The sequence below is a fragment of the Pelomonas lactea genome, assembly GCF_043555885.1.
In the GTDB taxonomy this organism is placed as follows: Bacteria; Pseudomonadota; Gammaproteobacteria; order Burkholderiales; family Burkholderiaceae_C; genus Pelomonas; species Pelomonas lactea.
Genome location: NZ_JBIGHX010000012.1, coordinates 1 through 57671 on the forward strand (window position 1 = coordinate 1; position 57671 = coordinate 57671).

Annotated in this window: 42 protein-coding genes (1 of these 42 running past the window's edge); 7 read left to right on the forward strand and 35 right to left on the reverse strand. The window is 69.5% G+C overall.

Annotation, left to right across the window (positions count from 1 at the left end; genetic code table 11):
* Positions 1-201: 201 nt before the first annotated feature.
* From xrtA to ACG04Q_RS24875, 20 genes are all read right to left on the reverse strand, one after another.
* Positions 202-1776, reverse strand: a complete 1575-nt coding sequence (gene xrtA / locus ACG04Q_RS24780; RefSeq protein ID WP_394514421.1) for an exosortase A — start codon at positions 1774-1776, stop codon at positions 202-204.
* Positions 1770-2960 (reverse strand): TIGR03087 family PEP-CTERM/XrtA system glycosyltransferase, encoded by a 1191-nt coding sequence (locus tag ACG04Q_RS24785; protein WP_394514423.1) that lies wholly within the window; start codon positions 2958-2960, stop codon positions 1770-1772. Before ACG04Q_RS24785 ends, xrtA begins: the two co-directional genes overlap by 7 nt.
* An 89-nt stretch (positions 2961-3049) precedes the next feature.
* Entirely contained in the window at positions 3050-4099 is a 1050-nt protein-coding gene (locus tag ACG04Q_RS24790) for a FemAB family XrtA/PEP-CTERM system-associated protein (RefSeq protein ID WP_394514425.1), read from the reverse strand.
* A 1-nt stretch (position 4100) separates the two neighbouring features.
* Positions 4101-4994, reverse strand: a complete 894-nt coding sequence (locus ACG04Q_RS24795) for an XrtA system polysaccharide deacetylase (protein ID WP_394514427.1) — start codon at positions 4992-4994, stop codon at positions 4101-4103.
* 11 nt (positions 4995-5005) lie between these two features.
* On the reverse strand, positions 5006-6103 hold the full coding sequence (locus tag ACG04Q_RS24800) for an XrtA/PEP-CTERM system-associated ATPase (RefSeq protein WP_394514429.1): 1098 nt from the start codon (positions 6101-6103) through the stop codon (positions 5006-5008).
* Between the two features lie 25 nt (positions 6104-6128).
* Positions 6129-7739, reverse strand: a complete 1611-nt coding sequence (locus ACG04Q_RS24805) for a TIGR03016 family PEP-CTERM system-associated outer membrane protein (protein ID WP_394514431.1) — start codon at positions 7737-7739, stop codon at positions 6129-6131.
* Entirely contained in the window at positions 7648-8628 is a 981-nt protein-coding gene (locus tag ACG04Q_RS24810; protein ID WP_394514433.1) for an XrtA-associated tyrosine autokinase, read from the reverse strand. Before ACG04Q_RS24810 ends, ACG04Q_RS24805 begins: the two co-directional genes overlap by 92 nt.
* 1 nt (position 8629) lies before the next feature.
* Positions 8630-10216 carry an XrtA system polysaccharide chain length determinant gene (locus ACG04Q_RS24815; protein ID WP_394514436.1) on the reverse strand — a complete coding sequence of 529 codons (1587 nt, stop codon included), beginning with the start codon at positions 10214-10216 and terminating at the stop codon, positions 8630-8632.
* A gap of 62 nt (positions 10217-10278) precedes the next feature.
* Positions 10279-10872, reverse strand: a complete 594-nt coding sequence (locus ACG04Q_RS24820) for an XrtA/PEP-CTERM system exopolysaccharide export protein (RefSeq protein ID WP_394514554.1) — start codon at positions 10870-10872, stop codon at positions 10279-10281.
* 300 nt (positions 10873-11172) lie between these two features.
* On the reverse strand, positions 11173-12033 hold the full coding sequence (locus tag ACG04Q_RS24825; protein ID WP_394514438.1) for a ThiF family adenylyltransferase: 861 nt from the start codon (positions 12031-12033) through the stop codon (positions 11173-11175).
* Positions 12034-12049: 16 nt separating this feature from the next.
* Positions 12050-12730 carry a class I SAM-dependent methyltransferase gene (locus ACG04Q_RS24830; protein WP_394514440.1) on the reverse strand — a complete coding sequence of 227 codons (681 nt, stop codon included), beginning with the start codon at positions 12728-12730 and terminating at the stop codon, positions 12050-12052.
* A 200-nt stretch (positions 12731-12930) separates the two neighbouring features.
* Entirely contained in the window at positions 12931-13776 is an 846-nt protein-coding gene (gene pepA, locus ACG04Q_RS24835; protein ID WP_394514442.1) for a flocculation-associated PEP-CTERM protein PepA, read from the reverse strand.
* 337 nt (positions 13777-14113) lie between these two features.
* Positions 14114-15370, reverse strand: coding sequence for a GNAT family N-acetyltransferase (locus ACG04Q_RS24840; protein WP_394514444.1), 1257 nt, complete (start codon positions 15368-15370; stop codon positions 14114-14116).
* Positions 15371-15450: 80 nt separating this feature from the next.
* The gene (gene prsT / locus ACG04Q_RS24845) at positions 15451-18189 is read right to left on the reverse strand and encodes an XrtA/PEP-CTERM system TPR-repeat protein PrsT (RefSeq protein ID WP_394514447.1); all 2739 of its coding nucleotides are present in this window, start codon (positions 18187-18189) and stop codon (positions 15451-15453) included.
* Positions 18190-18241: 52 nt separating this feature from the next.
* Positions 18242-19606 carry a PEP-CTERM-box response regulator transcription factor gene (gene prsR / locus ACG04Q_RS24850; RefSeq protein ID WP_394514449.1) on the reverse strand — a complete coding sequence of 455 codons (1365 nt, stop codon included), beginning with the start codon at positions 19604-19606 and terminating at the stop codon, positions 18242-18244.
* Positions 19603-21753, reverse strand: coding sequence for an XrtA/PEP-CTERM system histidine kinase PrsK (gene prsK / locus ACG04Q_RS24855; protein ID WP_394514451.1), 2151 nt, complete (start codon positions 21751-21753; stop codon positions 19603-19605). Before prsK ends, prsR begins: the two co-directional genes overlap by 4 nt.
* Before the next feature lie 60 nt (positions 21754-21813).
* Positions 21814-23196, reverse strand: a complete 1383-nt coding sequence (locus ACG04Q_RS24860) for a TIGR03013 family XrtA/PEP-CTERM system glycosyltransferase (protein ID WP_394514453.1) — start codon at positions 23194-23196, stop codon at positions 21814-21816.
* Positions 23197-23858: 662 nt separating this feature from the next.
* Positions 23859-25001 (reverse strand): branched-chain amino acid ABC transporter substrate-binding protein, encoded by a 1143-nt coding sequence (locus ACG04Q_RS24865; RefSeq protein WP_394514455.1) that lies wholly within the window; start codon positions 24999-25001, stop codon positions 23859-23861.
* Positions 25002-25125: 124 nt separating this feature from the next.
* Positions 25126-25548, reverse strand: coding sequence for a DNA polymerase III subunit chi (locus tag ACG04Q_RS24870; protein WP_394514457.1), 423 nt, complete (start codon positions 25546-25548; stop codon positions 25126-25128).
* A gap of 2 nt (positions 25549-25550) precedes the next feature.
* Positions 25551-27014 carry a leucyl aminopeptidase gene (locus tag ACG04Q_RS24875; RefSeq protein WP_394514459.1) on the reverse strand — a complete coding sequence of 488 codons (1464 nt, stop codon included), beginning with the start codon at positions 27012-27014 and terminating at the stop codon, positions 25551-25553.
* A gap of 30 nt (positions 27015-27044) precedes the next feature.
* On the opposite strand from ACG04Q_RS24875, the gene lptF reads away from it, so the two are divergent.
* From lptF to ACG04Q_RS24895, 4 genes are all read left to right on the forward strand, one after another.
* Positions 27045-28142 (forward strand): LPS export ABC transporter permease LptF, encoded by a 1098-nt coding sequence (lptF, locus tag ACG04Q_RS24880; RefSeq protein ID WP_394514461.1) that lies wholly within the window; start codon positions 27045-27047, stop codon positions 28140-28142.
* A complete protein-coding gene (gene lptG / locus ACG04Q_RS24885; protein WP_394514463.1) occupies positions 28139-29269 on the forward strand; it encodes an LPS export ABC transporter permease LptG in 1131 nt (376 codons plus the stop codon). Before lptF ends, lptG begins: the two co-directional genes overlap by 4 nt.
* Positions 29270-29350: 81 nt before the next feature.
* The gene (locus tag ACG04Q_RS24890; RefSeq protein WP_394514465.1) at positions 29351-29719 is read left to right on the forward strand and encodes a sirohydrochlorin chelatase; all 369 of its coding nucleotides are present in this window, start codon (positions 29351-29353) and stop codon (positions 29717-29719) included.
* A 78-nt stretch (positions 29720-29797) separates the two neighbouring features.
* Positions 29798-30742, forward strand: a complete 945-nt coding sequence (locus tag ACG04Q_RS24895) for a CysB family HTH-type transcriptional regulator (RefSeq protein WP_394514467.1) — start codon at positions 29798-29800, stop codon at positions 30740-30742.
* 8 nt (positions 30743-30750) lie between these two features.
* Here the strand turns inward: ACG04Q_RS24895 and ACG04Q_RS24900 are convergent, their stop codons facing one another.
* On the reverse strand, positions 30751-32430 hold the full coding sequence (locus tag ACG04Q_RS24900; protein ID WP_394514469.1) for a type IV pilus assembly protein FimV: 1680 nt from the start codon (positions 32428-32430) through the stop codon (positions 30751-30753).
* Positions 32431-32524: 94 nt separating this feature from the next.
* Between ACG04Q_RS24900 and ACG04Q_RS24905 the strand changes: the two genes are divergently transcribed.
* Positions 32525-33229 carry a Crp/Fnr family transcriptional regulator gene (locus ACG04Q_RS24905; protein WP_394514471.1) on the forward strand — a complete coding sequence of 235 codons (705 nt, stop codon included), beginning with the start codon at positions 32525-32527 and terminating at the stop codon, positions 33227-33229.
* A gap of 61 nt (positions 33230-33290) precedes the next feature.
* The gene (locus ACG04Q_RS24910) at positions 33291-34364 is read left to right on the forward strand and encodes a phosphotransferase (RefSeq protein ID WP_394514473.1); all 1074 of its coding nucleotides are present in this window, start codon (positions 33291-33293) and stop codon (positions 34362-34364) included.
* 165 nt (positions 34365-34529) lie between these two features.
* On the opposite strand, the gene ACG04Q_RS24915 is transcribed toward ACG04Q_RS24910, so the two are convergent.
* Complete coding sequence (locus ACG04Q_RS24915; RefSeq protein WP_394514475.1) at positions 34530-35267, reverse strand: hypothetical protein; 738 nt, start codon at positions 35265-35267, stop codon at positions 34530-34532.
* 72 nt (positions 35268-35339) lie between these two features.
* Between ACG04Q_RS24915 and ACG04Q_RS24920 the strand changes: the two genes are divergently transcribed.
* Positions 35340-36032: a glutathione binding-like protein gene (locus tag ACG04Q_RS24920; RefSeq protein WP_394514477.1), complete on the forward strand. Its 693-nt coding sequence runs from the start codon at positions 35340-35342 to the stop codon at positions 36030-36032.
* A gap of 4 nt (positions 36033-36036) precedes the next feature.
* Here ACG04Q_RS24920 and ACG04Q_RS24925 read toward each other — a convergent pair whose 3' ends face one another.
* The 13 genes from ACG04Q_RS24925 to ACG04Q_RS24985 all read right to left on the reverse strand — a co-directional run.
* Positions 36037-39411, reverse strand: a complete 3375-nt coding sequence (locus ACG04Q_RS24925) for a phage tail protein (protein ID WP_394514479.1) — start codon at positions 39409-39411, stop codon at positions 36037-36039.
* A 116-nt stretch (positions 39412-39527) separates the two neighbouring features.
* A complete protein-coding gene (locus tag ACG04Q_RS24930) occupies positions 39528-41435 on the reverse strand; it encodes an ATP-binding protein (protein WP_394514481.1) in 1908 nt (635 codons plus the stop codon).
* The gene (locus ACG04Q_RS24935; RefSeq protein WP_394514483.1) at positions 41435-43177 is read right to left on the reverse strand and encodes a hypothetical protein; all 1743 of its coding nucleotides are present in this window, start codon (positions 43175-43177) and stop codon (positions 41435-41437) included. Before ACG04Q_RS24935 ends, ACG04Q_RS24930 begins: the two co-directional genes overlap by 1 nt.
* 2 nt (positions 43178-43179) lie before the next feature.
* Positions 43180-44442, reverse strand: a complete 1263-nt coding sequence (locus ACG04Q_RS24940) for a hypothetical protein (RefSeq protein WP_394514485.1) — start codon at positions 44440-44442, stop codon at positions 43180-43182.
* Positions 44443-44446: 4 nt separating this feature from the next.
* Complete coding sequence (locus ACG04Q_RS24945) at positions 44447-46930, reverse strand: hypothetical protein (RefSeq protein WP_394514487.1); 2484 nt, start codon at positions 46928-46930, stop codon at positions 44447-44449.
* Positions 46931-46940: 10 nt separating this feature from the next.
* Complete coding sequence (locus ACG04Q_RS24950) at positions 46941-49676, reverse strand: phage tail protein (protein ID WP_394514489.1); 2736 nt, start codon at positions 49674-49676, stop codon at positions 46941-46943.
* Positions 49676-51871 (reverse strand): baseplate J/gp47 family protein, encoded by a 2196-nt coding sequence (locus tag ACG04Q_RS24955; protein ID WP_394514492.1) that lies wholly within the window; start codon positions 51869-51871, stop codon positions 49676-49678. The genes ACG04Q_RS24950 and ACG04Q_RS24955 overlap by 1 nt, the downstream gene beginning before the upstream one ends.
* Positions 51872-51954: 83 nt before the next feature.
* Positions 51955-52353: a GPW/gp25 family protein gene (locus tag ACG04Q_RS24960; RefSeq protein WP_394514494.1), complete on the reverse strand. Its 399-nt coding sequence runs from the start codon at positions 52351-52353 to the stop codon at positions 51955-51957.
* A 619-nt stretch (positions 52354-52972) separates the two neighbouring features.
* On the reverse strand, positions 52973-55012 hold the full coding sequence (locus tag ACG04Q_RS24965; protein ID WP_394514496.1) for a hypothetical protein: 2040 nt from the start codon (positions 55010-55012) through the stop codon (positions 52973-52975).
* Positions 55013-55133: 121 nt separating this feature from the next.
* A complete protein-coding gene (locus tag ACG04Q_RS24970; protein ID WP_394514498.1) occupies positions 55134-55850 on the reverse strand; it encodes a phage baseplate assembly protein V in 717 nt (238 codons plus the stop codon).
* A complete protein-coding gene (locus tag ACG04Q_RS24975) occupies positions 55847-56926 on the reverse strand; it encodes a phage late control D family protein (RefSeq protein WP_394514501.1) in 1080 nt (359 codons plus the stop codon). Before ACG04Q_RS24975 ends, ACG04Q_RS24970 begins: the two co-directional genes overlap by 4 nt.
* A 165-nt stretch (positions 56927-57091) precedes the next feature.
* Positions 57092-57271 carry a hypothetical protein gene (locus ACG04Q_RS24980; protein WP_394514503.1) on the reverse strand — a complete coding sequence of 60 codons (180 nt, stop codon included), beginning with the start codon at positions 57269-57271 and terminating at the stop codon, positions 57092-57094.
* A 16-nt stretch (positions 57272-57287) separates the two neighbouring features.
* A protein-coding gene (locus ACG04Q_RS24985; RefSeq protein WP_394514505.1) for a CIS tube protein crosses the window boundary here: on the reverse strand, positions 57288-57671 show its end. Its footprint extends 540 nt past the window's final position; 384 of the gene's 924 nt are visible here — the last part of the coding sequence; its start codon lies off the right edge, out of view; it ends in the stop codon at positions 57288-57290.

Sequence of the window (57671 nt, forward strand, 5' to 3'; positions counted from 1 at the left end):
CCTCATCGGTCAGTTCGCGGCTGGGGTCGGTGCCGCGCTGGCAGGCCTCGACCTTGTTCTTGGCAATGTCGAAGCCGATGGTGCGCATCTGCTTGCCGAACTCCACCACCAGGGGCAGGCCCACGTAGCCCAGGCCGATGACTGCGAGCGTGTTCATGGATAGGTTCTCGTTGCTGTGGTTTCTAGAAAGGCGCGTGATTGTCACTGTTTGCGGGCCGCGTCACGGTCGCGGACCCCACGCAAAGCGGTGTCCAGCGCGGCCCAATGCGCGCGGACGAAGTCCCTCAGTCTGGCGTCATCCGGGCCGGCCTCGTCCTTGTTCGCGTAGACCAGCACGACGGCCGCATCGTCCCCCTGCCCCAGCAGGTTCTGCCAGGCGCCGTACAGCTTGGCCTGCCAGTCGCTGGCGATGGGCCGCCCGTTGACCCAGTAGATCTGCCAGACGCGCAGCCGGCGCGCCTCGTGGCCGCCGCCGCTGACCTGGCTGAGCGCCTGGCCGCGCAGCTCGCCGATGCGCCAGTGCTGGGCACCGCCGGGCAGGTCCACCTGCGCCTGGCCCGAGGCCGTCTGCGACCAGACCTTGTTCACCTCGGCGTCGACCAGCTGGTTGACCGACGTGACCAGTTGCCGCCCCGCGCGCTGCTCGCGGTAGTAGCCGATGAATAGCCCGACGGGCGCACCGCCGGCGCTGGGTTCGAGGCGGCCATGGAGACTGCCGGCGGCATTCTCGAAAGCCGGCTGCCAGTCGGTGAGCGGCTCCGCACGCCATGCCCAGCCCGGCAACACCGGCGCCGCCAGCGAGGGCTGGCCATGGGCGCCGGCGCGCTGCATCTGCGAGCGCAGCAGCGGCGGCAGCGCCAGCAGCAACGCTACCGCGACACACACGACGGGCCAGCGCACGGCGGCCCCGGCGGCTGGCTGCACACCGGCGGGTGGCGCCGGCTCGTGCTCGGGATCGGGCTCAGACCAGCGCGCACCGATCATGAACATGGCCAGCATGATGACGCCGAAGAACACCCAGCCATAGATGAGGTGGTCCACACCCACCGCCAGCGTGTTGCCGGACAGGTGGCCCAGCATGACGATCATGTAGGCCCGCAGCCAGTTGGCCACCAGCGGCGTGACGATGGCCACGCCGACGAAGGCCCAGCGGCGCTTGTACGAGCGGTAGTTCAGGAACGCGAACAGCGCGCCCACCATCACCGAGGCCATCAGGTAGCGGATGCCGCTGCAGGCCTGCACGACGGACCAGTTGCCCGAAGGGATGATGAACTGCAGCCCCTCGCGGAACACCGGGATGCCGCTGGCGCGCAGCGCGACGACGGTGAAATCGGCCGTGTAGGCCATCAGCAGCGGCGTCAGGAAGTCGCCGAACGGCACGGCGAAGAACAGGAAGCCCAGCGGGAAGGCGATGCGGCGGGCCACCTCGGTGCCCAGCAGCGCCGGCACCATCAGCACGAACATCCCGACCAGCGCGAACTGCGTCGCCGCATTGGCTGCGGCCACGTCACCGACCAGCCACAGCAGCCCGAGCAACGGCATCAGCCACAGCCAGCGCAGCGACGGCGTGGGCGCGACGACGGCCAGGTCGGCCCGCAGCCGCCACACCAGCCAGGCCGAGATGGGCGGCACGACCCAGGCGTGCGCGAAGGTCTCGGAGCGGTTCCAGATGAACACCATCGCCGCGCCGGTCTCGTAATACAGCGCTGCGAGCAGCGCCCAGGCCAGGGCCAGCGCCAGCAGCGGCAGTCGCCAGGGCGGCGGGAGCTTCAGCATGCGGCCTCCAGGTGCTGGTCCAGCCGGGACAAATGGGCATCCCAGCTGTAGGCGCCGACGACGAACTCACGCGCGACGCGGCCCGCAGCGTCCGCCGCCGCCGGGTCGGCCAGCAGCGCGCCGAGACGGGCGATGTAGCCCGCCGCGTCCTCGGCCGGCTGCAAGCCGGGCTGATCGGCCGCGGTGATGGCACGCACGCAGCTGCCCGCCGCGACGACCGGCCGGGACATCGCCATCGCCTCCAGCACCTTGTTCTGGATGCCGCGGGCCAGGCGCAGCGGCGCGACGACTGCCGCGGCGTGCTGCAGATAGGGCCGCACGTCGGGCACCGTGCCGGTGACGTTCACCGCGTCACCGGCCAGAGCCTGCACGGCCGGCGCCGGGCTGCGGCCGACGATGTGAAAGCGCAGCGCCGGGAAGCGGTCGCGCAGCGCCGGCAGCATGTCGCGCACGAACCAGCCGACAGCGTCGACATTGGGCCAGTAGTCCATCGCGCCGGTGAACACCAGCGGCAGTTCGCCGGCCGCGAACGGGCTGGCGCGTGCAGCGTCGCGCGCGAAGAAGTCGGCATCGACGCCGTTACCCAGCGCGGCGAGGTTGGCCGTCAAGCCAGGGCTGAGTTCACGGAACAGCGCGACCTCGTGGTCCGTCACGAAGAAGCTGCAGGCGGCCTCGCGAGCCACGCGCTGCTCGAAGCCCAGCAGCTTGGCGAACTCGCGCCGGTAAAGCCAGGACAGCGGCCAGGCATGCTCGGGCGCGTAGTCGCGCCACTTGGCGGAGTCGACATCGACGAAATCCACCAGCCGCCGCAGCCCCGCGGGCGCGTACTGCGCCATCACGCCGCTGAAGACGACCACGGCGTCGAAGCCCACGCGGGCCGCCGTCTCGTCCACCCAGGCCTGCAGGCCAGCATCGCGGTAGTACGGCAGGCTCAGCGCCTCGCCGCTCAGCAGGCCACGCAGGCTCAGCAGCTTGGCGGAGCGCGGGCTCAGCCGCGCGGCATGCAGGCCGGCGCACAGCGCGCGCACGGTGGGCAGGTGCTGCTCGTCGTCGGGGTCGTCGACGAAGGTGCCGAGATGCACCTCGTGCCGCGCCGCCAGATGCTTGAGCAGGTGGTAGGAGCGCACCTTGTCGCCCTTGTTGGGCGGGTAGGGCAGGCGGTGGACGAGGTAGAGGATCTTCATGTCAGCGCCGCCCGGCCGCCCGAAGGCGCTGACGCACCACTCGGGGGGCAGCGAATGAAGTGAGCGTGGGGGGCGTCATGCATCCGCCCTCAGCCGAGGTTCTTGACGATGAAGGGCCCCAGCCAGTTCGCCACACCGATGGGCAGCTTGCGCCAGGCCTTGATCATCAACTGGTACTTGGGGTTGTTCGGGTTGTTCTGCGGGATCGAATCGCGCTTGAACAGCCGGTATTCGTAGGAGAGCGGCTGCGGCTCGAAGCCCCAGTTCTTCTTGAACGCATAGGGCCCGGTGCCCTGCTTGCTGCGGCCGTAGTCGAAGACCTTGAGGCCGCGGGCACAGGCGCGGCGCATCAGCTCCCAGTACTTGAAGTCGTTGGCGGCGAGGTCGCGTGCTGCGACGTCGTCGCCGGCGTAGTAGGGCAGCACCTCGTCGCGGAAATAGAAGCTCAGCACCGACGACAGCGGCCGGCCATCGGGCGCCGTCACCGTCAGCACCTCGGCATCGGCGCCGAACTCGTCCAGCAGCGCCTGGAAATACTTCTTCGGCATCGCCGGCGTGCCGTGGCGGTGCACGTTGTCGGCGTACAGGTCGAAGAAGCGGTCGACGTTCGGATCGATGCCCGCCTGCAGTTCGTTCTTGATGCCCTTGCGCACCATCGCGCGCTGCTTGCGCGGGATGGCCAGCATGTTGGCCTCTTCGTCAGCAAGGATTTCCTTGCGGAAGGTCACGTAGAGATCCTGGCGCGGCCAGTCGGCATGGCGAGTGGGGCCGAGGTTGCGGTACTCCAGGTGCTCGGCCCCCTGCCCTCGCGCGATCTTCTCGGCCTCGGCCTCCAGCGCCGCGGCCGCCTCGTCGTTCAGCGCGGCGACGCCACCGTAGACGGCAAACGGCAGGCTGGTGACCGAGTGACCGAACAGCCGGCTCTTCACCTCGGCCAGCGGCAGCACGCCCTCGATGGCGCCGTCACGTTCGGCATACAGGAAGAAGCCCCGGTGGCCGAACACCGATTCGATGACGCGCAACCAACCGCTGCGGTGAAAGAAGGTGGCCTGAGGGTGCGCGAACACGAAGGCGTCCCAGCGCGCGGACAAGGCTTTGTCCTGCGCGGCCAGCCGCGCAATTCGGAGGGCGGATGTCATGTCAGGCCGGGCTCAGCGAACGTTCGACAGCGCCCGGGCTGGACTCGCGGCCGAGGAAGATCTCGTCCATGCGCCCCCAGCGGAAATCCTCCAGCAGCCGGGCGATGCGGCCGTGGGTGCGCTCGATGTTGACGTAGTGGCGGAAACGCGTCTTGGCGTCGATGCCGGGCACGCGGGGCTGGCCGGGATCGATCTCCCACGGATGGAAGTAGAAGACCGCCGACTGGCCATCCACCTCGTTGACGCGGCGAATCATCCAGCGTGACAGCGCGTAGGGCAGCAACCGGAAGTAGCCCCCGCCGCTGCTGGGCAGGTTCTTCGAACCCATGCGCAGCGTCGTCACCGGGATCTCCAGCAGCCCCTCGCGCACCGGGTAGGCAAAGCGCGGCGAGTCGGGCATGCCGTAGTGATCGTGGGCGATGGGGTAGACGCTGCTGGAGTAGCGGTAGCCGGCATCGCGCAGCACGTCAAAGGCCCACAGATTGCCCTTGCCGATGGAGAAGCTGGGCGCGCGGTAGCCGACGACGGGCACGCCGCCCAGGTCCTCCAGCAGCTTCTTGGCGCTGGCGATGTCTTCGAGGAAGGCGGCGGGGCTCAGGTCGCTGGCGCGCTCATGGCCGTAGCCGTGACTGGCCAGTTCATGGCCGCCGGCCACGATGGCCTTGACGACCTGCGGATAGCGCTCGGCGATCCAGCCCAGCGTGAAGAACGTCGCCTTGACGTTCTTCTCGGCCAGCAGCGCGAGGATGCTGGCGATGTTGCGCTCGACGCGGCACTCCAGCCCGTTCCAGTCCTCGCGGCGGATGTAGGGCGCGAACGCGGAAACCTGGAAGTAGTCCTCCACGTCGATGCTCATCGCATTGCGCGGGGTGGGGTTCTTGGCGGGCATCAGCATGATCGACAACCTCAGTGCTGTTTGACGGCGTCGACCAGCTTCTGCAGCAGCGCCAGCGTCTGCAGGTTGATGCGCTCCAGCCGCATCATGCTGCGCTCCAGGCGCTGCAACCGGTCGGTGTGGTGGTCAGCGTTGAGCGCCGCGATCTCGCTGGACAGGCCGTCCACCTCGGCCGCGCTGATCTTCAGGCGTGACACGTCGAGCGCGCCGGGCGCGCTGTCCAGCGCCGCGGGGCGGCTGTCGGGCAGCTTGGCGGGCACGCTGTCCAGCGGACTGGCGTCGCTGTGGCGCGGCGTCTCGCTTTCCTGCGCGATGTCGCGCAGCACTTCCTTCACGTCGGCCAGCGTCAGGTGGGTGCGGCCCTGCATGAAGCCCAGCAGCAGCAGACGGTCGCACAGCCGGTTGATGCGGCGCGGGATGCCGTTGCTGGCCTTGTGGATGGCGGGAAACGCGTCGTGGTCGAAGGTGGGCTTGCCGGTGGAGCCCGCGCACTTCAGCCGGTGCTCCATGTAACGCTGCGTCTCGTCCTCGTCCAGCGGGCCGATGTGGCAGGTGGCCGCCACGCGCTGGCGGAACTGCTCCATCTCCGGCTTCTGCAGGATGCCGCGGAACTCCGGCTGGCCGACCAGGAAGGTCTGCAGCAGCGACTGGTTGGCGAACTGGAAGTTGGACAGCATGCGCAGCTCCTCCACCGCGCGGGCGGTCAGGTTCTGCGCCTCGTCGACGATGAGCAGGCAGCGCTTGCCCTGCGTGACCTGGTTGACGAAGAACGCCTCCAGCGTCATCAGCAGCTCGGACTTGGGCGCATCCTTCACGCGCACGCCGAACGCCGCACCCACCATGCGCAGCGTGTCCTCCGCGTCGAGCTGCGTCGTGACGACATTGCCGATGACGACGTTGCTGCGGTTCAGGCTGTCGAGCAGGCCGCGCAGCAGCGTCGTCTTGCCGGCGCCGATCTCGCCGGTGATGACGATGAAGCCGTCGTTGCGCAGCACGCCGTAGTCCAGGTAGGCCTTGGCCCGGCGGTGCTGCTTGCTGCCGTAGTAGAAGTTCGGGTCCGGGCTGAGCTGGAAGGGCTTGCTGCTCAGGCCGTAGAAGGCTTCGTACATGTTCAGTGGGCCTGGATCGTTTCGGTCAGAACTGCTGGGTCAGGCTGGCGTAGGCCGCATTCTCGGTGTAAGGCGTGCTGCCTTCATACTGGCTGCGCCGCACGCCGAGCTGCATATCCATGCGCGAGCCCAGCCGCCCCGTCCAGTTGGCGAACCAACTGGTCAGCTGCGTGGACTGGTTGGCGTTGTCGCCCTGCGTCTCCTGGCGGGACGCCACCAGCGACAGCCCCGACGTCGGGGTCAACTGGTAGCCGGCCGACAGCGAATAGGAGCGCTGCTCGACGCGCGACGTGTTGGCCAGGTCACCGCCGTTCTGGTTGCTGCCCAGCCGGCTGGACAGCGAGCGGGTCAGCTGCGCCGTCAGCGTGGTGCGAACGCCCTGCAGCGTGAGGGCCAGTTGCTGGGTGCGCAGGCGGCTGGGGCCGGACGACAGGAAGCCCGTGGCCGCCACACCGTCGGGCGACAGGCCCAACCGCAGCAGCTCGCTGCGCACCAGCAGATCCCGCTTGATCGGGTCCGGTTCGCGCGAGGCATACAGCAGGAAGAACAGGTCGTAGTTCGTGCGGGCGCCACCGCCGCCCCCGGTGTTGCCGAGCATGGTGCTCTGCGAGTCGGTGTAGCGCAGCGCCGCACGCTGCAGACGGTGCTCGGCCGTCAGCGCATGGCTGCTGCCGTAGTCGTGGCGCTGCCAGTCCGCCCCGAGCCGCGTACGCACGGTCGGCGTCCACTCCGCCGACGCACCGGCCGTCGTGCCACTGGACTGGCTTGCACCGAGGTAGTTGGAGCGCTCGCGGCCCACGTTGGCGGTGAAGGTCCAGTCGGGGTCCGGCCGGTAGTTCATGCCCAGCCGCAGTGACGTGTCGCGATTGGCGGGCGCAGCCGCCGACTTGAACTGCTGCGTACTGACCTGCAACCACCAGCCCAGCAGCCCCGCATTCGCCTGGCTCAGGCGCAGCGAGCCGGCGTTGCCACGGCTGTCGCCGAGGCTGGAGCCGCGCGCCTCTGTCTGCGTGTAGTCGCCACGCAGCTCATACGTCGCCCAGCCCCCCAGCATGCCGCGCAGCGACGGCGAGACTGCCAGCGTCATGGTCTCGCGCTGGTTGGGGTTGGCCAGATTCGACACGGCGCCCTGCGAACCGGAGGTCGGCGCGCTCTGCAAGCCGAAGGCCGAGCTGCTCTGCTGCCCGATGTTGGCCTTCATGTCGACGAACAGCGTCTGGCTGACGAGCTCGGCGCGCGCGTTGGCCGTCAACGCGTTCTGCACGCGGGATGGCTGATCGCTCTTCAGGTAGGCAATGCCGTTCAGCGTGTAGTCCAGCGTGCCACGCAGGCTGCCGTTGTTGGCCGTGATGCTGAGTCCCGGCGCCAGCGTCGTCACCAGCGCGGCATCCTTGTTCTGTTCCGTCAGCTGCAGGTTGTCCGTCCAGCTCTGCATCACGCTCAGCCGCGGCGCGACCGTGAGCCCACGGCCGGCACCTGCGGCGCCGTCCTGGGCTTGTGCCAGAGCTCCCCAGGCGGCGAGTGCGATGGCGAGATGGCGGGGCTCAGCTTTGCGCCGAGTCATTGCTGCCATAGCCGTAGCCATACCCGTAGCCATACCCGTAGCCGTATCCGTAGCCGTACCCGCCTGCCGCATTGGGGCTGGCCTGGTTGAGCAGCATCATCTTGACGGGGCAGTTCTCGATGGCCGCCAGCGCCTGCTGCACCGCGCTCTGCGGCGTCTTCTCGGCATGGACGACGATGATGATCTGGCCCATGTGCGACGCCAGCACGCGCGACTCGGTGGTCAGCAGCAGCGGCGGGGAGTCGAAGATGATGATGCGGTCAGGGTAACGCTTGGCCATGTCATCGAGCAGATGGCTCATCGAGTCGCTGGCCAGCAGTTCGGTGGCGCGGGAATGCGGCGTGCCGCTGGGCAGGATGGTCAGCTTCTCGACGTTGGTGCGCAGCAGCACCTCGGACATGTCGACACGCCCCTCCAGCACATCCAGCAACCCCGGCCCCTGCGGCAGCCCCAGCATGCGCAGCACCGAAGGACGTGCCACGTCCGCGTCGACCAGCATGACCGTGTTGTCCAACTCGGCCGCGATGCTGAGAGCCAGGTTGATGGACGTGAAGCTCTTGCCCTCGCCCGCCAGCGCGCTGGTCACCATCAGCAGGTTGGCATGGTTGATCGTCGCCGCCCCCTTGCCCATCGCGTTCTTGATGAGCGGACGCTTGATGACGCGGTACTGGTCGCCCGTCTGCGAGCGCGGCGTGTGTGGCATCAGGAAGCCCTGCGCAGCCAGCGCCACCACGTCCAGCTCGACACGCTTGGATGACGGGTGCGCGCCGTCCTCCACCACCGAGATGCCCACCTGGGGCTTCGCCGGCACGGCGGCCGGCGCCGGCGCCCGTGCAGGCACTGCCGGGGCTGCTGCCCCGGGTTCGGCGGCGGGCGCAGCCTGCTCATCCCCCGGCAACACCACGCCAGCCTGGCGCAACTGCTCCAGCCGCTGGGCGGCCTGTTCGATCAAGCTCGTCATGTCAAACCACCTGCCGACTCAGTTGGACGGCCAACACCGTCAGGGCGATGGCAAACATCACCAGCAATCCCCCCGCCCCCGCGGAGAAGCGGATCAGGTCGACACGCTGGCGCGCCCGATCGGCGTCCGTCACCAGACGCGTCACCACCCCCAGAATGGGCAGCTCCACCCGGGCACGCAGGTCGTTCGCGTCATGGAACACCGGACGCAGCTGGCTGGCGGCGAAGGTCGTGAACACGCCGGCACCCAGCGCGGCCGCCATGGCGCCCGCCAACATCAGCAGGCGGTTCGGTGCCACCGGCTTGGGGTTGGCGCGCGGCGGGTCGATGACGCGGAAGTCCGCCACGCCCGAGGCCACGTCCAGCTCGCCCGAGATCGACGCCTGTTCGCGCCGCTGCACCAGATCTTCGTAGTTCTTCTTGTGGATGGCGTAGTCGCGGTTGAGCTGTGCCTGCTCCGCCTCGACCTGCGGGGCGGTCTTCAACGCCGTCATGGCCTGTGCGTAGCGAGCGGAATACTCATCGACGCGTGCCCTCAGCGACGCGACCTGCACCTCGGACGTCGCCAGCAGACGCACCATTTCCTGCACGGCCAGGCTGCCGCCGCTCTGGCCGGCATTCAAGCTGGGCATCGCCACGGCGGCCTTGCGCAGCTCCGCAAGCTCACGCTTGCGCTGCTCTTCCAGGTCCTTGATCAGCTTGCGCGTTGAAATGATGTCCGGATGCTGTTCCGTGTAGCGCTGCAACAGCGCGTCGAGGTTGCGCCGCAGTTCGGCCAGCCGCGCATCGAGCTCGGGCGTGCTGACGTTGGCGTTGGATTCCTGCAGCAGGCTCTGCGTCGTCGTCTGCGCACCGCCACGCGCCTTCTCCGCCTCCAGTTGCGCCTTGGCGGCATCGCGCGCATTCAGTGCCTCGCGGTACTCCAGGCGCGCCCGCTCGAGCTGCGCCCCCACTTCCGCGATGTGTCCCGCCGAATCCTTGCCATCCATGGCCATCGACAGGTTCTTCAGCCGGAACTCCTTCAGCCGCGTCTCCGCCTCCTCGAGCTTGGCCTCATAGGCCTTGATCTGCTCGTTGATGAACGTCGTCGCGGTGGACGTGTCCTTGCGCGTCGCCCCCAGGCTGGACTCCACGAAGATGGACACCAGCGACTGCACGACGCGCTTGGCCGTCTCGGGGTCGCTGTCGCGATAGCCCAGGATGTAGAGGTTGTCGCGCCCGCTGCTCTGGATGGACAGATTGCTGGACACCGCATCGATGGTGGCTTCCTGCTGCGCCTTGGACTGGTTCTTCAGATCCAGGTCTGCCATGCGCACCAGCTTCTCGACATTGGGGCGGGTGATCAGCGTGCGGCTGAGCATCGACACCTGCTGGTCGACATTGGGCTGCACGGCCAGCCCCGCCATCAGCGGCTTGAGGATGGACTGCGTGTCGACGTAGATGCGAGCGCTGGCCTCATAACGGTCCGGCAGCACGAACACGACCACCGCCCCCACCAGGCCCGCCACCCAGGCGACCGCCAGCCCCACCCAGCGGTACTTCCACATCCGCCGGACGATGATCAGCAGCTGAGCAATCAGCAATTCCATCTGCAACTGTCTCGGTTAAAGCTCTCGGAGCAGTCGGCGACCCAGTCGTCGACTCTCTCAAATCAGAACAGGCTCTGAGGAATGATGAGGATGTCGCCCGGACGCATCTCGACGTTGGCCGTCACGTCGCCACGCTTGATCAGGTCCTTCAACCGGACCGAGTACTGCTTGTTGCCCTCCGCGGTACGCAGAATCGTGGCACTGTTGCCTGCGGCGAAGTCAGTCAGACCGCCGACGGCGATCATCACGTCCAGCAGCGTCATCTTCTGCTTGAACGGCAGGAACTGCGGCCGCGTCGCTTCGCCGACGACGCGGATCTGCTCGCTGTAGGGGCCGACGAAGCCGGTGACGATGACCGTCACGACCGGATCACGAACGTACTTGCTGAGTTGCTTCTCGACATCGCGCGCCACCTGCACCGACGTCTTCCCTTGCACCACCATCTCGTCCACCAGCGGCGCGGCGATCTTGCCGTCGGGCCGCACCGGCACCGACATGGACAGTTCAGGATTGCGCCACACCTGGATGTTGAGGCTGTCACCGGCGCCGATGATGTAGCTGTAGTCTTCCGACGCAGCGCTGGCCGGTGCAGGGGGGTGGGCACCCCCACCCATCACGCCGCAACCCGCCAGCAACATCGCGCCGGCGGCGGACATGCAAACAGCGGGACGGGACACCCATCGGGCCACCTTGCCAGACAGCGACTTCAGCATCGTGCCGAACACCTGTGGGCTGTGAAGCTTCTTCAAAGCGAATCCCCTGCTCGAATGATCGTCAAAGACCCCGGCATGGCGCCGAGGACCGAAAGCTGTTCATGATGCCACAGCCCACCTGCCCAAACATCCCATGCGCCCCGAGGCGAGGGGGATGGCCGCAAGCAGCGTGGAGAAGCACGCAGCGGCCCAGAACCGCGCAGCGGACGCGCTGCCGTGACCCTCGCGAGAACGGCGGTCCGGCTATAACTTCAATACTGGCCGAATGAATGCCATCAGCAGTTGCTGCAGCGGATTGGCGTTGCCAAGCGGCCGCCATGTATATCTCAGCTTCTGGTGGTAGGCATCGAATTGCAGCGCCCAGGGCGCCGCTCGCAGCCGACCGCGCCCCAGCAGCACCTTGAGCACCGATGTCCCCATGACACCGGCACACAGATCGCAGGACATCATCGTCGACGGACCGCGGCGCTCGCTGAAATTCACTGCACCCGGCTCAACAAGATAACTCCTCTGCAGCATGGCCGGCGACAACCCGGCAATGAAGCGCGCATATTGCTCCATTTCATCGCGCCCCTCCACCCGGAAGTACCGCTCGAAACTCATGGCGCCGGGCTTGAAATAGAGCAGCGACACCCCCATTCCCAGCGGAGCAGCCGTCAATGCAGGGATACCGCGCTCCTCGCAAGCCTTGAAAAGCAGGCGCCGCGCCTTGATGGCGAAGAAATCAATGCCGTCAACATAGACGTCGACATCACTCAGAAATTCGCCAACGTTTTCAGCCGTCACACCGTCGCCAAAGACGCGCACATCGGCCTCCGGGTTGATGTCACGCGCCATGCCGGCCAGCACGGCAGCCTTGGATTGACCGACCGTCGACATGACCGCACCGACCTGTCGATTGAAATTGTGAACCTCGAACTGGTCGAAATCAGCGATATTGAAATTCCCAATACCCAGCCGCGCCAGGGTCAGCAGATGCGCGCCACCCACCCCACCCAGACCCGCCACCGCCACCCGCGCACCGCGCAGCCGCGCCTGCTCGGCGGGTGTCACCCAGCCAATATTGCGGGAGAAGGCACTGCCGTAGTCAAAAAGGCCGCTCACGATAACCTCCAGCAACTCAAGCTGGCTTCCGCGCCACGACGTTGTAGCAATTCCCGGAAACGTCTTCAGTCAAGATCTCCAAGCCCGCCTGCACCATACGTTCGCGAATATCGCTGCGCTCATATGGCGTCACCAGGATGCCCTTCTCCATGCCCCAGGCATTGATGCGGTTGGCAATACCGGCAAGAACACCCTGCCCTTTTGGATAAAGCAACACGTTGGCGGCCAGCGTGCCGCCCGGCTTCAACACCCGCACCATCTCATGCAGCGCCGCATTGACCTGCGGCAGGCAATGGATGGCATTGGCAATATTCACCGTGTCGAAGGCGGCACTATCAAATGGCATCTCCGCAGCGTCGGCATGCACAAATCGGAAACCCGGCTGCCCCTTGAAGCGACGAATGGCACCCGCCAGCATGGATTCCGCGTAATCCACGCCCACGATGTCGACCTTGGGCAATTTCTTCCAGCGACGCCATTTGAGAATGAGGTCCAGCAGGGTAGCCGTACCGCACGCGACATCGAGGTGCCTGGGCCCCATGTTTGAACCAAACAGGCGGACCTGCTCGTTCAACGTGCTGTTGTAGGCGAACGTCAGGATGAAGAAGCCGCGCAAGTCATACCACCACGGCTCCGACTTGTAGGCTTCGGCAATTTCGTCAGCCGACTTTCGATGACCTTCACCATTGATTGCCATGACCACCTCAAGCGCTCGATCTGATGGGAAGCGTCGCATGCTACTCGCGCAAACCTGCCGCCGTGAGTGGGCAAGACACCTTTTTGCTGAAGATTCTCCAACGATCGCTTGATCGTGAGCAGTTCACAAAAAGAAAACGCCCCGTCTTTCGACGGGGCGCTTTGCCATCCGCAGCCCGGCTCGAAACCGGGCTCAGAGCATCAGGCCGACTTGCGGCGCTTGCCGGCGACACCCAGACCCAGCAGGGCGATACCAGCCAGAGCCAGAGCACCCGGCTCCGGAACCGAATTAAAGAAGAAGGCGTTCGCAGAGCTGTTACGCAGAGCCACGCTCGTACCCGCGACCGGCGTCAGCGACTGGAAATTGCCATTCAGATCCAGCGTCATGTGGAAGGGGCGCGGAGCGACGAAATAGTTTTCGCCATCCGGCGCATCGAGGGTGAAGCCGCCGAAGACGATCTCGAAGTTGCCGTTAGCCAGACCCGTGCTCGAATTACCACCGGCGGCCAGCGTGATGGAAGCAGAGCCAAGACGCCTGTCGTCCGTCAGAGATGCGGCGCCCGAAGTCAGCGCCAGGTCGGTGAATGCCGGCGTCGGCGCACCTGCCGCGGCGGGAATGTTGTAGACGGTGTTGCGCGACGGGTCGAGCCACAGCTCAATTGCGTTCTGCGTCGCCGAGAACGTCGTCACGATGTCACTGCCAGACAGCGACGTGGAGTAAGTGCCAGAACCGATGAACTTGGCGTACAGGTTGTAGCCAGACGCACCGGGACCGTTGAGGAACTGACCTTCGGTGACTGTCGAGCCATCGCGATACCAAGCACCGGCACGGAAGACTGCAACCGTCGTGAAGTGCGTGGCGTCGATGAACGTCACCACTTCGTCGTACTGGCCGCTCAGCTGGTCGGCCCAGAAAGCGTTGGCGGGGGTGCCAGAAACGGAACCCTCTTCAATCAGCAGCGGCAACCCGACGGGCGCAGCTTGGGCGCCAGCGACGCCGAATGCAAGCGCCAGCGCAGCCAGCTTCAGTTGCTTAGAAAACATCATTTGAACTCTCCTGTTGGTGAACAAGGCGGTTAAATCTTTCGCCACACACCACCTAAGCAGACACCATGCCAACAGAGAAAATTCTTTTTAAATCAACAACTTAAAATCCCGATCGCACCGCAAGAGTTGCCTCTGTAAAGAACTCCGACATCCCATCATCACCCCAAGGGAGCCACCATCGGGGGAGCCCGGCATCACGCAAAGGCATTAGAACGGATGGCACCATCTCCCGCGCAATGGGAGGCTGCAGCCTTTGGCTGACGGAGCGCACATCGGCCAGCAACCGCTTGCCGCGCGCCCTCCGCCACGTCAGCGTCAGATCAACGACATGCCGAGCCTAGTTCATCAGGTCGTAGGAGGTATGCCCGACTTCCAGCGCAGCAACGCATTCGCGCCAGACGCGATCAGGCTCAGCCAGCTTGAAGCCGACGAACACCCCCGCATCGGTTTCCGTCTTGCGGACTGACGTCACCTTCAGCGTTGTCTTCTCGCTCTCGCCGAGTTCGATCATCGCCTCGCCTTCCTGCCCGACATCCAGATCGAGCTCGCACTCCGCTTGGAAGCCGGACAGCGAGATCTCGATGACATTCAGGATGTAAGGCCTCATGCCAGAGGCCGTGGCAAACGTGACCACGCCCGGGCAGCAGATGGAGTAGCGCTGGTGCTGCCGCACGTGCACAGGCCCAACCGGGTCCATGTCCAGCAGGGGCAGGACGGTGCGGTACTCCGCCATCGTGTAGATGGACCACAGCAACGACTTCTTGCGGTCATCCAGCGTCGCGAAGAGGTCGCTTCTCTGGTTGAAGAAATAGTCCAGCAGGTCCGGCGTCATGACCGGGTCGTTGGTGGTGTGGTAACGCCGCTGCGGCAGGCGGATGTTGGGCAGCTTCAGTTCGACGAAGTACTTGTAGAGGTTCTTGCGCAGAGGCCTGCCCTTGTACGCCTCGCGGAAGATCGCAGGCGCCTGGCGCAGATCGAGCGAGGCCACGACGGCGGGCGCGCCATTGGCGAAGTCGTACTCCTCGATGGTTTTCTGCTGCATGCGCCGGAAGAACAGCAGCGCCTCGTACAGCTGGATCTTGTCAGGGTTGACGGCAATGACGAGGTGCCGGGTATCGAAGTACTTGGTGCAGTACTGATACATGAACTTCATCAGCGGAAACAAAATCCAGCCGCCGGTCTTGCGGAAGTCGGGATGCACCGCCAGCGCCGAGATCTCGGCGATCTTGCCGCCTTCGGCCCGCAGGGGATCGAGGTCGAAAATGGCCTGCAGCGGGAAGCCGAACACACCTTCCCGGATCATCGACATCGTGCCGACGACACGCCCCTCGTACTTGGCGCACAGCGTCGTGGTGGTCGGCAACGCGTGGTACTGCGTGATGCGCATGCCGGAGGGATGCGGCTTCATGAAGCCGCTGCCGACGTAGGCATCGTGCAGGAGATGGAAGCACGCCTCGAGCTCTTCCTTGGTGTCCGCGATCTTGAGTTCGAGCCGCGAGTCCGGCGCCGGATCGCAATCGATCATGTAGCGCAGGAACGGGAAGCGCACGGACGTCGGCAGCATGCCGAACGCGCGCCTGAGCACGCCGCGCATCTGCTTTTGCAAGCCTGACCGACGGACTTGAGCCATCTCGTTACCGCGTGATTGACTGGATTGGCATGATGCGGGAGCACCTAGAGCTTGGCCTGTAGCGCCTTTACTTCCGCCTGACCCGGAAACTTGTCGCCAAGGGCGGCCAAGCGGTCAAGCTCCACCTTTGCCTTGGCCTTGTCGTTGTTGCTCAGATAGTAGCTCGCGAGCCGCAGTCGAAAGGCCGGCACCTCCGGCGCAATCGCCACCGCGGTGGACTGGATCTGCACCGCTTTGGCGAAATCCTGCTTTCGCGCCTGAAGCTCAGCCAACGTGTCCAAATAGGAAGGCTCACGAGGCGCCAGCTTGACAGCCTTTTGTGCAAGCTCCAGTGCTTCGGGCTTGTTCTCCCGCCCGAGCAGCCAAGCCAGGTTGTTCAACGCAGCAGTGTTGTCAGGCTGTAGTTGAAGTACCGCGGCATAGCGCTGTCGCGCCAACTCGTACTGCCCCTTGTTCAACGCAGCATCACCCAGATAGAAGGTGAACGCGGGAGCTGCAGCGGCGTACGACATCCACTGCTGCTCAAGCTTGGCAGCCGCATCGCTTTGGCCGCTCATTACCAGCACACGGTGCAGTTTGATTGCCACGTCCACCGATGGCCGCTTTGCCAAGGACTGGCGATAGGCAGTGGCCGCTGCAGGCCAGTTCTTGCCACTCAACTCGAGATCACCTTCGAGTGCAAAGCCTGCCGCCTCGTTGCCAGGCTGACGCTGCACGGCGCGCGCCGTGGCAAGCGCCTCCTTGCGACGGCCAGTGGTCAGATCCAAGGCCATCAGCGCCTGACGGGCCGGCACGAAATCGGGCCTGACTTCCAGAGCCTTGCGCAGCGCGGCGGTCGCGCCCGGCAAGTCCTTCTGGGCACGGTAGATGTCGGCAAGACGCATCAACGGCAAGGGCGACGCAGGCTGCAGCGATACGACACGGTTGTAGGTGGCGACGGCTTGGTTGACCTCGCCAGAAAGGTACTGTGCCTGCCCCAGCGCATCGAGCAGTTCGGGGTTGTCGGGAAGCGCCGCCAATCCCTCTTGCGCCACCGTCACGCCGGCCTTGAAGTCCTTGCGCTCCACATGGGCTGCAATCAACGCGAGCCGAGGCGCCACCTCCATCGGACTGGCCTTGACCGTCCGTGCCAGCACCTCGACCACCTCCTCCGCAGATGCTCCCGTTTGCGACCGCAACCGCGCCAGCGCAAGTCCCGCGCGCACGTCGGAGGGGTTGGCCTTGGAGAACGTCTCGAAGCGCTGCTGCGCTGCCGCAAACTTGCCTTCATTCATCTCCAGCGACGCCAGGCTGGCCGCAGCAGGGAAAAACGACGGGTTGATGGCCAGCGCCGCCTGAAAAGCCGCTCGCGCCCGGTCAGGATTGCCACGTTGCAACTCGGTACGCCCGCGCAGATCGGCAGCCAAGGGCGACTTGGGTTGCTTGGCCTCCATGCGATCGATGGCCTTGAGCGCACTGTCGAATTCCTTGCGGCGCAGATGTGCGTTGATGAGCGCAAGGTCCGCAACGACACCGGCATCCGTCGAAGCGATCGAGCGCAACGCCTCCAGCCCCTGCTCCGTCTTGCCCTTTGCAACCTGCGCCAACGCCAGAGCAGTCCGACTGGTGGTGTCACGCGGATTGAGGGCTGCCGCGCGCTCGAAATAGCGCTCTGCCTTGGCGGCGTCGCCGCTGAGCACGTAGGACTGCGCCATCAACACCTGGGGCTCCCACTGCGGTGGATCAGCTTCCAGCAATGGCTGCAGTACCTTTGCAACCTTGCCAGACTCGCCCGAGCGCAGATGCGCCTGAGCAAGCAGCAGCCGCACGCGAGGCTGCGCCGGCGCCAGTTGCATCGCCTTGCCGAGGTGAGCCTCGGCCTGCAGCAGCAGGCCCTTGGAAAGTTCGATGGCGCCGGCCAGCTGCAAGGCCATCACGTCATCCGGCAACTGCTGCAGCAGGCGCTGAACCTGTTCGAGAGCAGTTCTCAGGTCATCTTTCTCAAAAGCGACCGAGGCCGTGAAGAACTTGGTTTGAGGCGACTGCGGCGCTGCCTTCCGAAGCACTTCCAATTGCGCCTCTGCCGCCGGCAGATCCCTCTTGCCGAGCAGCATCCAGAGCGCTGACGTGTGGGCCGCAGCATTCGAAGGATTGCGCTGGATGGCATCACGGAAAGCCGCGAGCGCAGCATCCTCCTGCCCCGACAACAACAGCAACTCGCCCTTCAGCTGCCGGGCATCGGAATTCTCGGGCGCAGACGCAATCACTTGATCCAGCGCGGCAAGCGCACCAGGCACGTCCTTCTTGCCGGCCTGCATGCGGACCTGCAGCAACCTGGCGCCGACATGTTGAGGGTCCGCCGTCAATGCAGCCTTGACGGCACCCTGCGCCTCCACAGCCTTGTTTTGTGCCAGGTAGGCCCATGCCAGGACGGACTGCAACTCCGCCTCGGCAGCCGGCGACTTCAAGGATTGGCCGCCATAGCTGCTGATGATCTTCTGCGTCTCCCCCTTGGCGAGTGCAATCCGCGCCAGCAGCGGCGTGACGCGATCTGAGTCGTAGCCCAGATCCTTCGCCTTCTGCAGTTCCACCTCGGCGCCGACGGCATCGCCACTGTCCAGCAGCGCCCGACCCAGAAGGAACCGCCCCTCCGCGTGATCCGAGTCCTTCTGAAGCAGATTCTTCAGTTGAATGACTGCCGCCCTGTTGTCCTTCTTCTCAAGGTGCTTGCGCGCTGACGCCAACAAGTTCTCTGCGGACTCACCACCGCAACCAGCCAAGGTCAGCCCCAGGCTCAGCAACACGAGCCCGGCAATTCGTTGTGTAGGTCTCACCTGTTGTTCCCTGCCCGTTCCATCACTTGATCTGTAGCTTGCTCATGAGATCGTAGAGCGTCGGCCTGCTGATACCGAGGATCTCCGCGGCCTTCACGATATTGCCGTCCGCGCGCGACAGCGCCGCCACGACCACCTGCCGCTCCGCGCGCTCGCGCACCGTTCTCAGGTCCAGCGACGCCAGTTCGTCGTCGTCAGCGGACGCCGGCGCCTGCAGACCCAGATCCTGGCTGGTGATGCGGTCTCCGTCCGCCATGATGGACGCGCGCTTGACCAGGTTCTGCAATTCCCGCACGTTGCCGGGCCAGCCGTGCGCCTCGAGCGCACGCACGGCGTCGTCGGACAGGCTGAATGCGGAACGCCGCTGTTCAGCCGCGAAGCGGCGCAGGAAGGCATGCGCCAGCAGCACGGCATCACCCGCGCGTTCGCGCAGCGGCGGGATCGGCACGACGATCTCGGCCAACCGGTAGTAAAGGTCCTCGCGGAAGCGCCCTTCGGCGATCTGCCGCTTCAGGTCCTGGTGCGTCGCGCCGACGATGCGCACATCCACAGCGATCTCCTGGCGGCTGCCCAGGCGCTCGATGCGGCGCTCCTGCAGGAAACGCAGCAGCTTGGCCTGCAGAGACATCGGCAGGTCGCCGATCTCATCGAGCATCAAGGTGCCGCCGTTGGCAGTCTCGATCTTGCCCAGCGTGGTCTTGGTGGCGCCGGTGAAGGCGCCGCGTTCGTAGCCAAACAGCTCACTTTCCAGCAGCGTCTCGGGAATGGCTGCGCAGTTGATCGCGACGAAACGGCCCTTGCGCCTCGACGCATCGTGCAGCCCCTGCGCCAGAACCTCTTTGCCGGTGCCGCTCTCACCCAGCAGCAGCACGGTGGCGTCACTGGATGCGACTTTCTCGATCATGCGGCAGACGCGCTGCATGCCCGGGTCGCGCGTGACGAGACCGGCCAGCACGTCACTGCCCTGCTGCATCTGCAGGCGACGGTTCTCCTGCTGCAACTCATAGAGGCGGTAGGCGCGCTCCACGGTCAGCGCCAGCACATCCGGGTCCACCGGCTTGGCGAGGAAGTCGTAGGCACCCATGCGGATGGCGCGCAGTGCGTTGTCCTGGTCGTTCTGGCCTGTCAGCACGATGACCTTGACGCCCGGGTCCAGCTCCAGCAGTTTCTCCAGGCACTTGAAGCCTTCGGACACCGAATCGCGGTCAGGCGGCAGCCCAAGGTCCATCGTCACGACGGCCGGGTTGTTGCGGCGGAACTGCAACACGGCGCTGGCGACGTCGTCCGCCGTGACGGACTCGAAGCGGTCCAGAGACCACTTGAGCTGCTTCTGCAGCGCGAGGTCGTCTTCGACGATCAGCAGCGGCGCATGACGGGGTGTGCTCATCGGGCTTCCAGAGCGGCCAGCGGCGCATCGCTCTGCGCATGGAACAGCGGCAGCAGCAGCGTCACGGTGGTGCCGCGGTTCAGTTCACTTTGCACGTTGATGCTGCCTCCCAGTTCCTGCACGTATTGATAGCTCTCGTGAGCACCGATGCCCATGCCCGCGGCTTTGGTGGTCTGGAAAGGCTTGAAGAGACGATTCTGTATGAAATCCTCGCTCATCCCGCAGCCACTATCCACCACGCAAACGCGGGCCTGGCTTCCCTGCGCATCCAGCTTCAGGCTGACGCGACCATCAGGCGGCGTCGCATCGAAGGCGTTCTGCACGACATGGCCCAGCACACGCTCGACGCGCTCGGCGTGGCCACGCGTGCTCACACCCGGTTGAAGGTCCAGCAGCAGCACCCTGCCCTTGCTGGCCGCCGCGGCCGCCAGCCCCCGGGCGATCTGCTCCAGGTCAACGCCGCTCGTCACACCATGCGGCTTGTCACCCTGGCGCAGCTGCAGCATCAGCTGCCGCATCTTCTCCAGCGAGTTCTCGACGGTGTCCAGCATGTCCTGCTGAAACTCGGGGTTGTCGCGCAGCCGCTTGGCGTTCTTCATCATCAGCGACAGCTGCGTGACGATGTTCTTCAGGTCATGCACGACGAACGCCGACATGCGGTTGAAAGCATCGAACTTGCGCGCCTCCAGCAAGGCCTCGGTGGCCTGGGCCTGGGCGAGATAGCCCGATGCCTGGCTGGCCGCCGTGCGCAGCAGGTCGCGAACCTCCCAGTTCAACTCGACTTCCGCGCGCGGCCGGCCCAGCACCACAAAGCCGATCAGCGATTCGCGAACCAGCAACGGAATCAGCAGCCAGCAGCGCGGCTCATTGACCAGCCAGTCAGGCAGGTCGAGCCCCGGGTAGGCGTCACGGCGCTCACTCCACTCCTGCACGTCGACGATCCAGGCGCGCTCGCGCCAGAACGCCGCGAGCGCGCCACCGCGCGACTCAGCAACAGGCTGTGCGGGCAGGTTCCAACGCGCCGCCTGCACGAAATCCGCGTCCGCGCTGCGCTGCAGCCACAACATCCCGCTGGGACTTTCCACCAGATTGGCCAACGCCCGCACGACGGTCTCGGCGGTGTCCTGCGGCTCGGCGCTACTGGACAGCAGTTGCGTGAACCGCAGCCATTCCTGGCGGTAGTCGTAGCGATAGCTGAAGAAGTTCTTGCTGATGTACACGCGCAGCCGCGCCCGCATCGACCCCGACGCCACCAGCAGCGCCAGCGCGACCAGCGCAATGAACACGAGCACCACCGACAGCGCGCGCCCCCACTGACCGCCGGTGTAGCGCACCTGGTAGCCGACGGCAGCCACCAGCAGCAGGTAAATGCCCACCAGCAACAGCGTCGCCGAGTGAAAGACCGCGGCCCGCGACACATGCAGCTTGCCCAGCCAGTCCGCGTGCCGGCGCGACGCCACCAGCAGCAGCGGCACGGCCGCCGCATGCACCAGCGAGCGCACGCTGAAGGCGTCGCCATCAAAGCGCTCGAACAGCACGGCCTGCGAACCAATGAACAGGTCGAAGACAAAGATGCCGCCCAGAGCCAGACTCACAGGCTTGGCATTCCAACGGGCGTCGGCGGTCGCATTGCGCAAGACCTGTTCGATCAGCATCAGGCCCAGCACAGCCAGCCCCAAAGACGCAAATGCCTGCACACGCGCCAGGGCACCAGCCGGCTGCTGCTCAGCCAACACGATCAAGCCCAGCTGCAACATCACCGCCGCGGCCGAGACGACGCGCATCCAGCCCAGCACACCGCCCCGCCGCAGAGGCGGCAGCAGCAACAACATGAAGGCCAGCCACAGTGCAAAACGCAACAGGTCCAGACTGGGAACGATCCAGCTGGGCAGCCGATCCGACCAGTGGCGGAACGCGTCCACCAATGACACGCCGGCCCACAGCGCACTGGCCATCAAGGCCGCGAGGAAAACCACCGCCAACCGCGTGACCGGCAGACCGCCGCGCCACAGGCGCTGAGCGAAGTAAAGAACGAACAACCCGTAGGCGACGCAGCAGATCAGGTCGCCCAGACTGCGCAGCGAGGCCAGCGGCGCCAACGCGTCGATGAAGGCAGTCGGGGAGTTGTCGAAAGCGACGCTGGGCATGCCGGATTCAAGCATGCCGCTGCGGCCGGCCGCATCGGCGCTTGTGCCAGGAAGACGGGACTAGCGGGCGCCCTTGCCCGTCAGCACGACAGCCACCGTCTCCAGCATGATCAGCAGATCGAGGAACAGCGAATGGTTCTTGACGTAGTAGAGGTCGTACTGCAGCTTCTCGACCGAATCCTCAATCGTCGAGCCGTATTCGTAGCGCACCTGGGCCCAGCCCGTCACGCCCGGCTTCACGCTGTGACGGACGGCGTAGTACGGAATCTTGCTGATCAGTTCGTCGACGAAGTACTGTCGCTCCGGACGCGGGCCGACCATGCTCATTTCGCCCCACAGCACGTTGAAAAGCTGCGGCAGTTCGTCAATGCGCACCTTGCGGATAAAGCGTCCGACACCGGTCACGCGGTCATCGTTCTTGCTAGCCCAGCGCGGCTTGCCGTCCTTCTCGGCATCGGTTCGCATGCTGCGGAACTTGATGACCTTGAACGGCACGCCGTTCAGGCCCACGCGCTCCTGGCGATACAGCACCGGGCCTCGGGACTCGATGCGAATGGCCAGCGCCGTGACCAGCATCACCGGCCACGCCACCGCCAGGATCAGCGCAGCGAAGACGATGTCGCAGACACGCTTGATCGCGGCCCGCACCATGCCTTGGCTGAAGCCATCACCGAACACCAGCCAGCCGGCGTTGACGTGCTTGATGTTGATCTGGGCCAGCGTCTTCTCGAAGTGGGTCGCGATGTCGACAACGCGCACGCCGGACAGCTTGCAATCCAGCAGCTGGCGCAGGGGCATGCTGCCGCCGCGGCGCTCGCTCAGGGCTACGACGATCTCGTCGACGTTGTGGCGCAGTGCCGCCTCGGTCAGGTTGGCGCCGTCATTGATGATCTCGCCCTGAGGCACCTCGTGCTGTTCTTCGTTCGGGCCGGCGTAGTAACCGACGATCTGCGCATGCGGGTCAGACGCACGCAGCGTGTTGCCCACGGCGCGCGCGGCCGGGCCGGTACCGAAAATCAGGATGCGGCTGCGCATGCGCGCCTGGGCGGTGGAGTGCGCGGCGTAAACGCGGTGCACCATCACCGCCGCCACGGCAGCCATCGCCACCAGCGTCAGCAGATCGCGGTGGCTGGTGTCCGAAGGCACCAGGCTGAAGATGGCATAGGCCAGCGGCAGGCCGAACAGCAGGCCGAACAGTGCGCGCGCACAGGACTCCGTCACGGAGCGGTTGTGCACATGCTGGTAGAAACCCGTCGCCGAATTGATCACGAACATGCAACCCGCCAGCGACAGGCCGTGGGACGCTGCGAAAGGCAGCACCGTCTGGGCGGCCTCGCCCTGGCTCAGCACGACGGCAATAACTGCAAAAACGATCAGACCGAGATCGAAGAAGACCTGAAGCAGGGTCTGCTTGTGCAGGTAATGGTTGAATATTCGAATCATCTACATCCCCGATCAGTTCTGCTGGGCGCCTTGTGCGTCTGCCATACGGTCCACGAAATTCGAATCTCTCGATATTCCATTCACCTCGGCGTGAAAGCGCATGAAGCACTCGCTCGCCTGCCGTCCGACGGACCGCCAGGGCAGGTTTCATCGACCCCGGCCTGACGCCGCAACGACGTGGCCCGCCCAGCCTCGATCGCGCCGGCATCATGCCTCTGGGACAGGGGCTTGAAAGCCCCCCGTTTGGAGGGTGGCTGCCCCCTGAATCCGGCTCGGCAGGCTGGGCCCCCGTCGCGGCCTCAAGGCGAGCATTTCGCGGCCGCCGGCAGTAGACCGCAAAGCCGGCGACAGCACCATGAAAGCCGGACACCATGGCCGACAAAGCGTGCGAAACGCACAGCCGCCACATTGAAATCTGACGAAACCTCGCTTTCAAGCTGGGCCAGCGCCACTGCCGGGCATTGGCCCGAGCGCGAATATTCCGCGCCCATATAGAAAATCCAACTCAGATGATTTTTTTGATCAACCTGTCGCAACCGGCATTGATTTGTCGTCGCATTGCGTGCAGTTTGACAAACCATGCTCCAACAAAAAAACCCGCCGGGCGGCGGGTTTCGATTGGGGCATCCGCGCCGGGCCGGCGCGGTGTCGGCAGCGCAGGATCAGCGCACGACGGCGATCTGCTCGCGCGCGCCACCCTTGTAGGTGTAGAGCGTCAGCGCGCCGTTCTTGATGTCGCCCTTGGGGTCGAAGGCGATGACGCCCGTCACACCCTTGAAGCCGGAGGTCTTGGCCAGCTCGGGCAGGTACTTGGCAGGCTCGGCCGACTTGGCGCGGACCATGGCGTCCACCATCACGTTGACGGCGTCATAGACGTAAGGTGCATAGATCTGCACGTCGGCGTTGAACTTGGCCTTGAACTTGGCGCGGAAATCGTCCATGGACTTCTTGGCCTCGCCCTCGACGCCGCCGGCTTCGGCACACACCACCTGGCCGTCACCCATGGTGCCGGCGGCCAGCTTGGGCAGTTCGCCCGTGCAGATGCCGTCGCCACCCATGAACTTGGCTTCGATGCCCAGCTGCTTCATCTGGCGCAGCATCGGGCCGGCCACGGCGTCCATGCCACCGAAGAAGACAACGTCAGGCTTCTTGGCCTTGAACGTGGTCAGGATGGTCATGAAGTCGACGGCCTTGTCGTTGGTGTACTCGTGGCCCACCACTTGCGCGCCAGCCTTCTTGGCGGCCATCTCGAATTCCTTGGCGACGCCCTGGCCGTAAGCGGTGCGGTCGTCGATGACGGCGACCTTCTTGGCCTTCAGCGTCGTGACGGCGTACTTGCCCAGCGTGCCACCCAGCTGGCCGTCGTTGGCGACCACGCGGAAGGTGTTCTTCAGGCCACGGCTCGTGAACTCGACAGCGGTGGCCGACGGGCTGATCTGCGGAATGCCTGCATCGCTGTAGATCTTGGAGGCCGGGATCGAGGTGCCGGAGTTCAGGTGGCCGACGACGCCGTTGACCTTGGAGTCCACCAGCTTGGAGGCGGCGGCGGTGCCCTGCTTCGGGTCAGCCGCGTCGTCTTCAGCCAGAAGTTCAAACTTGGCCTTCTTGCCGCCGATGGTCACGCCCTTGGCGTTCAGCTCTTCGATGGCCAGACGCGCACCCAGTTCGTTGTCCTTGCCCAGGTGCGCGATGGCGCCGCTGGTGGGGCCCACATGGCCGATCTTGACGACCAGCTCCTGCGACATCGCGACACCGCTCAGCAGTGCGGCCACTGCGCCCACCAACACATTCACTTTGACTTGCATGGATCAACTCCGGTTTGGAAGAGGGAGAGAAAAGAAGAAAGACAAGAACTGTTGAGTTTTCAACGAATTGAACATATCCCAAATCCGAAAGCCCCTCATTCGGGAAAGCGTGGACCCGGGACGGTCAACCTGCCGCTGAAAAATGGTCCAGCTTGGCACCGGCCTGCTGGTAGAGGCGATAACGCGCACGGCCCGCCTGGACGACGTCGGGCTCTCGCCCGATGACCTCCAACACGCGCTCGAACGCCATCGCATCGCCCGGCATCGAATCCGCCAGGTTCAGCAGCAGGCCGCGATGCGGCAGCCGGCTTGCATCATCCACCAGCAGCACCTCGCCCGAGACGGTCGGCGTGGCTCCGTCCCAACGCCGGTGCGCGATGAACTCGGTCGGCTCAAAGCTCCACAGCAACTCGTCGAGCCGCGCGGCCTGCGCGGCCGGCACGCAGACGCCCACCGGCTTGCCCGACGCGAGGGCGCGACGGATGAGCCGGCAGGCGAAGTGCAGCGGCTCGGACGCGTCGCTGTAGAAGCTGACCTGGACCGGCACGCTTACTTGGCGTGGCCCAGCACGAAGTGCGTCAGCAGCCCGACGGGGCGACCCGTGGCGCCCTTGGCGGCACCGCCCTTCCAGGCCGTGCCGGCGATGTCCAGATGCCCCCAGCGGTACTTGCCGGCGAAGCGCTGCAGGAACTTGGCCGCCGTGATGGAACCACCGGCGCGGCCGGCAATGTTGGGCACGTCGGCAAAGTTGCTCTTCAGGCCTTCGGCGTACTCATCGTCCAGCGGCATGCGCCAGCAGGGATCCAGCGCGGTGTCGCCGGCTGCCGTCAGCGCGGCGGCCAGTTCGTCGTCGCTGGCATACATGCCGCTGCGCACGCCGCCCAGCGCAATGACGCAGGCGCCGGTCAGCGTCGCCACGTCGACGACGACGGCAGGCTTGAAGCGCTCGGCGTAGGTCAGCGCGTCACAGAGGATGAGGCGGCCCTCGGCATCGGTGTTCAGGATCTCGATGGTCTGGCCCGACATGGACGTGACCACATCGCCCGGCTTGACGGCCCGGCCGCTGGGCATGTTCTCGCAGGCCGCGACGATGACGACGAGGTTGAGCTTGGGCTTGAGTTCGGCCACCGCGCGCAGCGTGCCGATGACGCTGGCGGCGCCGCCCATGTCGAACTTCATCTCGTCCATCTCGGCGCCCGGCTTCAGCGAGATGCCGCCGGTGTCGAACGTGATGCCCTTGCCGACCAGCACGACCGGCGCCACCGTCTTGGCCGCGCCTTCGTAGCGGGCGACGATGAAGCGCAGCGGCTCGTCCGAGCCCTGCGCCACGGCCAGGAAGCTGCCCATGCCCAGCTTCTCGACGGCCTTCTTGTCCAGCACCTCGACCTTGAAGCCGTGCGTCTTGCCGAGATCCTGCACGACCTGACCCAGGTAAGTCGGCGTCGCGTAGTTGGCGGGGCGGTTGGCACACTCGCGCGCCAGGTCGATGCCGGCAGCCACGGCCTCGCCGCGCGTCAGGCCGGCCTTCGCCGCCTTCAGGTCGGCCTTGGGCACCAGCAGCGCCAGCCTGGCCAGCTTGGGCGCCGCGGGCGCGCTGGGCTTGGTGTGGCGGTAAACGTAGACGGCATCGGCGCCGGCCACCGCGGCCTGCTCGGCCAGCGCCTCGGTCAAGCCGGCGTCGAAGCCCGCGAAGGCGACGGCCGCGCTGGCCACGCCGCGCGACTTGACCTGCGCCAGTGCGGCCGCCAAGGCGGCACGCCCAGCGGCCAGCGTCGTCTTGCCGCTGGCGGCCAGCACCAGGCGGGCGGCCTTGATGCCTTCGGCATGCGTCAGCACGACGGCCTGGCCGGCCTTGAGCGCGAAGTCCCCGAGCTTGATCGCAGCCTGCGCCTGTTTGGCGACGGCGGCGTCCAGGCCTTGCGGCAGCGTGTCGCCGCCGAGCACCACGATGAGAGCGTCGGCGCCTGCGGTGGCGAGCGCGTCGAGCTCAGTGGTTTGAACCTTGAAGTCCATAATGACCGGAAGTAGATAGAAGTGCGTTTGATGTTATTCGATTCATCCACGCGGTCCGAGCTGGCCAAGAGCTTCGGCGTCACGCTGGTGGTCATCCTGACCATCATGCTGACGCTGACGCTGATCAAGACGCTGGGTCAGGCGGCCGGCGGCAATGTCGCGCCGCAGGACGTGGTGCTGCTGATGGGCTACACGACCATCGCGCACCTGGCCACCATCCTCACCCTGTCCATCTTCCTGGCCGTCGTGCTGACGCTGGGGCGCTTCTACCGCGAGTCGGAGATGACGATCTGGTTCGCCAGCGGCATCCCGCTGTCCAGCTTCGTGCGGCCGGTGCTGCGCATGGCCTGGCCGGTGCTGCTGGCCATCGTCGTGCTGGAGCTCGTCATCTGGCCCTGGGGCAACCAGAACAGCGCCGAGCTGCGCGACCGCTACCAGAAGCGCAGCGACCTGTCGCGCGTCGCGCCAGGGCAGTTCCAGAGCTCGCGCGACGGCAGCCGCGTGTTCTTCATCGAGCGCGACGGCGACAACGCCGCCACCGGCCGCAACGTCTTCATCCTCGCCAACCAGCACGAACGCGAGTCGGTGACGACGGCGTCGCGCGGCCGACTGCTGATGGAGGGCGACGACCGCTATCTGGTGCTGGACCACGGCCAGCGCAACGAGACGCAGTTCAAGACCGGCGAGAAGAGCCTGGCGCGCTTCGAGCAGTACAAGATCATGACCGACCCCCAGACGCTGGCCAACGCCAGCCAGCTGCCCCCGAAGGCCACGGCCACGCTGGACCTGTTGCGCAACCCCACGCCCAAGAACCAGGGCGAGCTGGCCTGGCGCTTCGGCATGATCCTGGGCGGCTTCAACATGGCGCTGCTGGGCGTGGGGCTGTCGGCCTCCAACCCGCGCCGCGCCAGCAACTGGAACCTGCTGTTCGCACTGCTGGCCTTCGTCGTCTACTTCAACCTCATCAACTTGACGGTGTCCTGGGTGAGCAACGGCCGCGCGGCACTGCCCAACGCGCTGGTTGCCGTCCACGGCGGCGCCCTCTTCCTCGCGCTGGCCATCATCTGGCTGCGCGACAACGGCAACCGCTTCTGCCTGCGCCGGCAGCCCAAGGCGGCCGCGGCATGAAGACGGTCCGGCAACTGCTCTACAGGGACATCGTCGGCTCGGTCGTGCTGGTGGGCGCGGCCTTCCTGTCACTGGTGTTCTTCATCGACTTCGTCGAGGAACTGGACCGCATGGCGCGCATCGGCGCCGGCGCCGGCAAGGCTGCGCTGATGGCGGCGATGGAGATTCCGGGCAACTTCTACGAGCTCTTTCCGATCGCCGTGCTGATCGGCGCCATCATCTCGCTGGCCCGCATGGCGCAAAGCAGCGAGTTCACCATCCTGCGCACCGGCGGACTGGGGCCTGCTCGCGCGCTGAGCCTGCTGGCCGGGCTGGCCGCGGTGTTCGCGGTGCTGACCTTCGTCGTCGGGGACTACGTGGCGCCGCAGGTCGAGCGCCACGCCGACGAGCTGCGCGCACGCATCGGCCGCGACAGCAGTCCCGCCAAACGCGGCGCCTGGCTGAAGGACCACCGCAGCGTCGACGGCCAGGAGCGCAGCTACTCCGTGAAGGTGGGCCGTGTGGGCTCCGGCGGTGAACTGGAAGACGTGCGCATCTTCGAGTTCGACCCCGAGGGCCGGCTGCTGTCCCGCACCGAGGCCGACAAGGTGGATGTCGACGGCCAGGGCCTGTGGCATCTGCAGGCCGTGAAGCGCACGACCTGGAACCCTGCTGCGGCGGGGGCAGCCAGCAAGGCCGTCGGCAACGTCGTCGTCACCGAACAGCAACTCGACAAGCTGGACTGGCAGAGCTCGCTGCACGCCGGCGTCATCGCCGCGGCGGTGCTGCCTGCCATGTCCATGTCTACGTTGGAGCTGTACCGCTACACGGCCCACCTGTCGGCGCAGGAGCAGTCGGCCCAGGCGCACAACATCCAGTTCTGGCGCAAGGCCTTCTACCCGTTCGCCTGCTTCGTCATGGTGGCGCTGGCCCTGCCCTTCGCCTACCTGCACGGCCGCTCGGGCGGCATCAGCATCAAGGTGTTCGGCGGCATCATGCTGGGCATCAGCTTCGTGCTGCTGAACAACGTGGCCGGCCACGTCGGCCTGCTGAAGAACTGGACGCCCTGGGCCGTGGCGGCCACGCCCAGCCTCATCTACATGGGGCTGTCGATGGCGGCCTTCACCTGGCTTGTGAGATACCGCTGACGTCATGACACCTCCACGCCCTCTTCGTTCACTGCCCCCCGAGGCGGCTGCAGCGCCCGCCGGGCGGCCGCGCGTGCGCTGATGGACGGCCTGCTGCTTTTCGCCCACGGCGCGCGCGACCCCGCCTGGGCACGGCCCTTCGAGATCGTCACCGAGCGGCTGCGCGCCGCGCGGCCCGGCACGCCGGTCGCCATGGCCTATCTCGAGTTCATGGCGCCGGACATGGAAGCCGCCGCCGCCCAGCTGGCCGCGGCCGGCTGCACGCGCGTGCACGTGATGCCGCTGTTCCTGGGCACCGGCGGCCATGTGCGCCGCGACGTGCCGTTGCTACTGGAGCGCCTGCGCGAGCTGCACGGCGACGCCGTCCAGTGGCAGCTGCATGCCCCGCTCGGCGACCAGGACGCCGTGCTGCACGCCATCGCCCAAGCCTGCCTCGCGCCGCTCGAATGAACCGCCCCCACGCTCGCGCCGCTCACTGCCCCCGGCCGGGGCGCGCCAGTGATTCCGGAACGACCGCGCATCACTGACATGAACCTGCATCAATTCCGCTTCGTCCAGGAAGCCGCTCGCCGCAACCTGAACCTGACCGAGACGGCCAAGGCGCTGTTCACGTCACAGCCCGGCGTGTCCAAGGCCATCCTGGAGCTGGAGGAGGAGCTGGGCGTCGACATCTTCTCGCGCCACGGCAAGCGGCTGCGCCGCATCACCGAGCCGGGCCAGCAGGTGCTGGCCTGCATCGAGATCATCCTGCGCGAGGTGGCCAACCTGAAGCGCATCGGCGAGGAGTACTCGCGCCAGGACAGCGGCACCTTCTCCATCGCCACCACGCACACGCAGGCGCGCTACGTCCTGCCGGCCCCCGTGGCGCAGCTGCGCAAGCAGCTGCCGCAGCTGCGCGTCAGCCTGCACCAGGGCAGCCCCGACCAGGTCGCCCGCATGCTCATCGACGAGACCGCCGACCTGGGCCTGGCGACCGAGTCGCTGGCGCAGTACCCGGAGCTGGTCACGCTGCCCTGCTACGAGTGGCAGCACGTGATGGTGGTGCCGCGCGACCACCCGTTGGCCAGCGCCGAGCGCGTGGACCTGGAGCAGCTGGCCACGGAGCCGCTGGTGTCCTACCACCCCAGCTTCACCGGCCGCACCCGCATCGACAAGGCCTTCGCCGCGCGCCACCTGACGCCCAACGTCGTGCTGGAGGCCATCGACTCCGACGTCATCAAGACCTATGTGCGGCTGGGCATGGGCGTGGGCATCGTCGCCGAGATGGCCATGCGCGAGGAGCCCGCCAACAGCGACCTTGTCGCGCGGCCGCTGGGCACGCTGCTGGGCAGCAACGTCACGCGCGTGGCCTTCAAGCGCGGTGCCTATCTGCGCAACTACGTCTACAGCTTTGCCGAGCTATTGTCGGAGCGGCTGTCGCGGCGGCTCATCGAGAAGGCGATGAGCGGCGAGGCCGACGACTTCAGCCTGTAAAGGCCACGCTAGGCCTCGAAGCGTGAGTCCAGCGGCAGCATGAGATCCACCTCGTCGCCACGCAGGCCGGCCTCGAACAAGTCGCGGGCCACGCTGTAAAGCGTCAGCAGGTCGCGGTAGGCCGGCAGGTCGAAATGCGAGGCGCCGGGGCCGGCGCCGCGGGCCAGCAGGTCGCGCAGCATCTGCATCGCCGCGGACGCGTCCGACCACACCACCTGCAGGTGCGCGATGACGCTGGGACTGGCGTCCAGGCTGCGACCGCGCGCCAGGCTCTGCGCCCATGCGGGCGCCAGCGTGCGGAAGCGCTGCTCGAACTGCCGCGCCAGCTCCGCGAACACATCGGGGTCGCCGCGCTGCTGGCAGATCTCCATCAGCATCAGATAGGGCATGGCGCCCGCGTTGCCGCGCGACAGCCGCGTGGCCAGCAAGTCCGCGGCCGCCTCGTGCTGACCGAGCAGCTGCAGAAAATCCACCTGCTGCTGCAAGTCCAGCAGTTCGTCGGCGACGCTCAGTTCCTGCGCCAGCGCTGGCGCCGCCGAGGGCTGAACCGGCAGCGGCTGCGTGGCCTGCAGGGCCTGTGTCGCCTGCATGGCCGGCGGCACGATGGGCGCAGGCGGCCAGGCCATGGGGCGAGGCTGCGGCCGCGTCGCCTGATGCTGGCCTTCGTCCGGCAGCACGGCCGCAGGTGCCAGCACGGGCGGTGCGATGCCGGACGGCGGTGGTGACGGCGGCAGCGGGTCGGCGGCCCCCTCGGCAGCATGCAGCGCACGCCAGTAGGCGCGTTCGCGCCGGGCCCGCTCCTCGCGCCAACGGCTGCCATAGAACGCCGCGGCGCCGGCCAGCAGGCTCAGGCCCAGCGTCAACAGCCAGGTCATCGGGTCCCGGTAGCGCGAGTTGCGCGTCGCCGGCGCCGGTGCGGGCGTGGGTGCCGATGCGAACGGCTCGGGCGCTGGTGGCGGCGGCGCCGAAGCCGCCGCCTCGGCCTGCAGGCGGGCCTCCAGCTCCGCCCGCAGCTGGGCCACCGTGTCCTCCAGCTGCGCAATCTGCGCCTCGAGCTCCGGCGTCAGGTCGGTCTCGGGCACGCTGGCCACGGGCGCCGGACGCTGCGGCGCCTGGCTGACCAGGATCTCCGGCCGCTCCAGCACCAAACGCGGACCGGTGGCCTTGGGCTTGGGCCGAACGCGCGGGCGCGGCACCACCGGCGCCGGCGCTGCCTCGGCGACGAGGCGCGCCGTCTCCTGCGGCGGCGGTGCATAGACGGGCGGCGGCGACGTGGGCGGCGCTGCGGCGCCGGCCGGCGGGTCGATGAAGGCGTTGAACTCGCGCGTGAGGCGCAGCGGGCAACCCAGCGCCAGCGTGAAGCGCAGCGCCGGTTCCTCGATGCGCACCAGGCTCTGCAGTCGCAGGCGGCGGTCGCCGGAGTCGCCCTCGATGCGCATCTGCAACAGGCCGGCGGGCACGCGCGCATCGCCTGCCGAGACCTCGGCACGCACGCAGGCCTCGGTCAGCTGCTCGCCCTCGGCGAGCATCAGCGGGATGCTGACGTCCAGCGGCTTGCCAAGCGCCGAGTGGACGGCGGGCCGGCCCACGCCGAGCGCGACAGCGCCCTGGGGCGACAGGCCCAGCAGCAAGACCAAGGCGGGTGTGAGGGCGCCCAGCAACGTCGGGCGCAGGGCCGTGATGGGCATTGACTGCGGGCGGGTCAGCGAGGCGGTTGAACGAGGGGGAGGGACAGGTCGGGTCACTCTAGCATGGGGTCACCCGGGCACAATGCGCCCCGACATGAACGCACTCAGCCTCACTCCCGCCGAACGCCAACAAATCGACCAGGGCGCCTGGTTCTCGAAGTTGTCCGAGGGCCTGCGGGCCGACATCCTGCAGCGTGCCTACGTGCGCCGGCTGCCCGACGAGACCATGCTGTCGCACCGCGGCGAACCCGCCGAGGAATGGTCGGCCGTGGCCAAGGGCGCCGTGCGCGTCAGCTCGGTGTCGCTGGCCGGCAAGCAGATCTCGCTGACCTATGTCGAGCCCGGCACCTGGTTCGGCGATATCGCGTTGTTCGACGGCCTGCCGCGCACGCACGACGCCTACGCGCACGGCGAGACCACGCTGCTGTGCGTGCGCAAGGCCGACTTCCGCGCGCTGCTGCAGGCGCACTCCGAGCTGTACGACGCGCTGCTGCGGCTGAACTGCCGCCGCCTGCGGCTGATGTTCGACATGATCGAGGACCTGAACACGCGCCCGCTGGCCGCTCGGCTGGCCAAGCAGGTGCTGCTGCTGGCGCGCTCCTATGGCGTGCAGGAAGGCGACGAGATCCGCATCGGCCTGCAGCTGGCGCAGGAAGACCTCGCGCAGCTGCTGGGCGCCTCGCGCCAGCGCGTCAACCAGGAACTGAAGGCCTTCGAGCGCGAAGGTGCCGTGCGCGTGGAGCCCACGCGGCTCGTCGTGCTGAGCAGAGACAAGCTGCTGGCCGCGGCGTCGCGCTGAAGACACGCGGGCCGGTGCCCTGCTCGCAGAATGGAAAGTTCACGTCTCGACGAACGATCCCATGGAAGCATTCACCGGCACCCGTCCCCTTGCCCAGCCGCTGGACACGGCATCGCTTGAAGCCTGGCTGGCGGCCCATGTCGACGGGTTCAAGGGGCCACTCGCCATCGAGCAGTTCAAGGGTGGCCAGTCCAACCCGACCTACCTGCTGACGACACCGACCGCGCAATACGTGATGCGCAGCAAGCCCGCGCCGGTCGCCAAGCTGCTGCCGTCGGCGCACGCCATCGAGCGTGAATTCCAGGTCATGGGGGCGCTGGCCGGCACCGACGTGCCCGTGCCGGCGATGCGCGCGCTGTGCGAGGACGAGTCGGTCATCGGCCGTGCGTTCTACGTCATGGAGTTCATGCCCGGCCGCGTGCTGTGGGACCAGAGCCTGCCCGGCATGGGCAACGCCGACCGCGCCGCGCACTATGACGAGATGAACCGCGTCATCGCGGCGCTGCACCAGGTGGACTTCAAGGCCCGCGGCCTGGAGGCCTACGGCAAGCCGGGCAACTACTTCGAACGGCAGATCGGCCGCTGGAGCAAGCAGTACCTGGCCTCGGTCACCGAACCCAACCCCGCGATGGACGCGCTGCTGGCCTGGCTGCCGGCGCACATTCCGGCGTCGGCGCGCGACGAGCGCGAGGTCGGCATCGTCCATGGTGACTACCGCATGGACAACGTCGTCTTCCACCCCACCGAGCCGCGCATCATCGCCGTGCTGGACTGGGAACTGTCCACGCTGGGCCATCCGCTGGCGGACTTCAGCTACCACTGCATGAGCTGGCACATCCAGACCTCGGGCGCCGCACGCGGCCTGGGCGGTGTGGACCTGGGCGCCTTGGGCATCCCGAGCGAACGCGACTACGTGCAGCGCTACTGCGAACGCACCGCGCGCGCCGATGCGGGTGCCGTCATGGCGGACTGGAACTTCTACATGGCCTACAACATGTTCCGCATCGCGGCCATCGTGCAGGGCATCGCCAAGCGCGTCGTCGATGGCACGGCCTCCAGCGCACAGGCGCGCGAGACGGCCAAGAGCGCCCGGCCGCTGTCGGAACTGGCCTGGAGCTTCGCGCAACGCGCCTGACCCCGCGCTGAGGCTGCGGGACTAGCGCCGGGCCGCCCCCCAAGCCGGCCCGCGTCGGGCGATGTGCTTGCGGCTCGATGCCGCAAGCATCGCCGTCCCCTCGGGGGACCGGCCAGTCTTGCCGCGTTCAGCGCGGCAAGACTGGACGAGGGGCATCAGTTGACATCAGTTGATATCACTGGGCCGCGTGGAAGGCGTCCATGCGATGGACGTCGTCGTCGGCCAGGCGCCGCTGTCGGACAGCTGGGCGTTAACGCGCAACGCCTCGCGTGCGGCGGTCTCCAGCAGCCGCACCAGCGCCTGCACGCGCGGCAGGTCGGCTTCGGCCATCTCGGTGCGCAGGTAGAGGTTGCCGCGCATGCACATCAGCACGAAGGGGTGGCCTTCGGGCAGCAGATCCTGGCTGGCCTGGGCGAGCGCCTCGCCGAGTTGGCCGTCCACCCAGCCGCGCGCCAGGTCTTTCGTGACGCCCACGAAGCCATAGCGCTGCCGCGCGATCTGCGACGCCGCATGGTTGAACTTGGGGAACATGACCAGCCAGCGCATCTCCTCCGGCGTGTCGGTGTCGACGCGGGTCTTGAGCGTGTCGGTGTAGGCCTCGAAGACGGCACGCTCCAGGTTCTCCATCAGCGCGCGGCACAGCACCATCAGCTGCAGGTCGGGGTGCAGGCCCATCTCGCAGCGCATGCGCAACTCGGTGCCAGGCAGGTAGCTGCGCTGCGACACGCCCCACTCCACGCGCAGCGGCCCGGGCTGGGCGTTGGGCTGCTCGATGAGAAAACCCAGGCCGTCGCGGGTCTGGCTGAACTGGGCGCCGCGCGCCTCGGCCCAGTCCTGGATGGCGCGCCAGCGCGCGGCGTTGGCGCGGGTCACGAGCCAGTGCTTGACTTGCTTTACCACCATGAGTCGTGAGGAAGTCTGAGAATGGGGCCGGCTGCTAGGTTTCGCCTAGGGCGCACTGGACGGAGGCGACGAATGATTGAAGTCTACTCATGGCCCACCCCGAACGGGCACAAGGTGCACATCATGCTGGAGGAGTGCGGCCTGGCGTACCGGGTGCATCCCGTGGACATCGGCGCCGGCGAGCAGTTCGCGCCGGACTTCCTGGCCATCAGCCCCAACAACAAGATCCCCGCGATCACCGACCCCGACGGCCCCGACGGCCAGCCGATCTCGTTGTTCGAGAGCGGCGCCATCCTGCTGTACCTGGCCGGCAAGACCGGCCGGCTGCTGCCCGCCGACACGCGGGGCAAGTACGAGGTGCTGCAGTGGCTGATGTTCCAGATGGGCGGCGTGGGGCCCATGCTGGGCCAGGCGCATCACTTCCGCATCTACGCGCCCGAGAAGCTGCCCTACGCGATCGAGCGCTACACCCAGGAAGCCAAACGGCTGTACGGCGTGCTCAACAAGCGGCTGGCGCACACCACCTACATCGGCGGGCACGACTACTCCATCGCCGACATCGCCGTGTTCCCATGGCTGCGCTCGTGGAAGAACCAGGGCGTGGAGATGGCCGACTACCCGCACCTGAAGGGCTGGTTCGACGAGGTCGCCCGGCGGCCGGCGGTGCAGCGCGGCGTGGAGGTGCTGGCCGGTGCGCGGCGGCCGCTGACCGATGACAAGGCGCGCGAGGTGCTGTTCGGGGAGCGGCAGGTCAGGCAACGATAAGGCTTCACGGCCCGCCAAGATGGCCCTGCGCGTTCCAGCTGGCGTGGGCCTGAGCGGTCAGTTCAGCCTTCCAGGCCTTGTCAGGGTCATCTTTCAACGCGTTGGCGACGCCGGCGAGGCCAGTGGCAAGCAAGCCGTTCCATTGGGCCTTGAACAACCCCATGGCTTTCGCATTCAGCGCCTCGCATTTGGGCTTGGTGTCGGCGGCGCCTGCAATCTTTCGTGTCGCTGCTGCGCGCTGGGCCTTGCTCGCCTTGCTCGACCCGAAGCTCTGCCCCGCCAGTTCGTCTCCCACCGCGGCGAACAAGCTGCTGCGCCTCACATGGGCATTGGCCTGTGTGACGGTCTTGCCGGAATCCGGCGCACGGCCGACGACGGAGAAATTGCTGGCGAGTGCCGGTGCCGATGACGACACGCTGATGCCGCTTGTGGGCATGGCCACGCTGCCTCCCACTTCCACGCCTGCGGCGGTCGTGTCCAGCGATTCCCCCTTGTCCGCCAGCTGCTGTGCTTCCTTCAGCACGGCATCCAGCTTCGGCGGCTGGTGGGCGCGATCATGCACGGCGGACTTCAGCCAGATCGCGGCCAGCCCCGGCCCGTCGCCTTTCAGCGCGGCGAGCCGCCCCTGACCAAAGGTCTGCATGCGCGCCCCCAGCGCGGGATGAACCTTCTTGATGGGCGTGGCCGCTGCCGTGAAAAACTCACCCATCGCGCCAAGCAGAATCTTCTGCGGCGCATGGTGGGACTCGCCCGCGGCGCGCTTGACGGCCTTGGGCTTGGGCACCTTGTGCGTGCCAACGGCCCACTGCGCCGACTCCTTGCTGACCTTGCCCTTGACCTTGGGGCTGGCGGTGTAGAACCAGAAGTAGTCCTTGCCCTGCTTCTCGGCGCCCACCGTCGTGAACACCGGATGGGCACGCTTCACCGCCGCGAGTTCCTCGTTCAGCACCGCCGGCTCGGCCACGCCGTCGGCGTACTTCGCCACGACGGCATCAATGGCCACCTTGCCGGCGTCGATCTTCTTCTGCTTCTCCGGGTCGTTGCCGTTCTTGTTCCTGCCGAACAGCTTCTTGATGACGCCGACGATCTTGGCGATGACCTTGTCGATAGCGCCGTCCACCTTGGCCTGCACCTTGCGGATGAAGCCCTGGATTTTGGCCGTGATGCCCGACAGCCCCAGCAGCCGCGCGAGGAAGCCGATGACGACGGGGATGGCCGACGCCAGCGACTTCTCGATCCACGCGATCGCGCCACCGATGGCGCCCGTCGCGATGGCGTGCACGGAATTGATGACCGCCTCCACCAGCGCCATGATCTGCTGCGCCTTCTCGATGACGAACATCACAACGTTGTAGATCGCCAGGATCGCCTGGATGATGGCGCCGGCCGGGTTGAACATGGACACCACCTTGGTGACGGCCTGCTTCACGACCGTCTCGATGAGCCAGTCCTGGATGGCGCCGATGACCATGTCCTTCAGGCTGGAGAGGTCCGCCTGCACCTGCTCCCACAGCTTGGCCACACCGCCGGTGAACAGCGCCTGCACGTACTCCGCCAGCTTCTCGATGACGGTCACCGCCGTCTCGCCGACGAGCTTGACGGCCTTGGCGCGCAGCTTGGGATAGGTGATGCCCAGCACGTCCAGCACCAGCTTGAACACGGACATCGGGCTGAGGTCCGCCGGCAGCGCCACGCCCACGGCCGCCAGCGGCCCCATCAGCCACTTGAAGAAGCCGGCCTTCAGGTGCGCCCAGATGTTGCCGACGAACGCGTTGAAGCCACCCTTCACGGCGGCGATCAGGTTGCCGAGGAACCCGATGGGGTCGTCCAGGATCAGCTGGATGGTCTCCATGCCCTTCTTCAGCAGGCCCAGCAGTTTGGCCTTGAACTCCATCAGCGCCTTGACGATCTCGCCCAGCTTTTCTAGAAAGCCGGCCACCAGGCCCTTGTTCTCCTCCTGCATCTGCTTCAAGGCCTCGTCGGCCTTGTCGAACGCTTCCTTGTACTTCTGCGCCAGGCCCGCGGCGATCTCGTTCTTCTTGCTCTCGATGCCGTCTTCCAGCTCCTTGAAGCGATCGCCCACCGCCGTCTCGGCCGCCTTGCCGGCGGCCTGCAGGCTGGCCGGCAGTGAGGCCACATAGGCCTTGATCTGCGCCTGCCCCGCCGCCACCTCGGCCTTGGCCTCAGCCAGGCGCCGCTCCACCAGCGCCGCGACGCGGTCGATCAGCGCGTCCATGGACTTCGTGAACAGCGCACGGCCCTGCGTGTAGAACACGTTGACCTCGTCGGGCAGCCCCAGCGCCGCATCGCGCAGCCAGCGCGCCAGGCCCAGCCCCGGGATGGTCAGGTAGCGGCGCAGCTTGTAGTCGAAGATCTTGTCGTCGACGAAGGCCTTCATCTGCGCGATGGCGGCATCCACGCCAGGGTCGAAGATGGCCGACACCTCCCCGTCCAGCCCGCCCAGCTTGGCCTCGACCTTGGTTTTGGTCCTCGCGTAGATGCCCTCGATGGTGGCGGCCACCTTGGCGCGCTCGGCCTCTTCCTTGGCCGCCTGCTGCTGCTGGCGGCTCAGCACCCTGGCATTGCCGCCGGACTTGCGGCCTGCCATCAGCAACGCGCCGGTGCGCGCCGCGCCGGCGGCCTGCGCGCCGGCCTTGGCCAGCACGGCGGCCTCCTTGGCGCGGAACTGGCCCGGCGCCTTGTCGGCCTGCGCGGCGACCTTGCCCTTGGCGTCGGCCACCGCCGAGAAGCGCGGGTCGTTGGCCTTGGGCAGGCTCTCGGGCTTGACCTTCTCGTCCTTGAGCGCCTGGTCGGTGTCCTTCTTGGTCTCCTGCAGCGACACCTCCTGCGCCGTGGCCGGCGGCGGCATCGCCTTGTCGCCGGCGATGGGCGGGGCGCCGGGCGTGGCCTCGGCCGGCAGCGGCGTGGCCGGCTGCTCGGGCACGGCGCCGGGGTCGGGCGGTTTCTTGGCGGCCTGGTCGGCCGGGCCGGTGGCGGCCTCCTTCTGCTGCGCGACACCGCCGCTGCCCGCGGCCTTCATCTGGCCCTGCGCGCCGCCCTGCATGAAGTTCTCAGTCTCGCCCAGCGTCTTGGGCATGGCCTTGTCGATCTCGGCGCGCAGCAGCGCCTTGAACGACGCGGGCTGCGGCTTGGGCGCCGGCGCCTCCTTCACCGCGTCCACCACCTTGGCCTTAGCGCCGGCCAGCCGCTCGTTGGCGGGCGGCCGGGTGGACTTGCTGGCCTGTTTGGCCTTGGTGGCGGGCGTGGGGTGCTGCTTGAGCTTGGCGGCACCCGCCTTGGCCTGGTCGGTGACGGCGATCAGGCGCGGGTCGCTCTTGGGCTTGGCGACGCGGGGGGCGAAGGTGCGGGGGGCGAGCATGTCAACGGCCTGGCGGCGTAGATCAGCCGGCCTTTCCGGTGTTGCCTCTGCGAGGCGGGCTGCTGATCGCTGCAGCTCGCATCGTCAAAGCAACCAAGGAAGAACCCAACCACACGTCACAGCCCCTTCAACGGGCACAACCCGCCACCGCGCCGGTATTCCCGCTGCAGCGCCTCGAACAGCAGCTCGGCATCGACCACCCGACCGCGCGACAGCGCCGCCGACACCGCGTCCAGCACCACGTTCCTCACCTGCCCGCCGGCCAGCGTGCAGGCCTCGGCCACCGCCCCCAGCTGGGCGTCGCTCAGCGCATGCGTCACCGGCAGGTGCGCCCGCCACAGCCGCAGCCGCTCGCCCACCTCGGGCGCCTTGAAGGGGATGACGAAATCGAAGCGCCGCAGGAACGCCGAATCGATGCGAGCCTGCGCATTGGTCGTCACCAGCACCAGCCCCGCGTGGCTCTCCAGACGCTGCAGCAGGAAGTTGGTCTCCAGGTTCGCGTAGCGGTCGTTGCTGGAGCCCACCTCGGTGCGCGGCGCCAGCAGCGCGTCGCCTTCGTCCAGCAGCAGCATCACGTCCAGCGCCTGCGCGGCGGACAACAGCCGGTGCAGGTTGCGCTCGGTCTCGCCGATGTATTTGCTGACCACCGCCGACAGGTCCAGCCGGTACAGCGGCAGCCCCAGCTCGCGCGCCAGCACCTGGGCCGCCAGCGTCTTGCCGGTGCCCGACGGCCCCGCCAGCAGCGCGCGCACGCCGGCATTCAGCCGCGCGGCGAACGCGGCCGGCAGCGCCCCCCGCAGCCGGTCGCGCTGCTGGCAGCGCGCGGCCAGCGCGGCGAGGTCGCGGCGCAGTGCGTCGTCCAGCACCAGCGCGTCGGGCGGCGCGTGCGCCGGGTCCAGCCGCTGCGCCAGCCGCGCCAGGCCGGCCGCGCCGCCGGCCAGCGCCGCCTCGCGCAGCGCGGCCTCGTCGCTGGCAGCCGTGTGCGCCAGCGCGCGGTGCAGGTGGCCGCAGGCCAGGTGCAGCCGCGCGGCCAGGCCGGCGGCGTCGGGCAGCCCCGGGCGGGCCTGCTCGATGAGGCCCAGGCGTTGCTCGTAGGCGGGCAGCGGCAGCGAGACGCTCAGCACGTCGGCGGGCAGCCCCTCCAGGCCGTCCTCCTCGGCGGCCACGACGGCGAAGTCGCCGGGCAGCGCCGGCAGGCGCAGCGCCTCGCCGGGCGCCACGTCCACACGCAGCAGCGGCAGCGCGCCACACAGCGCGGCCAGCGCCGCCAGCGTGGGCGGTGCGGGGCTGGTCGCGTCCAGCCGGCATTCGAGCACCGGCCGGCCCTGCTCGCGCGCCAGCGCGGCCACCAGGCTGCCGCGGCCGTTGTGCTCGGGCCCGCGCACCAGCAGCGGCTGGCCCGGCCGCCAGCGCGCCAGCCGCTCGCGCGTGTCTGCCGTCAGCTGCAGCGCCGACAGCGGCGGCGCGCTCTCGGTGCCGCACAGGCGCACGCCCGGCGCGGGGTCGGCGAACGGCTCGCCACGCAGCGCGGCCCAGCAGGCCTCGTCCACCTCAAAGCGCTGCGCGCCGCGCGGCTGCCCGGGGGACTCGGGCCTCAGCACGCCGGCCTGCAACAGCGCGCGCAGCGCGGGCCGCACACCCTGCCCCGGCAGGTTGCCGAAGCCCTGCTGCAGCCAGGCGGGGCCGGGCTGAGCGCCCTCCTCGCCCAGCGCCTGGTTCAGCGCCTCGAACAGCGAGGCAAAGCGGCGGTCCTCCTCCACCAGGCCGTGCACCAGCCACAGCTCCAGCGCCTGCTCGGGCCAACCCGCGGCCAGCCGGGCCAGGCCGGGGTGCGGGGGCGCTTCGTCGTCCAGCGCCTCGAAGGCGGCTTCGTGGTCCAGCGCAAAGCCGAAGCGCTGCGCCAGCTCCTCGTCGCCCAGCAACGCTCGCGCGCTTTGCACGACGCGCCAGGCCGCCGCCAGCAGCAGGCTGCGCAGCGCCGTCGCGGCCTGCGGCCACAGCTCGGGGGCGGCGTCGGCGCGCATCAGACGAACTCGAAGCGCAGCGAGCAGCCAGCCGCGGGCAGCCAGCCGGGGTCGCGGTCCAGCCCGGCCAGGCGCCAGGCGACGTCATGGCTGTCCAGCGAGAACTCCGCCACCCACTCGGCCTCGCTGAGCCACAGCCGCGCCGGCCGCGCGAGGGTCAGGGCTTGCGGCCAGGCGGCCGGCCTGCAGCCCAGCCGCCGGCACAGGCGGCGGCGCAGCGCGCGCGCGTAGGCCGCCAGCCACGCCGGCCACGGCCCGGCCGGCGCGCCGGGAGCGGCGGGCATGTCGCGGGGCGGCGCCCAGCCGGGGCAGCGCTGCTGCAGCGCAGCCTGCAGCGGGTCGCCCGGCAGCCGCCAGGCGCGCGCCAGCGCGGCCAGCAGCGCCCAGGGCGGCACCGGCAGGCCGGGGTCCAGCGGGCGCGTGAAGTCGGGGTAGAGGCCGTCCTCCAGCAGCGCGTTGACGATGAACAGCAACGGCGCCTGGTGGCTGGCCAGCGCCTGCGGCCAGGGCCAGAGAGCCGCGGTGTCGACGGCGGGCTGCGACGGCAGCGACGGCGAGTGGGGGACCGGCGCCGGCGGGTCGATCCGCTCGGCAGAAGTCGCGGGCTCGAGCGGTGCTGGCGTGACGCGGGGCGACGCGCCGGCCTGCGCGCCAGCGGGTGACCAGGACGGTGTGGCGCGTGGCGGCTCGCGCTGGGCCAACAGCGGCGCATCGGCGCGGGACGGCGCGGCCTCCGGCGCGACGCTGGCCGGGGCGTCACGGGCTGGAATGCGCGCGCGGCCCCGCGGGCTGGTACCCCGCGGCGGCGCGGCCGGCGTAGGCCCGTCAGAAGGCTCCCACGCTGGCGCGGCGCTTGCCTCGACCTGACTCGCGTTCGCGGCAGGCGTGGCCGTTGGCTGCTGTCGGGCTGGTGGGTCTGCAAGCCTCGCGCGCACGCGCGGCCGGGGCTGCAGCGGGGCCTCGGGCGGCGCACCTCGCGCTTCAACACCTGCCACGACGGCGGGAGGCGCCAAGGCCGGCACATGCGGCTCGCGAGGCGTCACAGCAAATGCACCGCGGTAAGTGGCGGACGCTGCGCCAGGGCGTGCAGGCGGCAGCGGCCGCGTCGGTTCGTGGCGCGCGTCCGCCGGCACGACGGGTTCGCGCTGGGCCGCCACCGCCACGTCACCGGCTCGCGGCGATGGCTGCACCGTCACAACCGCGTCGGGCGCGGGCAGAAGCTCATCCCCCGGCGTGCCCACCGGCCTGCCCTGCCCCACCCGCGCCAGCAGCCGCTGCGCCGCTGCCTGCGCTTCGGGCCGCGCGGCCCAGGCCGGCTGCCACCGTGGCCAGGCCCGCCCCAGCAGGCCACGCCACCACCAACGGTCCAGCTGCCCGCGCTGCGCGGCCAGCGCCAGGCAGGCCAGCATCTCGGCCGCGTCGGCAAACAGCACGGCGGGGGCCGAGTCCGGCACGGGGCCCAGCGCCGGGCGGGCGGCCTGGGCCAGCGCGGCGTCCAGCTGCTCGCGGCCGGCGGCTATCCAGCCCTGCCGCCACGCGCCCGGCGCGGGGCGCAGCAGCACCGTCTCGGGCGCCTGCAGCCGCAGCCGGCGCAGCCACAACAGCGCCTGCGGCGGCAGGCTGCCGGGCACGGCGTCTTCGAGGTCGGCGCCCAGCGCCTGCAGCGCCAGCCGCGCCGCCACCGGCTGGGCGCGCGCGGGTGTGCGTGCGCTGAGGCGGTGGATGGCAAGGCGGGCGACCATGGCTAACGCTTCTTCTTGTCGGGCGCCTGCGTCAGCGCCGACGCGGCGACGGCCAGTTCGTCCTTGCCCGGCCCGCGCTCGCCGCCGCGGCGGCCAGCCGCGAGGATGCGTGCCGCGGCCGACGCGACCTTGGGCGACGTGCGCTCGCCGAGGCGCGCCGGGGCCGCCGCGCGGCGGTTGTCCAGCACGGCGGCGCGCAGCAGCAGCCGCTCGGGGTGGCCCTCCAGCTGGGCGAGGTAGAAGCTGGCCTCGGCGGAGCGCACCGGCTGGTCCTCCCAGCCCTCGATGAGCGCACGCGCGAAGCGGGCGCGGTTCAGCACCTCGTCCACGTACATGGGCACGGCCGGCACGGCGGCATGCAGCAGCGCCAGCTGCGCGGGCGTCAGCGGCAGCGTGGGCGGCAGCCACACGAAGGCGCCGGGCTTGGCCCCGCCCTGCAGCTCGGCCAGCAGCTGCGCGGCAAAGGCCTGCATCTCCACGGCCCAGGACTGCGGCCACATCGCGTCGCCGGTGCCGCCGGGCGGGGGGCTGAGGCGGCGGCGGGCGCTGTCGGTGTCTATCCACAGCGGCTCGGCGCTGGCGTTGATCTGCAGCAGCGCCAGCGGCAGCTCGTCGGCCGACAGCCCCGGCGCCGCCGCGCTGCTGCCGATACGCTGGCGCATCCACCAGCCCACGCGGCTGCCCTCGGGCACCGTGGCCAGCCCCTGGCCCGGCGACAGCAGCGCCACGGCCAGCTCGTTGCGCACCGAGGCCACGCCCAGCCCCGTCGGCGCCTGCACCTCCACCAGCCGCGCGCGCACGGCCGGCTGCTGCGTGCGCCGGTTGCAGGCCCCCACCTCGCCCAGCAACGTGGGCGCGCGGCCCTGGCCGCTCCAGGCGGGCGTCAGCGTCAGCAGGTAGACGCCGGCCAGCGGCTGGCCCTCGGCCAGGCTGGCCGCGCAGCCGCCGAAGCCGCTGAACGACGCGCCGCGGCCGGCGCTGCTGAGGTCCAGGTCCAGGTTGCCGATGGCGATGACGGCGCCCGATGGCGTGACGCCCAGCCCCGCGGCGATGCGCAGCACGCTGCCGGTGCCGCGTGAGACGGTGAGGCCCTCGGCCACGCCGCAGCCCATCAGCCGGGCCAGGCGGCGCTCGGCATCGTCGCGGGCGGCCTGCTCGCGGGTCAGGTCTTCGGCGCTGAGGAGGCGGCCGTTGAAGAAGAAGCTGCGCGGCTCGCCAGCCACGCCGACGACCTGGTTGAGGCGGGCATTGAGCACGGTGGCCATGGCATCAGCTCCGGCCGATGACCAGCCAGCCCGGCACCGGCAGGCCGGCGGCCGAGACCAGCGTCACGCTCTGCCCGCGCGCCACGGTGAGCGACGTGCCGTCGGTGCCCACCGTCACGCCGCGCACCGACAGCCGCTCGGCCGCCACGTTGCTGAGCACCAGAATGTGGCCGTCGCCCAGCTCGTCCTTGCGCGGGTCGGGCAGGTCCAGCACGCCGGCCACGAGCACGGCCAGCACCATGTCGCCCGCGCGGTAGACCAGCTCGTCGGGCTTAAGCACGTAGCGCATGGGCCAGCGGGTCACGTCGGCAGCCGGGGCGGCGCCGGCCGTCAGCACCAGCTGGCCGTCCTTCTTGCGCCAGCCCAGCATCGCGTCGGGCGCCTCGCTGCTGGGTGGCCGCGTCAGCGCCAGCGCAGCGAACGTGGGCGCGGCGGCGGTGTGCAGCGGCTGCACGCTGTCGATGGTGACGAGGCTGCCGTCCGTCACCGCCGTCAGGTTCGCGGGGCTGGCCGCGCCACCGGCCGCGACGACGCGCGTGGCCTCGCCGCCGCCGCTGGCGTCGACGGTGAGCCGCCAGCCGCCCGGGCCGGTCTCCGTGGGGCGCTGCTGCGTCAGCGCCAGCGACACGTTCTTGCCCGCCACCAGCGACGCGAGCACATAGTCCCCGCCCTCGCCGCGCACGGCCTGCGCCTTGGTCTCCACGCCCACCAGCACCTGCAGCTGGCGCGGACGCTGCTGCAGGCCGGTGCCGCCGTCCTCGATGCGCACCGGCGCCGGCTGGCCGGGCAGGTAGGCATAAGGCGGGCTGGACTTCTCAGCCAGCGCCTTTTCGTCGCCATCCCAGCCGCGCGCCGGGACGACGACGCCCGTGTCGTCGGTGGCCAGCAGGCTGTTGTGCGGCGCGCCCAGCGTCAGCGTGCCGTCCACGGTGAGGCTGTCCTTCACCAACACGTCGCCATCGACGCTGAGGTCGCCGGTCAGCGTGAGGCTGGCGAACGCGGGGCTGGCGCCGGGGCCGATGTCCTGGATGGTGTCGAGCCGGATGGACGGCGCGGCGCTGCTGTCGTCGACGACGATGTTGGTCGTGGTGCCCGATGGTTTGGGCACGGGCGCGCCCACGAGCCGGCCCAGCTCGAAGCGCGCCGGCACGGCCGGGCCCGCCGCGGCGCGGCCCACGAGCAGCTGACCGGTCTGCGGGCCCGTGGCCTGGCCGGTGCCGCCGTCGGCCACGGGGATGGGCTGCGTCATGCCGGGGCCGTAGTAGTCGGGCCCGCCGCCGCTGCCGCCACCCGGCCACTTGACGGCCGGCACGAGCTTGGCCTTGTTGCCGCTGCCGCCGTCGGTGGTGTCGGGCACGATGTCGATGCGCGTCATCGCATGGTTGCGCGCGGCGAAGTCGGCCAGCAGGTCCTGCGCATGGTCCAGCTCGGGGTCGCCCTTGCCCAGCAGGTAGTGGGCCTCACGCGGCGCGTCCTGGCTGCCGTCGCGCAGCAGCCATTCCTGCAGCAGGCGCAGGTGCAGCAGCTGCGGCCGGCCCAGCATGCGCACGGCGCGCGTGCCGTCGGCGCCTGGCTTCACGTCGATGGCGGCCAGCAGCAGGGCCCGCTCGGCGGTGGGCTTGGCCTTGGGCACCGGGCCGTGGTGGGCCATGAAGTCGCTGCGCAGCAGCCGCGTCCAGACCTCGAACGCGGCGGCGTAGTAGGCGGCCAGCTCGGCGCGCGGGATCACCAGCTGCCGCGGCGGCGCCGGCAGCGCGGGCACGCTGCTGGGCGTGGGCAGCGCCGGTGTGGCCGCGGCCGGCTGGGGAACCGTGGGCGCGGCCAGGTTGTCGCCCCAGGCGGCCTCGATGGCGGCGCGCAGGCCCGTGTCCACGTCGGCCTGGAAGCTGGCCAGCGTCTGCCCGGCCGGCGCCGCAGGCCGCACCTTGATGCCGCGTATCCAAGCGACGACGGCGCGCAGCGCCAGGTCTTCGCTGGCGTTGGGTGGCGCCCAGGCGAAGTCCAGCGCGAAGCTGTCGACGATGCGCGCGTCGGCGCTCAGCTCGCTCTCGTCGCGGCAGGGCTCGCCGGGGATGGGCACCGGCGAGTCGCTGGCCTCGGCGAAGCGCAGCAGCACATAGGCCGTCTCGTTGAGCGCGGTGTCGGCGTCACGCGCCTTCTCGGCATCCAGCCAGGTCTGCAGGTTGGCGCACTGGTCGGTGGGCACGCCCACCAGGTGGCCGTCGGGCATCAGCGCCAGGCCGGCGGCCACGCGCACTTGCTGGCCTTCGCCCGGCGCCGGCTTGGGCGCGGTGACGCCCAGGCCGGTCAGCACGCCGTAGCCGATGGTCTCGCGCAGCGCGCGCTCGTCGCGGGCGGCGAGGTAGGCGTGCTCCTGGCGGAAGTCGTCCACGCCCAGCACCATGCCGAACGTGTAGTTGACGCGCTTGAGCGGGTCCAGCGCCGCGTCGGGCGCGGGGGTGAAGGCGGAGCCTGTGCAGCAACCCATGTCGGTCTCCCTATCGGTCCAGCCCCACGCGGTCGCGTGGCGGCAGGGGTCGTGGATGTGTCAGCTGGCCGCCGCCCAGGTCGCGCTCGCCGAGCACGAACGGGGGCCAGATGGAGTCGGTCGTCAGCGCCGCCAGCTCGGGCCGCCGCAGCAGGCCCAGCTCCAGCCGCGTGTCGTGGCCCAGCCGCGCCTCGCCGACGCGGAACAGCTCGAAGCCGAAGCGGATCTCGGCCACCGTGTGGGCCGGCTTGTCCCGCGCGACGGCGCGCTCGACGGCGGCGCGGCGGCGGGCCAGTTCGTCGAAGTCCAGCCGCGCGGTGTCGGCCGGCAGCGGCAGCACGACGCGAAAGCGATGCGCGGGCGTCAGCGCCCGCACGATCTGCGCCTCGAAGCGCCACCAGTCGGCCAGCGCCGCCGACCCGGCCGGCAGCCCCAGCGGGCTGGGGATGCGGTCGAAGCCGCGCCAGCCGGTGCCCCAGGCCGCGTTCAACAGCGAGATGCGGCGCCAGCGGCGGGCCAGATAGTCCTGCCAGCGCTGGCGCAGCGGCGCGCAGGGCTGGGTGGCGACGAGGTAGTCGTCAAAGTCCTCGCTGCGCGGGCGGGGCTCGTCGTCGGGCACGTCTGCCAGGCGCGCGGGCACCAGCAGCGCCGCCTCCTCGCGCGCGGCGCGTGGCACGAAGCCCAGCGCCTGCTGCAGTCGCGCCGGGTCGGCCAGCAGGCTGTCGTCACCGCCCAGCCGCTCCAGCAGCGCCGCCCGGCCCTGCGCGGGCCGCCAGGCACCCGCCGGCAACGGCGGCGCCAGGCCGAACAGCTCCTGCAGCCGCACGCCATGCAGCCGGTCCGGCAGCGCCTCGGGCGCGGCCAGCCAGGGTTCGGCGTCGACATCGTCCGGCTCCCAGGCCAGCGTGGCGGCCAGCAGCAGCCCCGGCACGGTGCCGCGCCGCGCCTGCACGCCAAACGCATGACGCAGGAGTGCGCGCCGGCGCGCCGGGCCGGTGGAACCGTCGAACACGACGGCCAGCCAGCCGGCCAGCCACTCCAGCGTCTCGCGCGGCGCGGTGCGCGCGTCCAGCAGCAGCTGCGCGGCGGCGATGCGGTCCTCCCAGCGTGTCAGCTCGCCCTCGAACAAGGCCAGGAAGCGCTCGGTGAACGCGCTGCTGGCCGCGTCGGCCCGGTAGACGGTCGGCAGGTAGTGCTGCAGGTAGCTGAAACGCGGATACCAGGCGCGCAGCGCGGCCAGGCCGGGGCTTTGCTGGCCGTCGCTGGCGGCCTGCACGCGCAATTGCAGGTAGCGGCCGGTGGCGGCCTGCAGCAGGCAGGTCAGCGTCTGCACTTCCTTGCAGGCGCCCGGGGAAGGCTCGCGCCAGGGCAGCTCGGGGCCGCCCGGGTGCGGCAGCAGCGCGGGCTCGTCGCGCCAGGGCTGCAGCGCGAGGCCGTCGGGCGTGTCGGCGGCGCGGCTTTGCAGCGTGACCGAGCTGCCGGGCGGGCGGCGCGCGTCCAGCGCGACGCGGTGCCACACGCAGCCGGGCGTGGCGCTGTCCCACACAGGGCCATCCAGCACGCCGTCGCGCTCGCAGCGCGGGCGCGGCAGCGTCAGCAGCGGCAGCCAGCGGTCGGCGCCGAAGTAGAAGGCGCGCGCCGACGGGAAGCGGTGCAGCACCTGGCCCGGCGCCAGGCTGGCGAAGCCGCCGGCCGCGTAGCGGCGCAGCGGGATGAAGTCGCGCTGCAGCGTGAAGCGCCACTCGCCGCCCGCGGCCTCGGGCGCCATTGCCCGGAAGCGGAAGGCCTGGTCGCCGCTCGCGGCGAGCAGCAGCACGCTGAAGCCGCTGGCATCGGGGTCCGCCGGCCACTCGACGGCCAGCGTGCGCCGGGACAGCTGCGGCAGCACGCCGCCGGCCGTCGCGTCGCGGATCTGCGCCTCCAGCGGCCCCACCTCGTTGCCGGCCACGCCAGTCCAGTCGACGACGGCCAGGTGGCGGCGGTCGCCGCGGTCGCGCAGCACGAGGAAGCGATCGCCGGGCAGCGCCGCGACGGCGGTGGCGTCCGCCCCCAGCGCGAGCCGGCACGGGGGCGGCGGCGGTTCCGCGTCTGCCGCGGGCTCGGGCCGGAACGCCGACGGGCTGACGACGCGCGGCACGCAGGGGCGCAGGTCGGGGCCCAGGCGGTGCAACGCGCGGTCCACGTCGAACAGCGCGACGCCACCGTCTGCCAGCGCCAGCAGCGCGCGCGGCTCGGGCATGTCGGCCCAGGGCTGCGGCAGCGGCGGGCCGCCGCCGTGCAGGTCGAAGATCAACAGCCCGCCGGCGGCCCGGCTGGCGACGACGAGATAGTGGCCGGTCGTCACCGTCAGCGCCTCCAGCACCCACGGCGGCGGCGGCGCGGCGGGCGCGCAGGGGCCGAACGCGCCGGGGTCGGGCGGCGCTGGCGACGGCTCGGGCAGCGGCCAGAAGTCGGTCAGCGTGCCGCTGCCGCTGGACCACACGCGGATGGCCGTGCCGTCGGCGCTCAGCGAGTAGAGGTTGCCGTAGGCGTCGAAGGCGCCGCCGGCGTGCGACGTGGGCTCGTCCAGCGCCTGCGCGGTGCCGGCCTTGAACTCGAACAGCAGCGGCTTGAGCACCAGCTGCCCCAGCGCGTCGGCCTGCGCGGCGTCGTCGGGCAGCCAGTCCCAGTGCGCGTCCGGCGTGGCGCGCGCGGTCCAGTCCGCCCGCGTGACGAGGGCGTGGAAGCGGCTGCCGTTGGCGTCCATCAGCAGCTCTCCGGCACGCGCGGCACGGGCAGGCGCAGCGCCGGCGGCACGCCGGCGCCATCGTCACCGCCGCTGCTGCCGCTGCCCTGCCCCATCAGGTCGGACAGCGGCACGGGGTCGCCCAGCGACACCGACAGCCCGGCGATCAGCGGCAGCTGCAGGCCCGCCAGCGGCACGCTGTCGCGCTGCGCGCCGTTGGCGTCGCCCAGCAGCAGGCCCGTCACGCCCAGCACGCCGTCCACGCGGGCCGCCACGGTGGCCAGCTCCAGCGCGGCCACGGCCTTGAACAGCGGCCAGCCGGTGGCGCTGCCGGCGCCGGGCAGCGGTGCAAGGAAGGCCTTCAGCGCCGCCTTCACGCGCTCGCGCACCTCGGCCACGCCCTGGCCGGCGTGCAGCTCGATGCCGACGCTGATCCACAGCCCCGTGTAGACGGGCCCGCGCAGCAGCACCTCGCAGGTGACGAGGCGGCGCGGCGCGAGGTGGCTGCAGATGGCGTCGATGAAGTCGGCGTTGGGCAGCGGGTAGTCGGGGCGGCGCGGGTCCAGCCGCGGGATGACCAGGCAGGTGACGACGCCCGGCTGGTCGCCCGGCAGGCCCGGCGACAGCTCGGGGTGCCAGGCCGGCAGCACATCCACACGGCCCACGTCGGCCTGCGGTGTCTCGCGGACGATGGCGTCGAAGTCGTCGGCGCTGACGGCGCGGTCGCGGTGGCGCAGCACCAGCGGGATGCGCTTCTCACCGTCCGCGGCGCTCTCGGCGTCCAGGCCGCCTTCGGCCGGCCGCGGGTTGGCGACCTTCACGCCGGCCGGCAGCGTGGGCCCCAGCTTGATGGCGCCGGCGGCCACGTTGCCGGCCGCGCCCGAGGCCCAGTCGAAGCGCACCGCGATCTCGGCGCCGGCCGCGGGCCGCGCGCCGCGTGCGCCGTCGCCGAAGCGGATCTCGCCGCTCTCGGCATCCAGCGCGAAGACGTTCGCACCGGGCTGGCCCTCGGCGGGCGCGGCTTCCAGCTCGTCGGTCAGCGCCCAGGGCTGGCCGGCCACCCACAGCTGCAGGCCGTCGGCCAGCACCTGGCCGTGGCTGAGGCGGCGGCGCTGCTCGGGCGAGCCGTCGCCCGGCGCCAGCAGCTCGCGGCTGACGCGGCTGCGCTGCCGCGCCACGGCGCAGTGCGCGCCCGCCCAGGCCAGCCGCACGCCGGCCGTGGCCAGGCCGTCGATGCGCAGCCAGGTGACCAGCCGCGCGGCCATCGCCTCGTCGGTGAGCTGCGGCGGCAGCTCGCCCACGCCGGCTTCCAGCGGCTCGGCCTCGGCCCAGGTGCCGATGGCGCTGGCCGCCACCGGCAGCGTGACCTGCAGGATGCCGGCCTGCTCGGGGAAGCCGGCCGGCGCGATGGCGTCCAGCCGCACGTACTCGCCCGGCGTGCCGCGGCCCTGGTCGTCGGCCTTGGGCAGGAAGGCCTTCAGCGCGGGCGGCGGCAGCGCCGGCAGGCCGGGCTGCAGGCGCCCGCGCGTGTCGGGCGGCTGCGGCACCAGGCCGATGGACAGCGTGCGACCGGCCAGTTGCTCGCGGGCCTGGGCCTTGTCGGCCGCGGTGGCCTTGGGCGGCACCAGCAACGCGATCCACAACGCACCATCCACCGTCTCGGCGCCGACGTCCAGGGCCTGGGCCAGGTCGGCCAGCTGCACGCTGTCGTACAGCACGGGCTGCACGTCGGCGTCGCTGCCGGCGAAGTCGCGGCCGGTGGCCTCGTAGAGCTGGCGGTAGTAGTCCAGCAGCGCGGGGTCGGGCGTGCCGACGGTGCGCTTGAAGACGACCAGGCCGGTGACCGGCGGCAGGTCCAGGCCGGTGTCGGTCAGGAAGGGCACGGCGCCGGCCAGCAGCGGCAGGCCCGAAGGCAGCGGCAGCGTCTGGCGGTCGCCGCCCTCATGGCTGAACTGCACCAGCGCACGCGCCGGCTGCGCGGGCCGCAGGCCGATGCCCAGCAGCTGCAGGAACTTGAGCCGGTTGCGCTCGGGGATGAGGTTGGCGCGGTACAGCAGGCTCTCGGCCATGAAGGCAAAGAGCTCGACGAGCGTGACGCCCGGGTCGCTGGGGCCCGTGTGCGTCCACTCGGGCGCGTGGACGGCGGCCAGCGCGAGGGTGTCGCGCACCAGCGCGGCGTGGTCGCGGTCGTCGATGGCGGGGAGCTGGATGGGCATTTCAGCGCCCGCCCGGCCGCCCGAAGGGCGATGGCGCCCCCTCGGGGGGCAGTGAACGAAGTGAGCGTGGGGGCTTCATCTGTTTACCTCCCCTGGACCGGGATGCTGAGGCTCATGCGGCCCGCCTGCGCGGTGGCGACGAGGGTGAAGCTGAGCTCGGCGATGGCCGCCTCGGGGTCGGCCGGGTCGGCCTGCACCTTGACGGCCTCGACCTGCACGCGCGGCTCCCACCTGGCGAGCTGGCGGCGGATGACTTCCTCGATGGCACGCCAGGTGGCCGTCGTGTTGGGCTCGAACAGGAAGCGCTCCAGCCCGGCGCCGTAGCCGGGGCGGCGCAGGCGTTCGCCCTGGGCGGTCAGCAGCAGGAGGCGGATGGATTCGCGCACATTGGCCTCGCCGGCGCTCCACGCGAGGCGGCCTTCGGGCGTGACCCGCAGCGGGAACGCCACGCCACGGCCGTAGAGGGCGGCTTCGTCTCTCATTGGTCGCCCCTCGTTGCAGTTGGTTGTTGGCCATGGCCGTGCCGGGATTTCGCCCCGGCGGGCGACCTACTTTCTGGGCCGCCAGAAAGTAGGCAAAGAGCTCCCCCCGACCGCACCGCCCGCAGCAAAGCTGCGGGTGCCCTGCGCTGCTCAGGCCTTGAGGGCTCGCGCAGAACTCGCTTCGCTACGCTGCGCTCAGACAGCTGCGCGAAGTCAGTGGTCGAAGTGCGCTGCGCGCACGCCCTCAAGGCCTTCCGCTGCTCGGCGGTGCTAAAGGGGGCATACCAAACAGCCGGCGTCAGCCGGCTTCCGGGTTTGGCTGTTGGCTGCTCGGGGTCCCCCCTTCTAAACCGCCGAGAAGCGCAGAAGCCCAGGGCGCGCGCGTAGCGCGCTTCAAGAACTGACTTCGCGCCGCCTGTTTGAGCAGAGCGTAGCGGCGCGAGTTCGGCGCGGCCCTGGGCTTCGAGCATCGCAGGGAACCCACCCGCAGGGTGGGCGGTTTTGCAGGGGCGCTTTCTTTGCCTACTTTCTTGTGCGCACAAGAAAGTAGGTCGCCCGCCGGGGCGAACTCCCGGCATGGGCCTGACCACCAAACCAAAACACAGAGAAAGCAACCACCTCATGGCTTCTTCCCCTTCAACCCCGGCACCGGGAAGCACACCATCAGGAACGGCAGCCAGCGGAAGATCAGGTCCAGCAGCGTCGCGATGACGATGAGCAGGATGAACGCGACGATCGTGATGATCGGGATCGACAGCGAGCAGATCGTGCCGAAATTGCTGCCCGGCTCGGGCTTGGCGCAGGGCGCCATCTCGCCGACGTCCAGGTCCTTGTGGAAGGGCCAGGGCAGCACCGACAGCACCAGGTCGCCGAAGCCCAGCCGGCGCACACGCTTCATCTGGCCGCACAGCAGGTCACTCATGATGAAGGCGCTGTTCTTGCCGTACTTGCGCAGCCCGCCGGGCGAGGTGTCGAACGGCAGCGCGATGCGGAGGGGGCGCAGCGGCGCATCGGTGTCGAAGAAGCCCGCCAGCTCGAAGGCCTCGCTGGGGTCGGACATGACGGCCGGATGCAGCGGCCCGCAGTCGCAGCGCTGGTGCACGAAGCGCAGCACGTAGCGCGGCGTGCCGGTGTCGGCCTTCAGCGTGGCTTCCAGCTCCGCGGCCAGGCGGGCGGCGTCCGGCGCCTGGGCCGAGGCCGCGCCCACGGTGCCGGCGGCCACGGCTTCGTCGATGGCGGCGGCCACGGCGACGTACAGCGACTCCAGCCGGCGCTGCGCCCGCTCCTGCTCGCGCTGCGCGTGGTCGCTGCGCCAGCGCTGCTGTTCGCGGGCGTCCGCGGGCGGCACCTGCGGCGGCAGGGGGGCGGAACCCGGCGGCGGGTCCACCTCGGGCCAGGGGTTGAACGGGCCGGCCAGCGGCCGGGTCGCATCGTTCGGCGCGGTGGCGACCACCAGCGGGAAGCTGAACGGCGCCCAGCCGGGGCCGCGCGGGAACGGCTGCTCGGTGGCGTCCAGGTCGCGGCTCACGCCGGGCTGGGCGATGGCCACCAGCGCCTGGCGCAGGTTGACCACCGCGGTGCTCGAGATCACCTTCACGTCGGTCGACAGCACGGCACTCACGGCGGCGCGCTCCGCCGGGCCCCAGACCGCGCCGGCTAACAGGGTGAGCAGCGCCTGCGCCTTCTCCCCCGGCGCCGAGCCGCTGGACAGCCCGGCATGCACGTCGGGCAGCGTGGCGGCCAGCCATTCCTGCATGTCCTGCAGCAGCCGCCAGCTGGACTCCTGCAGCTGGTCGTTCAGCACGGGCAGCGCCTTGGCGGCATCGGCATCGCGGACGGACTGCTTGTCGTCCCAGGGCTTGTCCACCTGCTTGGAGCCGGCGGCCTCGCGTGCGGTGCGGGCGCGCTCGATGAGGCCCTGCCACGGCGCGATGAGCTTCATGCGGGCCAGCGCCTTCAGCCCGTCCGCCGGCCCGGGCGGCGTGGGCGGGGCCAGCGGCGCGAAGCGGAAGTCGTCATGCCGCGCCGCCGGCACGAGGCCGGCCAGCAGCTTGCGCGGGTGGCCGTCGGGCGCGGTGTAGGTGAGCGGGAAGACGGGCAGCCATTCCTCGCCCGGCAGCGGCTGGCCGGCCGCGGCCACCGGGTGCCAGCGGCCGGGCTGGCCCGGCGTCTTCACGAAGGCGGCCTCGCCGCCGTTGGGCAACAGCCGGCGCAGCAGCATGCCGCTCTTGTCGCCGCCGGTCGTCACGCGGGTCGGCAGGCCGGGTAGCTCGCAGACGAGGTGCGCCGCGGCGACATAGAAGCGCTGGTGCACGGGCTGGAAGAGCTTGAGCGGCAGCACGGGCGCGGGCATTGGCGTGGGGGCGGGGGCGGGCACGGTGCGCTTGAAGCCCAGCAGCCCGCGCCGGCGGGCCAGCGCGCGCGCCGGCGCCGAGGTCGGCGCGGCGAGTGCCGGGGCTGGCGTGGGTTCGCCCAACCGCTGCCAGGACTCGGGCCGCGCGACGAGGCTGGGCAGCGTCTGCGGCGCATCGGCCAGCAGGGCCAGCAGCCGGTCCATGAAATCGTCGCTGTCGAAGCGAAGCAACGTGGGGACGGCGTTCACCGGCGCCGCCACGAAGCTCTGGCCACCCACCCACCGCAGAACATGCTGCGCGCTCATAGGATGTTCCCCGTCAAACTGCCGGCACCCCGCCCGCCGAATACGGCGGGCACCCCTCCGAGAGGGGCGGGCCTGGCTTGGGGCGGCCCGGCGCGGCGGCCCGGCGGTGCGGTGAACCTCCTCATAGGATGTTCCCCGCACCGGGCGTGTAGGTCGCCGCAATGATGGTGTTGGTGATGACCGTGTCGGCCTGCACGACGCCCGAGAAGCGCGACATGCCGGCATCCACGGTGACCATGCCGGCCGACACCGCCACCTGGCTGGCGTTGACGGTGACCTTGGCCGACGCGGTGACGGTGATGCCGCTCGTCTCCAGCTTGATGCTGTTGCCGTTGCTGTCCTCCAGCGTCACGGTGCCGGGGCCGTCCTTCAGCGTCAGCTTGCAGCCGCCCGGTGTCTCCAGCTGCAGCCGCTCCTGGCCCTGGCTGTCGTCCAGCGTGATGACGACGCCGTTGCGGCTCTTGATGACCTTGTGGTTGTTCTGCGCGCTGGCCGCCTCGGGCGGCTTGTCCTGGCCGTTCCACAGGCCGCCGACGATGAAGGGCCAGCGCGGGTCGCCGCCCTGGAAGACGATGAGCACCTCGTCGCCCACCTCGGGCATGAACCAGCTGCCGCGGTCATTGCCCGCGAACAGCGTGGTCATGCGCGCCCAGGCCTCGTAGCGCTGGCCGTCGGCGTCGGGCGCCCAGGGCAAGGCGATCTTCGCGCGGCCCTGTGCCTCGGGATCGACGATGTCGACGACCTCGGCGACATGGCAGCCGTACCAGCGGCCGCCCCAGCCCTGCGGGTGGCGGTCGGCATACAGCGCCTCGGCAGGGCTGACGTCGAACAAGCTCATGCCGCCCTCCCGATCCACGGCCGCTCGGCGACGAACTCGGTGCGCAGGCCCTCGGCCATGTCGAAGCGGTGCGTCACCTCGGCCAGCGCGTACTTGCCGCTGAACAGCGGCCCCAGCCCCGTCAGCTCGACGCTGGCGCCGCAGCGCAGCCGCGCGTCGGGCTGCGCCAGGCCGTGGCCCACGACGAAGCGGCGGTTGATCTGCCGCAGCCAGGCCTCGGCCAGTTGCCGCGCCTCGTCGGCCGAGCCCGGGTGCAGGTGGGCCACGGTGTCGGGCCGCGCGCCGATCTTCTGCTGCAGCAGCGCCGCGCCGGCCTCGCCGTCGCCCGTCTCGCTGCTCAGCACGCTGTCGGCGCGGGCGGTTTCCTTGATGGCCTGCTTGTCCGCCACGCTCCAGCCGGCCACGCTGAGTTCGGTGCGCTGCAGCGCCAGGTCGGCCCGCACGTCGAAGCCCATCAGCTTGCCGCCGTAGTCCAGCGACAGCGTCCCGCCACCGCGGCGCCGGCGGGCGGCGAGGTGCAGCGTGCGGCCCTCCAACCACACCTCGGCCTCGCAGCGGCGTGCCTGCTCGCGCAGGAAGGCCAGGTCGCTCTGGTTGACCTGGGCCAGCAGCGGCAGCGTGGGCGACTCGGCGTCGACCTGCGCCGTCAGGCCGTGGTCGCTGGCGATGCGCTGGGCGGCGTCGGCCAGCGAGGCCTGGTCGAAGCTGCGGCTGCGGCGCTTCATGCGCAGGTCCTGCAGCTGGTCTTCCACCTGCACGACGAGCTGCGCCTCACCCGCGCCGGCCTTGGGGAAGCGGGCCTGCAGCGCCATCACGCGGCCGCTGAACAGCAGGTCCGTGCCCAGCTTGATGGCCAGCTGCTTGCCGAACTCCAGGCGGTCCCGGCCGAACAGCGTGTAGCCGGGCGCGTCATCTCGCGTGCCCCAGTTGCCGAAGGCCAGCTGCGCCTGCGCCAGGCCGTCGATGCGCTCGCGGATCTCCAGCGCGGTCAGCGCGGCGGCCAGGTCGGACGCGACCTGGCCGTTGACCTCCACCGTGGGCCGGCCGCTGCTGAGGGGGATGGAGACGTCGGGCATATCAGCGCCTGCTCGGCCGCCCGGAAGGCGCTGACGCCCCCTCGGGGGGCTGAGTGCGCGCACACAGCGTCCAGTGGACGTTGTGTGGCTGACGAAGGACCGGGCCACTGGCCCGGTGCGGCCTGCAAGGCGTCGAACGGAGTGAGCGTGGGGGCTTCATGATTTCTAGTGGGCGAAGGTGCGCAGCTGCAGTTCGCGTGCGGCAGCAGCCATGCGCCGGGCCTGGGCCAGCGTTTCAAGCTCGGGCTCGGCAGCGGGCGCCGCTGCCGGCTGCCCGGCACCGCCCGGTGCGGCGGGCGGCGCCGGTGCGGGGCTGACTTCGAACTCGTGGATTTCGACGGGCATGGCGGCTCCTCAATGCTCAACCGCTGACGATGCGGGGCTTGGTGGCCGACAGGTCGATGAGCTGGCCGGCCGGCATCGCTCGCGGGTTCTCGATGCCGTTGGCCAGCGCCACCGCCTGCCAGCCGCCGCGCTGGAAGGCGGCGCCGGTGCTCAGCCCCAGGCCTGCGCCTACACCCACCGACGCGCCAGCGCCGATGCCGGCGCCCAGGCCTGCCCCCAGCCCAGCACCTCCGCCGGCGCCAGGGCTGGTGCCCGGCCCGGGCTGCGCCGCACCACCACCACCACCACCCGACGCCGGTGCCGCGCCGGCGGCCTTGGCCGCGTCCTGCAGCGCCTGCAGCGACTGCCCGCCGCCGGCCGGCCACAGCGGGCGTGCGCCCGTCACCGTGCCGTCGCCGCT

Bases quoted from the DNA above. Each gene is read 5' to 3' on its own strand.
- xrtA (WP_394514421.1), bottom strand. From the start codon at position 1,776: ATGCTGAAGCTCCCGCCGCCCTGGCGACTGCCGCTGCTGGCGCTGGCC.
- ACG04Q_RS24785 (WP_394514423.1), bottom strand. From the start codon at position 2,960: ATGAAGATCCTCTACCTCGTCCACCGCCTGCCCTACCCGCCCAACAAG.
- ACG04Q_RS24790 (WP_394514425.1), bottom strand. From the start codon at position 4,099: ATGACATCCGCCCTCCGAATTGCGCGGCTGGCCGCGCAGGACAAAGCC.
- ACG04Q_RS24795 (WP_394514427.1), bottom strand. From the start codon at position 4,994: ATGCTGATGCCCGCCAAGAACCCCACCCCGCGCAATGCGATGAGCATC.
- ACG04Q_RS24800 (WP_394514429.1), bottom strand. From the start codon at position 6,103: ATGTACGAAGCCTTCTACGGCCTGAGCAGCAAGCCCTTCCAGCTCAGC.
- ACG04Q_RS24805 (WP_394514431.1), bottom strand. From the start codon at position 7,739: ATGCGGCAGGCGGGTACGGCTACGGATACGGCTACGGGTATGGCTACG.
- ACG04Q_RS24810 (WP_394514433.1), bottom strand. From the start codon at position 8,628: ATGACGAGCTTGATCGAACAGGCCGCCCAGCGGCTGGAGCAGTTGCGC.
- ACG04Q_RS24815 (WP_394514436.1), bottom strand. From the start codon at position 10,216: ATGGAATTGCTGATTGCTCAGCTGCTGATCATCGTCCGGCGGATGTGG.
- ACG04Q_RS24820 (WP_394514554.1), bottom strand. From the start codon at position 10,872: ATGTCCGCCGCCGGCGCGATGTTGCTGGCGGGTTGCGGCGTGATGGGT.
- ACG04Q_RS24830 (WP_394514440.1), bottom strand. From the start codon at position 12,730: ATGGCAATCAATGGTGAAGGTCATCGAAAGTCGGCTGACGAAATTGCC.
- pepA (WP_394514442.1), bottom strand. From the start codon at position 13,776: ATGATGTTTTCTAAGCAACTGAAGCTGGCTGCGCTGGCGCTTGCATTC.
- ACG04Q_RS24840 (WP_394514444.1), bottom strand. From the start codon at position 15,370: ATGCGCGGCGTGCTCAGGCGCGCGTTCGGCATGCTGCCGACGTCCGTG.
- prsR (WP_394514449.1), bottom strand. From the start codon at position 19,606: ATGAGCACACCCCGTCATGCGCCGCTGCTGATCGTCGAAGACGACCTC.
- prsK (WP_394514451.1), bottom strand. From the start codon at position 21,753: ATGCCCAGCGTCGCTTTCGACAACTCCCCGACTGCCTTCATCGACGCG.
- ACG04Q_RS24860 (WP_394514453.1), bottom strand. From the start codon at position 23,196: ATGATTCGAATATTCAACCATTACCTGCACAAGCAGACCCTGCTTCAG.
- ACG04Q_RS24865 (WP_394514455.1), bottom strand. From the start codon at position 25,001: ATGCAAGTCAAAGTGAATGTGTTGGTGGGCGCAGTGGCCGCACTGCTG.
- ACG04Q_RS24875 (WP_394514459.1), bottom strand. From the start codon at position 27,014: ATGGACTTCAAGGTTCAAACCACTGAGCTCGACGCGCTCGCCACCGCA.
- lptF (WP_394514461.1), top strand. From the start codon at position 27,045: ATGTTATTCGATTCATCCACGCGGTCCGAGCTGGCCAAGAGCTTCGGC.
- lptG (WP_394514463.1), top strand. From the start codon at position 28,139: ATGAAGACGGTCCGGCAACTGCTCTACAGGGACATCGTCGGCTCGGTC.
- ACG04Q_RS24890 (WP_394514465.1), top strand. From the start codon at position 29,351: ATGGACGGCCTGCTGCTTTTCGCCCACGGCGCGCGCGACCCCGCCTGG.
- ACG04Q_RS24895 (WP_394514467.1), top strand. From the start codon at position 29,798: ATGAACCTGCATCAATTCCGCTTCGTCCAGGAAGCCGCTCGCCGCAAC.
- ACG04Q_RS24900 (WP_394514469.1), bottom strand. From the start codon at position 32,430: ATGCCCATCACGGCCCTGCGCCCGACGTTGCTGGGCGCCCTCACACCC.
- ACG04Q_RS24905 (WP_394514471.1), top strand. From the start codon at position 32,525: ATGAACGCACTCAGCCTCACTCCCGCCGAACGCCAACAAATCGACCAG.
- ACG04Q_RS24910 (WP_394514473.1), top strand. From the start codon at position 33,291: ATGGAAGCATTCACCGGCACCCGTCCCCTTGCCCAGCCGCTGGACACG.
- ACG04Q_RS24915 (WP_394514475.1), bottom strand. From the start codon at position 35,267: ATGGTGGTAAAGCAAGTCAAGCACTGGCTCGTGACCCGCGCCAACGCC.
- ACG04Q_RS24920 (WP_394514477.1), top strand. From the start codon at position 35,340: ATGATTGAAGTCTACTCATGGCCCACCCCGAACGGGCACAAGGTGCAC.
- ACG04Q_RS24925 (WP_394514479.1), bottom strand. From the start codon at position 39,411: ATGCTCGCCCCCCGCACCTTCGCCCCCCGCGTCGCCAAGCCCAAGAGC.
- ACG04Q_RS24930 (WP_394514481.1), bottom strand. From the start codon at position 41,435: ATGCGCGCCGACGCCGCCCCCGAGCTGTGGCCGCAGGCCGCGACGGCG.
- ACG04Q_RS24935 (WP_394514483.1), bottom strand. From the start codon at position 43,177: ATGGTCGCCCGCCTTGCCATCCACCGCCTCAGCGCACGCACACCCGCG.
- ACG04Q_RS24940 (WP_394514485.1), bottom strand. From the start codon at position 44,442: ATGGCCACCGTGCTCAATGCCCGCCTCAACCAGGTCGTCGGCGTGGCT.
- ACG04Q_RS24945 (WP_394514487.1), bottom strand. From the start codon at position 46,930: ATGGGTTGCTGCACAGGCTCCGCCTTCACCCCCGCGCCCGACGCGGCG.
- ACG04Q_RS24950 (WP_394514489.1), bottom strand. From the start codon at position 49,676: ATGGACGCCAACGGCAGCCGCTTCCACGCCCTCGTCACGCGGGCGGAC.
- ACG04Q_RS24955 (WP_394514492.1), bottom strand. From the start codon at position 51,871: ATGCCCATCCAGCTCCCCGCCATCGACGACCGCGACCACGCCGCGCTG.
- ACG04Q_RS24960 (WP_394514494.1), bottom strand. From the start codon at position 52,353: ATGAGAGACGAAGCCGCCCTCTACGGCCGTGGCGTGGCGTTCCCGCTG.
- ACG04Q_RS24965 (WP_394514496.1), bottom strand. From the start codon at position 55,012: ATGAGCGCGCAGCATGTTCTGCGGTGGGTGGGTGGCCAGAGCTTCGTG.
- ACG04Q_RS24970 (WP_394514498.1), bottom strand. From the start codon at position 55,850: ATGAGCTTGTTCGACGTCAGCCCTGCCGAGGCGCTGTATGCCGACCGC.
- ACG04Q_RS24975 (WP_394514501.1), bottom strand. From the start codon at position 56,926: ATGCCCGACGTCTCCATCCCCCTCAGCAGCGGCCGGCCCACGGTGGAG.
- ACG04Q_RS24980 (WP_394514503.1), bottom strand. From the start codon at position 57,271: ATGCCCGTCGAAATCCACGAGTTCGAAGTCAGCCCCGCACCGGCGCCG.